This is a genomic window from Streptomyces sp. NBC_00057 (assembly GCF_045041165.1).
GTDB lineage: Bacteria > Actinomycetota > Actinomycetes > Streptomycetales > Streptomycetaceae > Streptomyces.
In genome coordinates this window covers 5924873-5982543 of sequence record NZ_CP108256.1, presented here as the reverse complement: position 1 = coordinate 5982543, position 57671 = coordinate 5924873, and the positions used below count along the sequence as shown (strand labels likewise).

The window sequence follows — 57671 nt, the reverse complement described above, 5'->3', positions numbered from 1 at the left end:
GCGCACCGGCGGGCGTGCCCCAGCGCTGGGAGGAGACGACCTTGCGCATCAGGCCCAGTTCGTACGCCCGCGAGTTGTCGCTCAGCACGGAGTTCTTGGCGGTCAGCAGGGTCAGCAGCCGCTGCTCGTCCTGGGCTGTGATCTGGGTCAGCCCCCAGTAGCCACCGGAGCCGGGCACGGTGTGCGTCATCCCGGCGGCCTTCAGGAACGCCTTGACCTTGGTCACCCCGAGCTGCTTCCACAGGCTGGTGGTCGCGTTGTTGTCGGACTTGGTGATCATGGCGGTGGTGAGGTTGATCTCGCGCTGGGTGAGATAGCGGTTGTGCTTCTTGTTGTCCCAGAGCAGCGTCGCCAGCACGGTCGCCTTCACGACGCTGGCGGAGTCGTACTTCGTCGTCGCCCGCAAGGAGCAGTTCGTCCTGGTGGTCCGGTCGTAGAGCGCCACGGCCGTCGTCGACCTCCGCCCCTTGAGTGCGGCGGTGATGTCCTTCGACAGCTTGGCGGCCAGCCCCGCCTTGCCGGACGTGCAGCTCACCGCCGGCGTCGCGGCGGCGGCGGGCGAGGCGCCGAGCGCCACGGGTGCGAGCACGCCCGCGGCAAGCGCGACGGACAACGCGCCGCGCGTACGGCGGGTTGTGTGGGATCCAGTCATGAGGCTTTCCCGTCCCCTGAGTCATCTGTACGGGCGCGCCCCCGGCACACCCGACACGAATGACTCCCGGCCGACCGGAAAGTTGTACGGGACACGGGTCAATTGGCCAGGTCTTGACGCTCGGAGGCGGTGCCGACGATCCGTTCGGTGCCGTGGCGGATCGCGCCCCGGTCCGCCTCTCTTCACGCAGAACGTGCTGTGTGTGCGTGGTTCAGTCGGTCGGGAGCGTTCGGGGGGACGGGCAGCCATGGCGTTTCGCCGAGTTCTCGGCGAACGTCTTCAGTGCCGCCCGCTGGAGCTTCGGGTCCGCCGGGCGGAAGTCCTTCTTCTCCTCGTCGAACAGGGTCTCGACGCTGAACAGGGCAGCGCCGTCCTTGCAGGCCGAGGTCGTCCAGTACACCCCGTCCGTGCCGCCCGCCTCGGTGAGGAACCGCTTGCCGCGGACGGTCTCCAGGCGGGCTGCCTTCACGTAGGGCCCGTAGTAGGCGGACAGTTGGAAGAGCCGGGTGCCGGACGCGTCGGCGAGTACGCAGTCCTCGACCGGAGCAGGGCCGTCCGCGGCCGCCTCGTACGCGGACGACGCGATGCCCTTGCAGGTGCCGGTGGTCCGGCCGGCGGTCTTCAGGGTCCGGGTGGTGTCGTCGGGGACGGTGGTGATCCGGCCGCTTCCGGCCGGTCCGCTGGCGCAGTGCCACTGCTCGGCGGTCCGGTCGAGGGTGCCGGCCAGCGCGCGGGCCAGCCGGGCGCGCTGGTCCGGCTGGTCGAGCGCCGTGCCCGAGCCGTCGCGGACCGCGGTCATGACCACGGTGAGGCTGTCGCTCTCGCCCGGCCCGCAGGCCAGGGCCCCACTGGCCGCCGCCATCTGCGCCGACGTCTTCAGGATCGCCGGACGGCCGTTGCCGACCGGGGACATCAGCGTTCCGCCGATGTGCGGGCTGTCGCGCCGAAGAGTGCCGAGCAGCCTGGCGGGGGCCGCACCCCGGGTGATCTCCACCCGGAGCGACGCGTGGCCGTCGCCCGGGTCGGACACGGAACAGTGCGCCGGGTCCGCGCCCTTGCTGTGCAACCGGTCCGCGCCGAGCAGCGCCTTCAGCTCCGAGGTGTCCAGCAGACCGTCACAGGCCCGGTCCAGGGAACGGTCCGCCTGCCAGTCGTCGTAGCCACCGGTCGCGTAGAACACCCCTGCGCCGATGAGGGCGAGAGCCACCACGGCCGACGCACCGGTCATCAGCTTGCGGCGCATGCCGTGCGCGCCGCGCGCGCCGTCGTCCTGCGTACTCATGTGCTCAGTCCCTGCCCAGTACCGACAGCGCCGTCGTCCGTGCGGTGATGTACGTCTGAGACGCCTCGTCCCGCATGTTCTGCACTGCCTTGTCGTGCACGTAGTCCTTGCCGCGGCCGTCCGCCCACTGGTTGATCAGGTCGTGCGAGGCCATGTTCTTCGCCATCAGATCCTTGGTCGTCTCCGCCTTGGCGATCTGGTCGGCCTCGGCCTTGATGTCCTTCGACCATTCGTAGGTGGCGGCGTCGAGCACACGCTGAGCGGTGTCGCCGACCCCCGGGATCATGGTCAGCGGGGCGCCGCCGAGGTGGTACGTGTAGCGGGCCACGTCATCGGCCCACCCCTTCCGGTTGTCCCGGTCGTCGAGGATGATGTCGGCGCCGATGGCGTTGAGCGCGCCGAGGCCGGTCGCCGTCCGGCGCGCGGGCACGTCCCAGTTCTCGGTGCCGTGGCCGGGGCTGTCCGGCGCGTTGCCCAGCCCCTCCGCTGCCTGGAACCGCTCCGCCTCGTACAGCATGGCGAAGTCCTTGGGGTCCTCCGCCACCCCGCGGAGCATCCGGGTCAGCGCGGCCTGGCCGACGTTGAGATGGGCCCCGTCCTTGTCGGAGCGGATGTCCCCGCCCGACTCCCAGTCGTAGTCCGCCTCCTGGGCGAAGATGTTGTGCGTGTCCGGGGCGTAGTCGGCCAGGGCCCGGGCCAGCGGCGACTGCATGTTGCCGGGCACGCTCTCGGCGTTGTCGTGCCGGTCGAGAAGCGCGATGGTGTCCTGCATGACCCGGGTCTGTTCGAGGGTGTGATGGCCGTCGCGTCCGGTGTCCGAACCGGCCGGCGAGCCTGTCGATGCCGCCTCGATGACCGCGCCGAGACCGGACTTGGCGTCGGCGTCCTCGGTGTCGGCCGCGACGTAGTCGATGTTGCCGCGCCAGCCGGTGTTGTTCACCAGGTCCGTGTCGCGGTCCATCAGGTACTTCAGCCGGTCGTTGGTCCGGTGTTCGGCGTCGTCGCCGCCCGCGCCCGGGTCCAGGTAGCCGGTGGACGCCACGGGGTCCTTGCTCATGATCTGGAGGGAGCCGTCGACCGGGTCGTTGGCGAACCAGCCGTCGTCCTTGCCCTCGAACTCCCCGTACAGGTCCCAGATGTTCTTGTCCTTCTTCTCGGCCGCGATCATGTCGTCCGTGACGTCGGCCAGGAATTGCGGCGAGTAGTGGTCCCCCTGCTGCATCAGCGTGACCAGGCCCTGGTAGCCGCGGATCTGCTGGTCGTGGCCCCGGCCGATGGCGATCTTCTCGCCTGCGGCTTCGAGGTCGTACTGCTCGACGCCCGCCTTCTGCAGTCCCTTGCGCCAGTCGTTGTAGAACGAGGCGTCGTCCGACTTCGTCCAGGCGTCGAACTTCTCCCGGTACGCCTTGGACCCGTACGCGATCGGCTTGCCGTGCTCGTCCTTGAACTCCGGTACCCGGGTGGCCCCCGCGATCGTGTTCGCGAGCCCCTTCTCCAGGCCCAGGTAGTCCTTCTTGTTGCCGGTGTCGTCGAAGTACGCGAGATCGTTGAGCTTGTTCCCGAGCTGGATGGTCTTCTCGGGGCCGAGCGAGTCCAGCAGGGTCCGGCTGAACTCCTTGGTGTCGGCGTTGTCCCGGTACAGCCGATCCCATTCCGCGCGTTCGGCCGCCGAGAGCTTGTCGCCGTCCAGGAGCCGGTCCGCGTATTCCTTGGCCTCACGTGCCTCGTACAGCTCGATGTCGCCGAGGGCCTGCGTGTTGAACCCGTGCTGCGCCATGCCCGGCATGAGCTTCTCCAGGCCCGTCTTCACCCCGGCCGCCTTCCGGAACGCGAGCTGCGCCCCCTGGTCGGCGTCGTCGACCGCCTGCACGGCGTCCTTGATCCGCTTGGTCCAGGTCTGCTCCGCGGCCTTGCGCTTGCGTACGAAGTCCGAGTAGTCGGGGTCGTTGTGGTACTTCGCGGTCTTACTGAAGTCGTACGAGGCCTCGCCCTTGTCGTTGACCGACATGTCGTCCTCGACCGCTTTGGCGACCATGTCGGTGACCACCTTGCACAACGTCACGAACTGCCCGTGCGCGTCCCGCAGCAGCGAGGCCATGGCCTTCGCCTCGGTCTGCGCACCCTGCAACTGCGCCCGCGTCGCCTTGAACTGGGCGGAGGCCGAGCCGACCGCGAACCCTTGCCAACTGCCGTCCTCGGCCACCGGCTGGACCTGACCCTTGTACAGGTCCTCGACAGCCTTGAACGCCTTCGCCATCTCGTCCCACTTGCCTGCCGCCGTGGTCAGCGGATCCAGCTTGATCGTGACGACATCCTGGTACGTGAGCATCGTTGCCCCCCTTGCGATGTGCGGTGCGAGTGTCAGTCGGCGTTCGGTACGTACGGCCCGTAGACGGGCGGCGACTGCTGCCCGCCCGTCGGGTAGGAGCCTTGCGCGCCCGGCACGTACGGACCCTGGAGCAGCGGCCCCGTACCACCGATCTTCGACAACTCGCTGCCGACCTCGTGGTCGTTGAGGAGGTAGCTCCGCTTCGTCTGCTGGAGGGAGGCCTTGTCGTTGGCCAGTCGCGCCTGGAGGCTCTTCACCTGCAGGCCCCACTCCTCCAGCGCCTCCTTGAGCCCGGTCGCCGTGGCCCAGCCCTTGAACCCTGTCACCGCGCTGCCGGTGGACTCGTCGGCAACGATCCCTGCATTCCCCGTCTTGGGCTCTATTTCGGTCGACAGGGCCTTGATGGCTGCGGCCTTGCCCGCGTGGTTCGTCTTCAGATCGGCGTCCCCATTGTTGCCGCTCTCGCCGGTCCCGTTGAGCCGCATCGCCGCCTGGCTCTTGTGCCCGGCCCACTCCTCGTCGAACGACATTGCTTCCCCCGTGTCGGCCGGTTGATCGATACCCCCACCACACTACGCAAACGATCTGCTGAGCGGGGGCACGGGTTCCGCCTGTCCGTGGAGCCGGCCTCAGGTCCGGTTCGGCCCGGCCGGAACTCCCTGCCTCTTCCCGCGACGGGGAGAGGCAGGGAGTTCACCAAGCGCTTCCACCGGCCAATGATCACGTACGCATCGGAGCACGGCCCGTCGGTGGCACGAGCGGGCGGGCCCGCGGCCCGGGCTGCCGGGGTCACGGGCAGGCAGGCCTCCTACAGATGCGTCGGCTCGAACATCCTCAGCAGGGCCGGGAGCACGACCACCGAAGGGCCCGGCTCCGCGAAGGACTTCGCCAGGTCGTCGGCGAGCGACTCGGGGGTCGTGAGGACCGCCGGGACGCCGAAGGACCCGGCGAGGGCGACGAAGTCGGGGCGGGAGAGTTCCGTCGCCGTGGCCTCGCCGAAGGCGCCCGTCATGTATTCGCGCAGGATGCCGTAGCCGCCGTCGTCGACGATCAGCCAGGTGACCGGGAGGTCGTACTGGCGTGCCGTGGCCAGTTCCGCGATCGAGTACATCGCGCCGCCGTCGCCGGAGACCGCCAGGACCGGCTTCGTGCGGTCGGCGGCCGCCGCGCCGAGCGCGGCCGGGAAGCCGTAGCCGAGACCGCCCGCGCCCTGGGCCGAGTGCATGGTGTTCGGGTGGCGGGCGTCGAAGGCGGACCACGCCCAGTAGGCGAGGATCGTCATGTCCCAGAAGCTCGGGGACGTGTCGGGCAGCGCCTGGCGGACCGAGGCGATGAGCCGCTGTTCCAGGGTGAGTTCCTGGCCGGCGATCCTGTCCCGTACCGCTTCGATCACCCTGCGGACCCGGTCCGGCGCCGACGGATCCTCGCGGCGGTCGACCGCGTCGAGGAGGTCGGCCAGGGCTTCACGGGCGTCGGCGTGGATGCCGAGTGCGGGGTGGTTGGACTCCAGCTTGCCGGCGTCGGCCTCGATCTGGATGACACGACCGCGCGGGGCGAACGTGTGGTAGTTCGAGGAGAGTTCACCGAGCCCGGAGCCGATGACCAGCAGCACGTCGGCGGACTCCAGGAAGTCCGTCGTGTGGCGGTCCTCCAGCCAGGACTGGAGCGAGAGCGGGTGCTCCCACGGGAAGGCGCCCTTGCCGCCGAAGGTGGTGACGACCGGGGCGTCGAGCTTCTCCGCGAGCGCGAGCAGCTTGCCGGACGCGTCGGACCGTACGACTCCGCCGCCCGCGATGATCGCCGGACGCTCGGCCTTCGACAGCAGGTGCGCAGCCACGGCGGTCAGTTCGGGGCGGGGGTGCAGGACGGGCGGGGTGGCGTCCATCGCCGTGACGACGGGCAGGGTGGTCTCGGCGAGGAGTACGTCCTGCGGGATCTCGATCCAGACCGGGCCGTGCGGGGCGCTCAGCGCGGACTCCCAGGCGGCGGCGATCGCCGACGGGATCTGGGAGGCCGTACGGATGGTGTGGACCGACTTCACGATGTCGCGGAACGACGCCTTCTGGTCCCTCAGTTCGTGCAGGTAGCCATGGCGTCCGCCGCCCAGACCCGCGGTCGGGATCTGGCTGGAGATGGCCAGCACGGGAGCGGAGGCCGCCGCCGCCTCCTGGAGCGCGGCGAGGGAGGTGAGGGCACCCGGCCCGGTGGAGAGCAGCAGAGGCGCCACTTCCCCGGTGATGCGGCCGTACGCGTCGGCGGCGAAGCCCGCGTTGTTCTCGACGCGCAGCCCGACGTACGAGAGGGAGGAGCGGCGCAGCGCGTCGAACATGCCCAGCGCGTGCTGGCCGGGCAGGCCGAAGACGGTGGTCGCGCCGAGGCCCTGGAGGGTCTCGACGACGAGGTCGCCGCCGTTGCGTCCGCCAGGGGGGTTCAGGGCGGCCGCGATCTGCTCGGGGGTGAGCTGCGGCCGCTCGTCGTGGTGGTCGTGACTCACTTCGTGCGGGCCTCTGCGATCTGGCGGGACATGATCGTCGTCAGTTCGTACGCCGTGTGGGAGGCGGCGACGGAGGTGATCTCGGCGTGGTCGTACGCGGGGGCGACCTCGACCAGGTCGGCGGAGACCAGGTTGCAGGAGGACAGCCCGCGGACGATCTCCAGGAGTTCGCGGGAGGTCAGACCGCCGGCCTCGGGGGTGCCGGTGCCGGGGGCGTGCGCCGGGTCCAGGACGTCGATGTCGATGGAGATGTAGAGCGGCCGGTCGCCGATGCGCTGGCGCAGCTGGTCGGCGACCTCGTCGACACCGCGGCGCATGACGTCGGCGGAGGTGACGATGCCGAAGCCCATCTTCGCGTCGTCGTCCAGGTCCTGCTTGCCGTAGAGCGGGCCGCGGGTGCCGACGTGGGAGAGGGCGGAGGTGTCGAGGATGCCCTCCTCGACGGCCCGGCGGAACGGGGTTCCGTGGGTGTACTCGGCGCCGAAGTAGGTGTCCCAGGTGTCGAGGTGTGCGTCGAAGTGGAGCAGGGCGACCGGACCGTGCTTCTTCGCGACGGAACGCAGCAGCGGCAGCGCGATGGTGTGGTCGCCGCCGAGCGTCATCAGGCGGGCGCCGGTGGAGAGGAGGTCGTCGGCGGCGGCCTCGATCGTCTCGACGGCCTCGTTGATGTTGAACGGGTTCGCGGCGATGTCACCGGCGTCGGCGACCTGTGCGAGGGCGAACGGCGAGGCGTCCTGCGCCGGGTTGTACGGGCGCAGCAGGCGCGACGCCTCACGGATCGCGTTGCCGCCGAAGCGGGCACCGGGACGGTAGGAGACCCCCGTGTCGAAGGGCACGCCGACGACGGCGACATCCGCGGCGGGGACCTCGTCGAGGCGGGGCAGCCGGGCGAACGTCGCGGGTCCGGCATACCGCGGGACGCGGGAGGAGTCGATCGGACCGCGCGGCGTTTCGTTGCTGCTCATGGGGGTGCCTTTCTTGTTGCGATGCGTGGTGACGCGTGGTGACGCGGGATGCTGCGTGCTTTGTGGGCGTTCGTACGATATTCGAAATCAAGCCCGTCCGGCGCGTGCGGACAATGCCGGTCTTACGCAGTGACCGGCTCCGGGGCAGTCTCCGTGTTCTCGGCGCCCCGCCCCGCCAGCCGCTCGCGCCAGGCGGCCAGCACAGCCGCGTCGGTCGGCTTCGTGGCCAGCGAGACGATCACGTACACCACGAGCGAGGACAGCAGGCCGTAGTAGACCGGTTCGTTGGCGAGGATTCCGTACGACGCCATCAGGCCGATCACCGCGAGGCCACCGACGGCCACCGAGGCCAGCGCACCGGCCGCCGTGCCCCGGCGCCACAGCAGACCGCCCAGGATCGGCACCAGCAGCCCGCCGACGAGCAGGTTGTACGCGACGGTCAGAGCCTCGACCACGTCGTTGAGCGCGATGGCGATGGCGATGACGGCGACACCCATGATGAGGATGAAGGCCCGGTTGCCCCTCACCTCGTCGTGTTCCTCGCCGCCGCCCCGCGACACCACGCCCCGCAGCCGGGACCAGATGTCGTTGTTGGCGACGGTGGCGCAGGCGATCAGCGCACCGGAGGACGTGGACATCACCGCGGCCAGTGCGGCGGCCAGGACCAGCCCTCGTACACCCACCGGCAGTTCGTCCTTGACGATGGTGGCGAACGCGGCGTCCGCGCTGGGCAGCTTCGGGTACAGGACCTTGGCGGCGGTGCCGATGACGGCGCCGGCGATCGCGTACACGAGACAGTACGTACCGGCGACCGTGCCGCCCCAGCGCGCCGTCCGGTCGCTCTTCGCGGTGAACACCCGCTGCCAGATGTCCTGGCCGATCAGCATGCCGAAGGTGTAGATCAGCACATACGTGAAGATCGTCTCGCCGCCGATGCCCAGCGGGTCGAAGTACTCGGTGGGCAGCTTGGCCTTCATCTCGCTGAAGCCACCCGCCTTGATCACCGCGATGGGGAGCAGGAGCAGCAGCACACCGATGGTCTTGACGACGAACTGCACCATGTCGGTGAGCGTGATCGACCACATGCCGCCGAGCGTCGAGTACGCGACGACGATGGCGCCGCCGAGGATGATCGCGACGGTCCGGTTCATGTCGAACAGGACGTCGAAGATGGTGGCGTACGCGATGGTCGAGGTGACCGCGAGCATCAGTGTGTACGCCCACATGACGAGACCGGAGATGAGCCCGGCCCGGCCGCCGTAGCGCAGGTCGAGCATCTCGGAGACGGTGTAGACCTTCAGCCGGGCGATGCGCGCCGAGAAGAAGACGGACAGGGCGAGCAGTCCGAGGCCGATGGCGAAGACCATCCAGGCGCCGGAGAGTCCGTACTGGTAGCCGAGGCCGACGCCGCCGATGGTGGAAGCGCCGCCGAGGACGATGGCAGCCATCGTGCCGGAGTACATCCAGGGGCCGAGGCGGCGACCCGCCACCAGGAATTCGCTCTTGGACTTGGCGCGGCGCATGCCCCACCAGCCCATGGCGAGCATGCCGGCCAGATAGACGATGATCACCGCGTAGTCGACAGCCATGGGCTTCCTCCGTTTCAGTCATCTGCGCACGTCGTATGTGGTGAAGACGGTAGGTGGCCCACAAGCAACGCTGAAGTGTACGTTTCATCCATAATTGAAGTCACTGATGGATGGACTATCCATGCCTGAAGCCTTGGCCGGGCTCACCCCGCCCGCTCCCCCCTCTCCTTCCGCTCCTCCCACTCCCCCGATCCCGCTCACCGAGCTGCTCGCCCGCGAGGAACTCGGGCTGCACCGGATCGCGGGGCCGGCCGAGGCGGATCTGCTGTGGGTGCACACCTCGGAGATGGCCGACCCGTACCCGTATCTGCTCGGCGGTGAGCTGCTGCTGAGCGCCGGGGTGCTGCTCAAGGACCCGGACGCCTATGTGGCCCGGCTGGTGGAGGCGGGGGCGGCGGCGCTCGGTTTCGGGGTGGCGCCGGTGTTCGACACGGTGCCGCAGGCACTGATCGAGGCGTGCGACCGGCATGGTCTGCCGCTGGTGGAGGTGCCACCCGAGACCCCGTTCACGGCGATCGCCCGGGCGGTGTGGCGGCTGATGGCCGAGGCCCGGCATCGCGAGCTGCGCCGGGTGACCCGCGCCCAGCAGGCCCTGGCCACGGCGGCGGCCCGGCCCGACCCGATCCCCGCGGTGCTGCACCAGCTGGCGGCCCAGCTGGAGGGCCGGGCGGTGCTGCTCTCCGCGGACGGCGAGGAGCTGCACGCGGCGGGCCGCCGCCCGGCCCCCGACATCGGGGCGGCGCTGGCCCGGCTCACCCGGGTGGTCTCCGCCGTGACGCGTCACGCCCCGTCGTCCGCCACCGACACGTTGCGGGACGCGCACCTGTCCGCGTACGCACTGGGTGGCGGCCAGGGCCTCGTCCTGGCGCTGGCGACGGACCGGCGCGAGGCGGGCAACCACACGATCGCCGGGGTCGCGGTCGTCCTGCTCTCCCTGCTGGCCGCCCCGCATCAGGGGGCCGACGCGGCGGGCCGGTCGGCCGCGCTCGTACGGATGCTGCTGGGCGCGGACCCGCAGGATGTCGCCCCGCTGCTCGGTGGCGCCGAGCAGTGGACGGTGGTGCACGCGCGCCGCAGCGGCGACGGCCCGGTCGACCCGCTGACCGCCGGCGCACTGGGCGCCGCTCTGGGCTCGGCCCTGGTCGACGCGGGCCGGGGCGGCGACGCCGTCAGGGTGCTGATCCCCGGCGGCGACCGGATCACCCCGCAGCCCGGTTGGACGCTCGGCGCCTCCGCCCCCGCACCCATCACGGCCCTCGACCTCGCCGACGGCCAGGCATCCCGCGCCCTGGGCCGAGCCGTGGCCACCCGCACCCCACTGGCCCACCACCACACCGACACCGGAACAGGCCTGGCCGCCCTGATCCCCCCGGCCCAGGCCGAGGCCCACGCCCGCGCCCTCCTCGCCCCGCTCACCGAACCCCTGACCGAGACCCTGCGCTGCTGGCTGAGCCTCCACGGCAGCTGGGACCGCACGGCAACGGCCCTCCAGGTCCACCGCAACACGGTCCGCCAACGCATCACCCGCTGCACGACGCTGCTGGACGCGGACCTGGACGACATGGACGTACGGACGGAACTGTGGTTCGCGCTGCGGGTGCGGTGAGCCGTCGGCACTCCTGACGTACCGACACCACGACGCCGGCCGCCGCTTCGGAGGCCGACCCTGCCACTGCCGCACCTGAGCCATACGGGAGCACAACATGCACAACAACGCCATGAACATCGAACTGCTGGTCGTGCCCGACTGCCCGAACACCCGGACCGCCGCCGACCGTCTCCATCAGGAGCTCGACAGGCTGGGCCTGCACGATGTGACGTGCCGGACCCGCACCATCACCAGCCAGGCCGAGGCGGAGGCCGCGCACTTCACCGGCTCGCCCACGATCCTGATCGACGGACGCGACCCCTTCGCCGAGCCCGGCCGGGCCCCGGGACTGACCTGCCGCATGTACCGGACCCCGGAGGGCCTGGCCGGCATGCCGACGGCCGACCAGCTGCGCCAAGCCCTGGCCGACGCCCTCCGGGACGAGCCCGTGGCGCGTCACCCGGACCGGTGAGCTCCGACCTGACGCCCCGCCGGACATCACCGTTGATGGCACCGGACTGCTGTGCGTCACGCTCCTGCTGCGTCTCCGCAAGCGGATCGAGGGGACGCCGCCGGGCACCGTGGTGCACGTGATCGCGACGGATCCGGCCGCACCCCTCGACCTGCCGGCCTGGTGCCACATGGTCGGCCACGACTACCTGGGCCCGGTACCCGGCGAACGCCCGGTGTACGCGCTCCGGCTGGCCGCAGACGCCCGTCCCACCCTTCCTGACGCACCCTGGCACCCTGCCCCGACTCCGTGACCTCAGGTCTGCTCGATGGCGAAACCGGAGGGATCCTCCAGGACGGCCCGGACCGGTCAGGCGACGGAATGGGTGATCGTGCCGGTGTACTGGCCGACGGCTGCGGTGGTGGGCACGGTGACGACCAGAGTGGGATTCCAGCTACAGCTCTCGGTCGCGGTCGCTCCCGAGTGGGAGAAGGCCTTGCGAGCCGCGTCGAGAGTGACTTGTTCGGCAGCAGTCGTCCGTCTGGGGGTGGCATGCGTCGTTGCCCGAGTCGGCGGTGACGGGTCCGGACCAGTAGGCGATGTTGCCGGTGGCAATGCTGCCGCCTGCGGTGGTCAGGGCGGTCGCGGTCACCGTGACGTCCCACTGTGATACATCGCTTCCTGTGACCGCGATGGTCCCCAGTTGCGCACTGTGGGTACTGCCGACCGAGGCACCGCCCAGGTTGGCGGTCGTCGGCACGGTGATGGTCAGACTTGGCTGTGCCAGGGCCCGCGTGGGGGGCGGCTTCGCCCGGCGGGAGGACGGGCCGCTGCCCTGCGGTGTATTCGCAGTGGTGGGAGCGGCTCCCGGCCCGGCTGCCTCCGCGCTCGGTGTGCCCGTGGCCGGCGCGGAGGCGGATGGTGTCGGTGAGGGCTGGATGACCGCCGTGAACAGGACGGCGGTGTGCAGGATACGGGTGTGCACGAATGTCCGTCGGCGCCTTGGTGTGTGAGGTCAGGAGGCGGGTGTTCCGGCCGCGTTTGCGTACGGCGAGTGCGAGCAGACCGAGGGCGACAAGGGTTGCGGCGCCTGCTGCCCAGAGCGCGCGGCCGGAACCGGCGGTGATCACGGCGCGCACGGGTCTGCCGTCCCCGGTATCGGGGAAGGAGAGGTGCCCGGCGGCGGTGTGTTCCAGGAGACCGCTGCGCAGGGTGACTTCCGACGTCCGCGGCCCCTTGGGGACGCTGGTGCCGAGGGTGAAGGTGATTTCTCCGGTTTCGCCGGTGGCGAGTGTGGGGCCTTGGTTGCTGGTGAAGGGGCCTGCGGCCAGGCCGCCCGGGCCGTTCTTCAGCATCAGCTTGCCGGTGATGTCCACAGCCCGCGCCCCGGTGTTGCGTACCTGGGCGCACAGTTGGGGCAGGCCACCGCGATTGCGTGCGGGAATGAGGTTGGTGATGCGGAAGTCGGAGGGCTGTTCGCCACCAGGGCCGATGTCCAGGTAGACGCGGGTGCCGACGCGCAGGACCATGCACGCAGACACACGGATGGTCCATTCGGTGGGGCCTTCCCTGTGATGATGGAAAGCATTCATGTTTTATTACTGACCCGTTGACACTCTTCGACGTCCTGGATCAGTCATTGGAGCGAGGCGTTGTTTGTCGAGTTGCCCACGGCGCTCACGCTCCGGAATCACGCCGAGGTCGACTCGCAGGACGTGCCCGTAGCAATCCAGGAGCGTTCCAGGACAGGTGAGTTCGCCACTGCACCTCACACACGGGCGAGCGGAGAGAGCGCTTCACGCAGGCCGTGCCGGGCCGAGACAAAGAGTCCTTGCCGTGCCGGGCCGAGTGCCTTCACCCGCGCGGACGGCGGCTGTGGCACGGTCGGACGCTGGCGTCATTACCGCAGCCCGAGGCAGGGCAGCCAGTCGCGTGAGGCGTTGTGGTCGGCGGTGAGGAGGACGGGGCGATGTCACCGGCTTCGGAGGCATCGACAGACCGCTGATTAGCTGCATGACCACGAACTTCTTCGCAGGTCGGGAGGCTCTTCGTAATGTGGATGTCGCGATCGGTGCCGTGAGACAGCCGAGTGGGAACGACCAGAGGACGAATGTGGTCGACGTCCTCACACGCCCCAGGTCGCCAACGCCACGCTATCGATGCACCGGTCCGACCTCCAGATGGCGACGCATCCCCTCCTCACCCAGGACGTGACGCCCACCCGCCCAACTGCGGCAGCGCGCCCTGAGCGGCACAGCCCGATCCGAGCAACAGTTCGGAAATCTCCGACCTGATGAGCCGAACCGGTACGCCTAGCTAGTTCGCCCAGGATGAGCCCTGACATAATGCCAGCATGATCAATCCAGCATCTATCAATTTGGCCGACTTTCTTGCGAATTGGTACGGCTCACCAGATTTGCCACCAGATCCGCTTCCTGCCGAATATGACTGGCTACCCACACCTCTCAAAGAGTGGCACAGACTCTCCTCGCAATGGGATAGACCTCTCGCGCGCCACAACAGGATGATCCCACTCGAGCGAATCAAACTAGTGAACCGTAAAGCCATTTTCCTGGAAGAGGAATCCCAAGAATGGAGATCAGCATTCGATTCCGAGAATCCAGACATCGTCTACGAAGGCGAAATCGGCGAGGAGTGGAAACGGAGCGCAGAGACACTTTCAGAAACCATCAAACACCACGCCGTGCAGGAGATCACCACAACTGCGCGATTCCAGCAATATTGCAGCGAGTTGAGGATTGATCGACTCACGCACGTCCTCGCACCCTTGGAACAGGTTGGATTCGGCGGATGGCGCTGGCACGATAATCCAAATTGTCGAATTTTCATGAATGAAACCATCGTTGCAACGATCGATCCCTTCGAGAATATTCGATACCCCCAATTCAATAAACCCGGGTACGCAACCGCGCGGGTAGCAAGCAACGACCTCCGAGATTTGTCCTATCTGGACGAGATCCAAGAAATAGAATGGCGGAAGATTCAACTTTAAGCACCGTCACCAAAATGAAATGCCCCGGAGATTCACTCACCGAGGCATTTCATTTTACTAATTACCAATAAATGGCGGCGGGGTTACAAACTCAACGCCGTCAAAATAGGTAATTGTCAGTCTTGAATTTGTGGGAAGCATGTCTGGCAAGGTCACCTTGCACGTGGAGCAGATGAAGTGCCCGTCAAGGTAGAGATGGGCCTCCGTAGCGCTATCTTTAATCATTCTTGCTACCGCCTGGGGCTCCACATGGGAACGATAATTCGATTGCGCTCCAGATGGAGGAACGTAGTCAGGTGCAGCATTTTTGAACCCGGATGCCAATGGGATCGAATCTCTACTGCTTCCAAGAAATAGCGCACCTGCCATCCTGCCCTCTTCGATGCCCTGAAAGCTCACCCTTCCATCAATGGCTGCGCTAACTCCCAGAGCTGGATCTCCAGTGCCACAGTTATGCGCCAGCACTGACACGACACCAGCAAGCACATAATAGGCGTGGATGTCCTGGATGGTGAGGTCGTGGGTGCGTTGGCGCTTGGTGTAGTGGCTGAGCGCGGTGATCTGGACGTGCGTTCCTGCGCTTGTCCTGAGCCACTGTCCGACTTGGAGGTCGCCGGCGCGGATCCATTGTTTGAGTTCGGGTACCCAGAAGGGGTGGGTGTCGGTGGCTACGATGCTGGAGAGCGTGTCGCCTGTGGTGATGGTGATTTCAGTGAACTCTTTGTCATCTTCCGTCGTAATAGTGGAGATGACTTTCTTTTTGACGCTCTTGCCCGTCGCAACGTCGGTTGTTGTTACGGTGTCGCCGACTTCCACGTCCTCGATTGCTTTGTGGCTGCCGTCAGCGAGCAGAACTCCAGTTCCGGGAAGAAAGCTGTGGCATCCCCCCATCACCTTCTCGAGGATCTTCCCGGCGATGGCAGTGGTCACCACAGCGCTGGCGGCTCCCCACAGGGCACCGTCGATCATGTCTGAGACTTCGCCGGCGGTGCTGTGGTCTGCGTCCTCGGACAGGGCGTTGTTTACCGCAGCGCCTGCGGCACCTGCGATCGCACCGCATCCTGCGGTCACGGCGAGGCTGGCGCCACCGGTTGCCGGTGCGCTGCCTATGGACGAGAGATAGCAGGCGCCCCCAGTGACGATTTCAGTGGCCGCCACAACGATCTCTTTGTGGTCCTGCGCCCAGTCTTTGGTGTCTTCCCAGGCGTTCGACCATCCGCATTTGGACCAGAAGCCGCAATGCTTCCCGCTGCCACCGGAACCGCCTCCGCCGGCCGTACCGCTGCTGGCGGTTCCGGAGGTGTCGTCAATGCCGTCGTACTTTTCTGGATTCCTCTTCTTGTCCTTCTTGACGGAATCCTGAACGGAATCGACACCACCACAGCCGATTTCAGGCATGCACACCCCGAGCCCGGAGGGATCACTGACCGTGACCGGAGTGTTGTTGGCGTAGGCGTACCCATTGAGCGACTGGTGCTGGTCAACCGAAAGGAGTGGGTCGACGCTGATGAATTGGCCGATTCCGGGGTCGTATTCGCGGGCGCCGATGTGGGTGAGGCCTGTGGTGTTGTCGGCGGGCTTGCCGAGGAAGGCCTTGTCGTCGGGCCAGGTGGTGGGTTTCGTTCCGCGGGTGGAGCCGAAGGGGGTGGTGTAGCGCTTGGTGACGGCCCAGGTGGTGGGTTCGAGGACCAGGGCGGCGGTGCCGTGGGGGTCTGAGCAGAGGAAGTTGAGCTTGGTGCCGCTGATACCGCTGGTGGCGGTGCGTACGGCGATGGTCTGGCCGGCGGCGGTGTAGTAGCGGGTACCGGACAGGGCCTTCGTCGTGCCCTTGGTGGTGAGGCGGACTTCCGTGCCACCGAGGTAGAGCACGGTGTCGCCGTCTCCGACCGCGCGCCGGATCAGAAGTTCGCCGGAGGCGTCGTACAGGTAGTTGGTTTCCAGCTTCGGCTTGCTGTCGGCTGCGGGTTCGCTGGTGGAGACGAGTTTGCCCTCGGAGTTCCAGACCAGGGTCTGCTGGGCCTGGGTGCCTGGCCGGCTCGTGGTGTTGCCGGTTGCGTCGTAGTCGTAGGTGCTGGTCTTGGGGCCGGTGGTTGTGGTCAGCGGGTGGGGCTGGCCTCTGGTGGTGCCGTACGCGTAGTTGGTTGTGGTGTCTCCCGAGGCGGCGTGCTGCTTCTCGGTCTTGCGCTGGCCCGGCGTGTTGTACGCGTAGCTGGTCCAGTAGGGGGCTGCGCCGTCGATGTTGGCGGTGGTGCGTCCGCTGGTGGCGCAGTCTTCGGTCTTGGGGGTCCAGGCTTCGGTCAGGCGGCGGTTGCCGTCGTAGGTGAAGCACTGGTAGTCCGCCTTCGTGGTGCCGCCCTGGGTGCTGGCGTCGAAGATGGAGGTGACGTTGCCTGCGTCGTCCTGGGTGAATTTCAGTTCTTGCGGCATGTAGCCGTGGACGTCGTCGGTGACGTAGGAGCGGGTCAGACGGCGGGTGCCGTCCTCGTAGTCGTAGTTGAGGTAGGCCTTCTTCGCCGAGGAGGTGGAGTCGGTGCCGAGGGTGAGCTGGCGCAGGTCTCCTTGCGGGGAATAGGCGGCTGTTTGGAGGTAGGCGGTGGTGCCCTGAGCGGCGGTCTGCTGGCCGAGGGCGTTGTACTTGTTGGAGACGGTCTCGGCCGCAAGGCCCGCGACGGCGGGCTGGGATGCCTGCTTGATGGTGCCGTCGATGTTGTAGCCGGTGGTGAAGGACAGTGTCTTGGGGACGCCGGCGTCGACCAGTGGCTCCTTGTCCTTGTCGGGCAGGATGAGCTGGCTGCCGGTGACCTGGTAGAGGTTGTCGTAGGCGGTGACCTTGGTGGTGTACGCCTTGCCGGTCAGGCCGCCGTCATAGCGGGTGGCCGTGTCCTGCTGGCCCTTGGCCAGGTCGTCGAAGGCCCAGGAGGCGAGCTGGGTGGCGTCGGACTTGGTCCCGTCCCACAGACCGGTCTGGCGGCCGAGGTTGTCGTACTCGGAGATGAGGGTCTTGCCGCGGGAGTCGCTGGTGCTGGTCACCTGGTCGAGCGCGTTGTAGTGGGTGTGTGAGGTGCCCTTGTCCGGGTCGGTGGCGCTGTCCTGGCGTCCGAAGAGGTCGTACGTGTATGACCACTTGGTCTGGTCGGGCCCGGTGACGATCTTCTGCTGGCCGGCCGGGGTGTATTCGTAGCCCGTGGTGGTGTAGTCGCTGCCGGTCGCCTGTGGTCCTGCGTACTCGCGGCGCTCTGTCGTCTGTCCCAGTGTGTTGGTGGTGACCATCGTGGCCTGTCCGCCTGCTGGGGCGCTGTTGGACACGGTGTCACCGGTGTAGTCGGTCTTGGTCTTGAAGCGTTCGACACCCCGGACCTTGGTCACCGACAAGGTGGCACGCCCGGCACCGTCGTAGGTGGTGTCGCTTTCCATGGGTGCCTGGCTGCCCTCGGTTCCCACCAGTTTCCCGGACGGGACTGTCTTGTCCGCCCAGATATCCGCCAGGCTGGTGACGGAGAGTCCTCGCTCGTCGTACAGGGTCTCGGCGACGATGGTCCCGCCGTTGGGCGAGGGGGTCTGCGTCTGCCGGGGCCGCAGCAGGGAGTCGTAGATCTCGTAGGCGGTGTTGTAGCCGGAACCGTCGCCTTTGAGTGAGCCGGTCGACACCCACGGTGTGTCCGTGGCCGTGATGCTGTAGTTGTAGACGTAGTTCGGGGTGGCGTTCAGGATCTTGAGTCGGTTGGGCAGCCACACTTTGGTGACCCGGCCCAGCGAGTCGTACTCGGACTCGGTGATCTTGTCGTTGGGGTCGGTGACCTTGGTGGCGGCGCCGGTCGCGAAGTCCACCGTTGTGGTTGTGGTGTAGCCCTTGATGTTGGTGCTCGTGCTGGAAGTCAGAGGGCCGATCTTGCCGGACGGAATGTATGCCGCGGTTGTGACGAGTGCGTCGTTGGTGTCCTTGACGGTGAGTGGCCGGCCGAGGATGTCGTACGTCGTGGTAACGAGCTTCTGGAAGACCGGCGCGTCATCGGGACCGTAGGACTTGGCCCGGCCCGTCCACTGGACTTCACCCTTGGTGGGCTTCTGTGTCGCACTCCAGGTAGTGGTGTCGTACGCGGTGGCGATGTCGGAGATGACGTCGCCGGGACTGGTGGAGTCTGCGGGCAGGTCCAGCGCGGAGTCCGCGGTGGAGCAGGGCTTGGTGACCGTGCGGGTGCGGGCTGCCAGGGAGTTGATGGCCAGGGTGTCGTTGCGGGCGTACCAGGTGCGGGTGCACTTCTCGTCACCCGTGATGGCGTCGTCGCCCTTGTCCTCGACGGTTTCGGGCATGCCGTAGTCGTCGAAGGTGGTGACGGTGGAACGGACCCGGTCCTTGGGCGTGCCGCTGCTGGTGATATTGGTGCGGGTGTGGGTGGCGGCGGTGCGCACGTAGTACGCCTCGGTGTCCGCGTACGACTTGTGCTGTGTGGCCGTTCTCTTCGACCACGGGTCGCTGATGGTGCCGCCGACCTCGTTGGCACCGTTGTAGGTAACTGTTTCGCGGGTGAATCCCGCGTACGGTTCGGAGTCAGTGATCTCCGCGGCCTTGATGCCGGTGACCTTGACGGTCTTCCGTTTGTCCGGGTCGAGGGTTTTCCCGTCGTCCTTGAGGACGCGGTCGCCGTTCATACCGCGCATGTAGATGGTGACTGTCTTCGACTGGGGCTTGCCGGGAACGCCGGTGAGGTGGGTGACCTGACCAAAGCCGCGCCAGATGGACCAGGTGCGTTCCTTCTCCTTGGTCATCGGGTCGTCGTTGTAGTGCCAGGCACCGCCACCGTCGTAGCTGTAGGTGTTCTCTACGGCTTCGGAGCCGCCGTGGGGGTCTGTGGTGGAAACTGAGGAGACCGGGTATTTCTGGAACCAGTCCAGGATCGGTGTCTTCTCCCCGTTCGGGGACCAGAACACCGGGTAGCAGCGTCCGGTGTTCTGGTCCGGGCGAGGCAGCGTGTCCCTGGACGTGCAGCCGGCGTCCATGTAGGTGACGATGGTCTGTGCTCCGGCCTCGGACGTGACCGTCTTCAGGCGCGGCTTTTCCAGGGACAGGATGTCGTCGGTGGGTGAGTCGACACGGTTGGGGTGGGACTCAGGGGTGAAGACGACCGGGTCCAGGGCCAGGTCGGTGCCGCGCTTGCCGGTGTGCTTGATCTCGTCCAGCCATAGGGACTGGTCCGTCGAGTCACCCGTGTCACCGGGGTCGACGTAGTGCTGCTTCAGTGTCCAGTTGTCCACGGCGGAGAAGCCGGGGGTGGCCGCTGCGGCGTCCCAGGCGTAGGTGGTGATACCGGTCATCCGCTTGCGGGAGAAGAAGGTCGGACTGACGTTGCCGGTGCACTTGCCGCCGTCCTTGCAGACGGCGTCGAACGGAACGTCCGGCCAGTTGTCCCGGGTGTCCTCGGTCAGGGAGTCGCAGCCGGTGCCGGATGCGTCGCAGCGTTCGTCGTAGGTGAAAGTCACCTTGTTCGAGGCGGGCTGGGTGGCGAAGAGGCCGTCGGCTCGCTGTCCGTAGCGGATTTCGTTCAGGTATCCGCCGCGGGTGTAGGAGGTGCCGGTGTTGTCGTCGCCGAGCTGGTCGTAGTTGTTGGTCTCAGCCGTGTACCAGTAGGACATGGCGTTCTTGTGGGTGTCCTCGACATAGTCGAGGTTCCACCGCCATGCCTGCTTCTTGGCCCGGCCGGAGAAGCTGGTGCCGTCCGCATAGCCGGGCTCGCCGGAGTCGTCGCCGAAGACCGGCACTGTCCATACCGAGTCGGTGCGGTCAGCAGTGCCTGCACCATCCAGCTTGTTGAGACCGAAGACGTACTTCGTACCGTCCCCCGTGGTGACCGTCCAGTACTCGCCCTTGCCGTCGACGCCCGCGTCGCCGTCGTCGCCGTTCTCGGCACCGGTGGAATGCGTGACAGTGGAGGCGTCGTCGTTCTTCAGCCGCCACTTTCCTGACGTGTCGTCCTTGACCAGCTCACTGGACTTGCCGTTGAGGACGAGCGACGCGTTGTCGTACTTCCAGCACAGATCAAACTTGTCCGGCTGACCGTCGTCGTCACAGACGCCGTATTTGCGCTCGACATACGACGAGGTGATATCGAAACCGGTACCGATCGTGGTGCCCTGGTTATTGGAGTTCGCGGTCTGACCGTCCACCGCACCGGAGTCGTAGGAGATCGACAGATCAGGCGCCGGCCCCGCCGCCGCGGGCGGCGTGCGCAAGGGATACGACCAGGTGAACGTACCGGAAGAGCCTCCTGCCTCCCAGGTCGAGGAAGCATCCAGCGGGGTCGCCTTGTAGTCGCCGCCGCCTGACTTGGTGCCCGCAGCCAGCGCCACGACCATCGTGCGTCCTTGGGCCTTGGCCGCAGGCCCGGCAGTAGGTTCCGTACCGAAGGTCAGCTGTGTATCGATGCGGTTGTGCTTACGGTGGTTGGTGAACTCAAGGGGTGCACGGGTACGGCAGGCGGACTTTGTCGGACTGCTCAGTGCGCAGGCCGGGAGGCGCAAGGCCTGTAGTCGACCGGCCCAGTCTCCTCCGTAGGCGGAGGCGAACTTGTCGTAATCGATACCGAGTCGGACGCTGCCACCGGTGGCAGGACCGGTTACGGACAGGACAATGCCCTTGACGCCCAGTTTCGCTGCCTGTTTCTGGTCAAGGACCTTGACCTCGACCGAGTCGGCCGACTTGGGTTGCTTCTTCCCCTTGGCCTGGTGGGGACGGTTCAGAGTGAGCGGGAGCGCACCGGGCGACGCCTTCGCCGGCCCCGACGCCGGCAGGGTCATTGCGGCTCGCCCGGATGTCGGCCAGGTGACGACCTTCTCGCGGTCCTTCTTGGCCCGTGCGACGGCAACTCGGCCTTCGGCAGCCGACTTCTTCACCGCCGCCGCGGCCTTGTTGTTCACTTTCGCGGTGAACGGCGACACCTTGTCGGGGTGCAGCTCCACTTGCGGTTTACCCAGCGGATCAGCATGCGCTGCGAACGCGACCGGCGACAGCAGTCCCGGTATGAGAGTGAAGCCGGCAAGCGCCGCGATCCGCCGTGTCCAGGCTGCGCCGCCTGGTCCGCTTCTGCGCGCACGCATAGCTGATCCGAACCCGTTCATCTGGTTTCCGCTCCCCGCATGGGCCACCTCGGGCGGCCGGCGTTCTTGCCCCGCGGCCAGTGCCGAGGGGGACGTTTGGTGGGCAACGCAATGAATCTGAAAGCCTGCGCAACAGGGCGGCCAGGTGGCGGCTCGACCGGTGCCGCCACCTGACTCGCCAGTCAGCCTGCGCCCGATCCGGGCTGTACTTGGGAGCTGACCTGATCCGCCGTCATAGCGCCTGTCCAGACCCGCAGGCCCTCAAGGCTGCCGGCCAGGTAGTTGCCAGTGGTTCCGCCCTTGGCACCACGGCCCATGGCCAGTTCGCCACTACCGGGCTGGGCCGCTGTAAAGCCTGAACTCGCATCGGACGGTTGATCAAAGCCACCGACGTACAGGTGCAGCTTTCCGTAGCGGGACACTGTCTTGGACGGATCGGAGGTGTCGTCCCAGACTTCCTGGGCGTCGAAAACTCCGGTCACCTGGACCCACGTGTCGGTCTCTGCGAGATCCCCGCCCGGAACCTCTGCACTCTGGATGACTTTGCCGTCCGAGCCGAGGGCGGTCCGGGTGAACTTCCACTGATACGTACCGGCTGCGGGCTTGGTGATCCACAGCGCCCAGGCTGATTCATTGCCCGTGCGCTGGCCGGCCACCTGTCCGGTGTAGCCCACCGGCTTCGCCGCCAGTGCCTCGGAATCCACCTCCACCGATGCCGAGACCGTGAAGGACCCGCTCTCGTCGACCACCGGGCCGGTCATGGAGGCGTAGCCGGTGGTTCCGTTGAGTACCACCGCACTCTGGTCTGCGTTCGGAGCGGCACCTCCCGCCAGCTTCATCGATGCCACGGGGTAGGCCGTGGTCTCGGGTATCACCGTGGCCGTGGCACCAGCGGCATCCCACTGGGCCACGAGCTCGTTGGTCGGCATGTCGTCCACAGCGGCCTGCGCCTCCTTGGCGATCTCGTCGCCGGTGAGGGGGCGCTGCCACACGGCTACCTCGTCCAGGAGACCGAAGAAGTTCTCGCCGTACTTGCCGCTGACCTTTGAACGTCCCATCTGCAGGCCTTCGTTGGCGGTCCAGGGCTCGTAGTTCGGTGCACTCTTGATCAGCACGACGGGTTGTCCCTGCGGGCGTCCGTTCACGAACAGCTGGATGGTGTCGTTGCTCTTGTCTGCGTCGCCCTTGGTGTCGAAGACGCCAGTCAGGTGTGTCCATACGTTCAGCGGTGGGTTCACCTGGTCGGCAACGGAGCGGACGAACGTGTGAACCGCCTGATCCCTGTCCGTACGATTGAAGATCCACTGCTTGCCGCTGGAGGAGTAGTACAGAGCGAACGCACTGCCGTTCGTGCCGGGCTCGGTCAGCACCACCCGGGTCGCCGACGGGTTCGACAACTGCACCCATGCAGAGACCGTGAACGAGTCCTTCGTGTTCACCGCGGCGGTGGCGGTGGCCGCGTAGCCAACCTGCTTTGCCGGATCCGTGGTGTCGTCATTGAGACGCAGCGAATAGTCCAGATCACCGCGGCGTGCACGCGTCGACCAACCCGTACCATCTGCACCGAAAAACGTCGCATCGTGACGGGCACCGGCCTCAGTGGCCGTGTCCTTGGCGGTCATAATGCCTGAACCGGGAGCCCCGTCATCCAGGTGCCATCGGCCGACCGGGCCGCTTGCCGGTGAGACCTTGAACGTGAATTCCGCCGGTGTTCCCCACCTCGTCCGGCCGGAGGAGTCGAGCTTGAGGTCGCTGGCCTCGACCGACAGCACCTGGGTACCAGTCAGTGACGGAGTGACGTCATTGACGGTCACGGTGGATCCACTGACCTGTTTGGTGTCCTGGGCCGAGGTCGTCAACAGACGCCACCGGTAGGCCTTGACATCGGTGTCCGCGGCGTTGGGTGCGAAGGTGAAACTGCCCGGTACTCCGGGGCCGCCCTTGCCCTCACACAACGTCACCGTGCATGCAGTGTATGGGGCGCCCGCCGTAATGGTCGGGGTCTTCGGCGCAGTCGAGTCAATTTTGAAGTAGCACCACGACGAGTACGGGGAGAACAGATCACCCGAAGCACCGTCATATGACCAGTGGGACTGAGTGCGCGCCTTGAGGCGATACAGGCCACCATCCGCACGATTGGACGTGCGCAGGCTCTGCAGTGTCTCATCCGGTACCCAGCCACTGGCCGGGCGATAGTCGGACCAGACCTGATGCCATGCGGCGTCGTCACCCCGCTCGACAATGTACTCAGCCTGCAGCGATCCCTCCTCATCCCCCAGGTGAGCTTCGACCTTCGTCTGAACGCGTGCCTGGACCATCGGGTCAACACGGGTCACCATCAACGGGTCCGTCGACGACGTCCTGCAGTACGAAGTGCTGCCGTTACCCGGAACGACTCCCACATTGGTCGGGACGCCCGGCTGATGGGCGTAGTTGACCTTGAGCTCGGCATTGTCGTCGAACCGCTTCCAAGACCGCGCGTCATTCTCGTCCTTGGCCTTCAGCATGAAGGTCAGGCGTTTGATCTTCCCATCGGCGAACGAGCGCACCGTGGACTTGAGGTTCTCATCCGGCTCAGTGGGATTGTCGTTGAACTCGACCCAGTGGTCGGGCTGCGACGGGTCGCAGTTGTCACCGCGGCCGTAGGACACGTTCCGGTCGCCCATCAGATCCAGAATCTTCGGTCCTGGCCAGCGGGTACCTTCGGACATATTGTCGGTCCGCACCAGATCCACCCAGTGCGCGTCGCAGTTGAACGACCACGTTTCAAATGCTCGGAAGGTTGCATCCAGAATGTACTTGCCCGCGAGCTGGCTCGGCGAGAGTTCGTACAGCATCCGGTTCTTGTATCCGTTGCCGCAGTAGTAGCCGTCCGCGTTCCCGCACAGCCCGACCCCGTACTCCCCCTTGAACTGCCACCATCGGTCGCCGTCCGACGAGATCACCGACCGCTCGGACACCCCGAGCCCGACCGACGGGTCGATGCGCACGGGATACACCGTCCCCGCACCCCGCAGCAGGTCCAGATCCGGCGTCACCGAGACAGCCTCACCCTCGACCCTCACCGGAAGCACCGCTGTGGCATCGCCTGTCCCCGGCTGCGTGGAATCGCCCTCACCGGCTGGATCCTGCGGATCATCCGCCGCCACTGCGCGGGTCTGCTGGGCCGCAGGCGCCTGGTCACCAGCAGAATCCCACATCTGACCAGCCGGACCCTTGAAGACCGTGTTGCCGTTCTCGTCGACCGCGCGCAGGCCTCCGCCGGCTCCCGGCACAACCTGCAAGCCATCACCGGAAACCGACAGCGTCACCTGCTCCAGCTCTGAACTAGCAGCAGCCTCAGCCGACTTGACGACCAAAACCTCGTGATAGCCCTCGGCCGTCGCCGTCAACTCCAGGTCGACACCCGCCATGACATTCGCATACGTGGCAGTCGCACCGTTAATGGTCGGCTCCGGCAGCACACCGGGCCAGCCCAAAGACACCGAGCCCTGCTTACCGCCCAGACGAATCATGTCCTTCCCGCCGCCGCCGGCGAACGCCAGATCCACCACAGCGGCCTTCGGTCCCACAGAACCGTCGGAACGGTGCACCAACGTCGTGTCCACGCCCTGCCACGAACCGTCACTTGCCCGCACACGCCGCGGTGCCGTCGACTGGGTCAGCGTGAACGAGCCGTCGGGATTCGCCTCGGTCGTCGCATACTCGGTACGCGCCGCGGTGATCTCGACCGGCTCCCCGGTCTCTGCGGCCTGCGCCAGCGCAGTCTGCTCCGTAACCAAGTCACCGGCGTTGGCAGTCGCCTTGGCCACAGCACCGGCACCGGCTGCATAGGCAGGAGCCGCCCCGGCCATGAGCGCAAGGCCAAGCAGTGGGCCCAACACCCGCCCAGCCCTCCGTCTGCTGACAGACAAAACTCTCCCCCACCCCGGCACAGGGCCTCCCCAGACCCGTCACGTTCATGACCTTCTAGTGAAGGCCGCTCACGGACGGTAGGCGCAGGCAGATTTGATCGTCAAGGAATTACATGGCACATGAATGAACATGTAAAAACCTGGCCCCGTGACAACTGGGGCATACAAGCGCAGGACGCGCCAATCATTCGAGATACCGAGGAGCCGACCCTCGGTCGCGGCGTGACGGGGGTGGTTTCGGGCTTCGGTCATGTCAGTCCACCGCCCCATCGTCGGCCAGGGCCTCGGCGGGCAGGCTTGCCGGGCGTACGACAGCCGTCCCCGGTTCCAGTGGAGGATCACGGCGTGGGCGGCGGCGCGGCGCGGTCCACGCACCGCGTCACCGGCGCGGATCGGTGCTCACGGTCGACTCCCCCGGTGACACCGTCATGTGCGGCCGGGCCCGCTCGCCGATTTCGTCACCGCGGATCTTCCATGGGCTTCGCAGCCGCCTCCGGCCCAGGACGCGAGGGGCATCACCGGGCCGGACATGGTGGATTCAGGGTGGTTCAGGACTCCGAAGGGTACGGGCCGACGTCCGGGGCGCCGGGACCCTGGCCTGAGGTCCGGAGACGAAGGCCCCGGCTCTCGGCGACGCGGCACACATCGCGCAGCGCCTCGCTCATGCGGGCCACAACATAGCGGAGCTGCACCGACGTGACCTCGGAATCGCCGAGCATGTCGTCGACATGGTCGAGGAGTTCGGCGGCCATGCCGAGCTGCACGCTCTCGACGTTGTCGGCGACGCGGGAGACGTATCCGGTCCCGTCACCGATGACGTAACACGGGTTGCCGTGCACGCCGGACCACGGAAGCAGACGTACCGAATCGGAGCCCGGGGTGTTCGGGGCGATCACGCGGTCACCTCGGCACCATGAATCGGGCGAGGCGTGATGCCGATGCCCGGCGTGGGGTGTACGCCTGCGGGAGGCGCGGCGCGATACGAGTCCATGGGCCGGTGGCACCCCTGGGCGGGCCACAGAAACCGCAGCAGCGACTCAAAAGCATCGGCGATACAGTGCAGCACGTCGTCAACTCCATTGAGCTAGATGGCCGTTCTCCGGACCGTGTGACGGCGGCGGCCGACGTCCGGGCGAGCCACCGCTGTGTAGCGATCCACTCACAGAGTGAGACGGTGCGGACTAGGCTCGCCAGGGGGTTCTAGGTGACAGGCCCTTTGGCGCACGGGAGTTGACCATGAGTAATACCTATGGCGATTGGTTGAAGGCGCAGCGGGAAGCGGCCGGACTGACGCAGCAGGAGCTGGCCGACGCGGCGATCATGACGCGGTCGCACATCTCACACATCGAGGCGGGGCGCCGCATCCCGTCGGAGGAGGACGCCCGGCGCCTGGACAAAGCCCTCAGCACGGGGAACGTACTGAGCAGTTTCCTGCCGGGCAAGAATGACGGCACGATCGCCGACTTCTTCGAGCCCGCGCGCCAGCTCGAACAGCAGGCCACGATGATCAGGGAGTTCGCTCTGAACTTCGTGCCCGGCATCCTTCAGACGGAGAGGTACGCTCGCGCGGTGCTCGGCCCGGCGTTCCCGCCCAAGAGCGACGAAGAGCGTGACAAGCACGTCGTCACACGCCTGGAACGAGCCAAGATCCTGAATGATCCGGTGACGCCCGTAGTTTGGGCGTTGCTTGATGAGGCGGTGCTGCATCGCCCCGTAGGCGGGCCGGACGTCATGGCAGAGCAGCTCATGCACATCGTCCGGCTGTCCGAGACCGAGCGGATCCGTGTGCACGTGCTGCCCTTCGCGCTGGGCTTTCACCCGCTCATGGAGAGCATGCTCACCCTGATGTGGTTCGAGGACCAACCGCCCGTGGCGTACAGCGAGGCCCTACGCATGGGGAAGGTGCATGACTCTCCGTCCGTGGTGAGGCAGTTGCAGAGCCGCTACGATCTCGCTTTGAGCGACGCCCTGCCGCTGAAGGAGTCACAAGCCCTGCTAAGGGCGACAGTGAAGGAATACGCACACCATGACTGACCGCACCGTCCTGGACGCATCGACGCTCAGCGGCTGGCGCAAGTCGTCGCACAGCGGAAGCGAATCCGGCAGCTGCGTCGAGGTGTTGGACGGCCACCCCTCCGGCGTCCCCGTCCGCGACTCCAAGGCCCCGCACGGCCCCGCCCTCGTCTTCCCGGCAGCCGGCTGGTCAGCCTTCGTCGCCGCGGTCAAGGACGACAACTTCCCCGCCTGAACGTCCCGTCCCCGGCCCACAGCAAAGGCGTACCGGGGACGGGGCTGTTCGGGCCGCGCGAGTGTGCGGGGCTGCCGTGTTACGCCGTCGTCGGAGCGGGAGTCTCACCGGGACGGTCGACCGCGGCTCTGGTGAGGACCGCGGAGGTGCCGACAACGGTTCCGGCCGGGCCGGCGTCGCCGGATTCGGTGAGGACCGTGCGCTCGCCGAGGAACGCGTACGTGGCCCGGTCGAAGACCCACTGCGTCTGCTGCCCGTGTGCCATACGGGCGACGGCGACGCCCTCGCGTCCCGCCGCGTCGGTGGCCGCATCGATCACCGTGACTCCGGGGATCTTCGCGGCGGCCTGGTAGAGCGCGGCGCCAACCTGCGGGGGTGCCCAGGTCTCGGCCAGCAGGTCGCCGATCGCGGTGAATGCCCGCTGGTCCGGGTCCTGGCCCTGCCCGTGGGTCTCGTCCCGGATCAGCTTCAGCAGGGCGTCCGGGTCGGTGGGCAGCGACGCGACGTACTCGTGCGTCGGGTCGCTGATCGACGCGGCCTTCTTGTGTGCGGTGCGGGGCCGGGGTGTCGCCCCTCGGCCGTCGAGGCCGTAGACCGGTGCGTCGCCGCCGAGCGAGGAGTCGGGCTCGCCCTCCTCGCGCAGCAGGCCGGGGCGGCTGCCGTCGGCGGACAGCCACACCTGCCGCGTGTGCGCGGGAGGCATGGTCACCTCGCCGCCCCCGGCGCTCTGCCCGGCGAAGGCGACCTTGCTCTCGATGTACACGAACTGGTCGGCGCGGACCGTCGGTTGCTTCTGCCCGGCGGCGGCGAGTGCGATGCGGTCGAGGAGCTGTGCCGCTTCGGACGTGCCGGGGGTGCGGCCGCCCGGGGCCGCGGTGGTGCCGTGCCCCGGCGCGTCCGCGAGGTTCACCACCACGACGCCGCCGACCGCCAGGGCGCAGGCGGCAGCGGGCACCATGACCCGGACCAGACGTCGGCGCGGGCGCGAGGCCCGAGGGGTGAGGCCGCCACACGGTTCGGCGACGACGGCCTCGCGCAGCAGCGCTTCCTTCAGCAGCAGTTCACGGTCGGGATCCAGGCCGGGGACCGACGGCGGGGGCAGCAGTGCGGTGAGGCCGGGACCTTCGGTCTCCTCGGACCGGTGGTACGTACGGCGCCGCGAGGTGAAGTTCATCCGTGGTTCTCCTGGGTCAGCAACGGGGCCACGGGGGTGCGGCCCGGCAGTGGCTTGTCGGGGTGGTGGTGGCGGTGGTCGCGGCGGGGGCTCTGTTTCCCGCCGCGGGTGGCCGTTCGGTTCCGGCCCGCGTGTCCCGCGTGCGTGTGGCGCGGGTTTCGGCCTCGGTGAGCTCGCGCAGTCGGGTACGGGCGCGGGACAGGCGCGACCGGACGGTGCCGACCGCCACGCCGAGCGCCTCGGCCGCTGCCGCGTAGTCCAGGCCGGCCCACACCACGAGGGTGAAGACCTCCCAGTCCCGGCGCGCGCAGTGCAAGTCATGAACAGTTCTTCCGTATCCCGCCGGAGCGCGCTCCGGACACTCGCTCTCGCCGTCGCCCTGGTCGGCAGCACGACGCCCGCGTGGAACACCGCCGCCTTTGCCGCGGAGCCGGCGACGTACACCCTCACGATCAATCACCTCGACCGCACCGGCCACAAGACGGCGGACTACACCACCCACGTCACCGGAGTCTCCGGGCCGGGTGCCGACGAGGCCGTCCAGCCGTACGACGCCTCCGGTACGACCACCGTGCGTCTGCCCAAGGGCCGGTACCTCCTGGACAGCGCCCTGACCACCGGCACGGCGGCAAACGGCACGGACTGGGTCGTCCAGCCGCGCCTCGACCACGACACCACCATCACCGTCGACGCGCGGACCACCGCCCCTGTCGACGTGACTCCGCCCGACCGCTCCGCAGGTTTCCGGCACAGCGTGATGTTCGTCCAGGTCAAGCACGACGGCGCGGTCCGGACCGCCAACCTCGTCAACGGCACACCGAACCTGCGCGTCGACAACGCCGTCTTCGGCCCCGCCCTCACCGACCGCCCCGGCGTCGTGCGCGACGGCGACCGGCTCGCCGTCGATGTCCCGCTGCTCGCCGACGGCGACGGCCACGTGCCGTCGTCACTGTCGTACGACACGGCGTCGACCACCCTGCACCGCAACGGCGTGCGCGTCGGGACGAAGACCGGCACCCCGGAAAGGCCGGGTTCACCGTGGAGCCGGGGCGCGCGGCGTACCGGCTCACCAGCACGGTGAAGCGCGGCGGCGCGCCCAGCGTCGCCACGCGGGTGACCACGTCGTGGACCTTCGCCTCGGACACGACGAGGGGTCCGGTCCCGATGCCGGTGAGCGCCGTGCGTTTCTCGCCCGAACTCAGCCCGACCGGCACCGCGCCGGCGAACGAGACGCTCCGTGTCCCGGTCACCGTGCTGGGCGCCGCCGCGAACGGACGCGCACGTTCGGTGGCGGTCTCGGTATCCGTGGACGGTGGCACTTCGTGGACCCGGGTCCCGGTCGAGCGGGGCGCCGTCGAGATCCACAACCCGCGCGCGGGCACCGGCGTCTCTTTGCGCGCCGCGCTGACCGACACTGATGGGAACACCCTCACCCAGACCGTCATCGACGCCTACCGCACTCGGTGATCCCGTAAAGCCTGCCCCCATGACCCCGTGGTCCGGGCAGGGCGAACGGCGAACGTGCGCGCCGGTGTACACAGGGGCGCCCGAACCGTGACGCACGCTTCGGGCGCCCCTCCCTCCGCCCTGGCTTCTGCGGCAACAGCCGTGACACGATGGTGATCACCGAGAGTACCCACTTCATCACACATGGGAATGAAGGGACTTCGCCATGAACCGCATCGCCGCGCTCACCGCCACCTCGGTCGCCTTGACCCTGGGGCTCGGCGCCGGACCCGCCGCAGCCACAGCAGCCGAGAACGCCGCCGTCGAGAGCGCCAGGGCTTCCTACAGCTGCAGCCCCGGGTACTTCTGTATCTACAGCGACTGGAACGGGGGCGGCACCCGCTGCCAGTGGTCGGACAAGAAGCGGGCGAATACCGCCGACGACTGCTCCTTCATCCAGCGGGGCCAGAACGTCCGCTCCGTGTGGAACGCGACCGGGCACCGCGTTCAGTACTACACCCAGACCAATTACAACGCCCGGGTCGGATCCACCCCTGCCGGAAGCGGCGGCAATCTCCAGGGGAGCTACCAGATCCGCTCCTTCAAGCCCCAGTAGGCCAGTAGGGAAGACAGCGCGATGCGCCCTTCACGGCCGGTGGCCGCGAAGGGCGCATCGGCGTCCGCGGCCGGACGCTCCGCGCGGGCGTGCTGAGCATCACCCTGGACAGCCTCGGTGACCGCCGGGTAACTTTTGACCAGGACTGAGCAAGCGCTTAGCCAGTCCGGCCGAATCCCGCCCGAAGCTGACCAAGGAGGCACCCCGTGCGCCGTACGGTATTCAACGAGGACCACGAGGCGTTCCGGGAGACCATCCGCGCCTTCATCGAGGCCGAGGTCGCCCCCGTCTACGACGAGTGGTTCGCTGCCGGCCAGGTGCCCCGCGACTTCTACTACAAGCTCGCCGAGCTGGGCATATTCGGCATCGAGGTGCCGGAGGAGTTCGGCGGCGCCGGGGTCGAGTCCTTCAAGTTCGAGGCGATCATCTCCGAGGAGTGCGCCCGCGCGGCCGTCAACTTCGGTGGCTCCGGTGTGCACGTCCTGCTCTGCCTGCCGTACATCAAGGCGTACGCCACCGAGGAGCAGAAGAAGCGCTGGCTGCCGGACTTCGTCACCGGCAAGACGATGTACGCCATCGCCATGACCGAGCCGGGCACCGGTTCCGACCTGGCCGGTATGAAGACCACGGCCAAGCTCTCCGAGGACGGCACGCACTACATCCTCAACGGCGCCAAGACGTTCATCACCGGTGGCGTCCACGCCGACCGGGTCATCGTCTGTGCCCGCACCGCCGCCCCGAAGGAGGACGACCGCCGCTTCGGTATCTCCCTCCTCGTCGTCGACACCAAGGCCGAGGGCTACTCGGTCGGCCGCAAGCTCGACAAGCTGGGCCTGCGCACCTCCGACACCGCCGAGCTGGCGTTCGTCGACGTCAAGGTGCCGGTCGAGGACCTCCTCGGCGAGGAGAACAAGGGCTTCTCCTACCTCGGTCAGAACCTGCCGCAGGAGCGCCTCGGCATCGCCGTCGGCGCGTACGCGCAGGCCAAGGCCGCAGTCCGGTTCGCCCAGCAGTACGTCGCCGAGCGCACTGTCTTCGGCAAGACCGTCGCGTCCTTCCAGAACACCAAGTTCGAGCTGGCCGCCTGCCAGGCCGAGGTGGACGCCGCCGAAGCCGTCTGCGACCGCGCCATCGAGGCCCACGACGCCGGTGAGCTGACCGCCGCCGAGGCCGCCTCCGCGAAGCTGTTCTGCACCGAGGTCGCGCACCGCGTCATCGACCGCTGCCTCCAGCTGCACGGTGGCTACGGCTACATGAACGAGTACCCGATCGCCCGCCTGTACGCGGACAACCGGGTCAACCGCATCTACGGCGGCACCAGCGAGGTCATGAAGTCGATCATCGCCAAGTCGATGGGCCTGTAAGAGCGGTTACGTTCCCTCCATGAGCTCAGCACTTGGCTCCCTGCTCGATCTGCTCGACCTGGAGCAGATCGAGCGGGACATCTTCCGGGGTACGAGCCGTTCGGCGGTCGTGCCCCGCGTCTTCGGCGGCCAGGTCGCGGCCCAGGCCCTGGTCGCCGCAGGCCGTACAGTCCCCACTGAGCGCACCGCCCACTCCCTGCACTCGTACTTCCTGCGGATGGGCGACCCGGGCGCGCCGATCGTCTACAGCGTCGACCGCATCCGTGACGGCCGTTCCTTCACCACCCGCCGGGTCGTCGCCGTCCAGCACGGCCAGCCGATCTTCCATCTCTCGGCGTCCTTCCAGACGTACGAGGAGGGCCTGGAGCACCAGGCGGACATGCCGCCCGCCCCGGACCCGGAGACGCTGCCCACGGCCGCACAGATGCTGCCCCGGTACGCGGACCGCTTCAGCGATCCGGGTGTCGTGGACCGGCTGATCGAGGCGCGGGCCGCCGTCGACCTGCGGTACGTGGACGCGCCGCCCTTCGGCACGGTCGGCGAACCGCGCGAGCCCCGCTCCCAGGTGTGGTTCCGCACCAACGGCAAGCTCGCGGACGACCCGCTGCTGCATGTCTGCATGGCGACGTACGTCTCCGACATGACGTTGCTCGACTCGGTGCTCCTCGCCCATGGGCGCGGTGGCTGGGCGGTCGGCGATGTGGTCGGGGCGAGCCTGGACCACGCGATGTGGTTCCACCGTCCCTTCCGGGCCGACGAATGGCTGCTGTACGACCAGGAGTCGCCGTCCGCGTCCGGCGGGCGCGGGCTCGGTCAGGCCCGTATCTACACGCAGGACGGCCGGCTGGCGATCACCGTCATCCAGGAGGGCGTGGTCCGCGTCCCGAAGGGCTGAACAGGCCACGGTCCGTCAATTCGGACATACTCCCCACCATGAGGGCCGAGAACAGCGCAACTGGTGGGGAGCAGATCGAGTGGGCCTGCGAGGAGGCCGAGGAGCAGTTGCGGGAGCGGTATCCGTCGATCCGCCGGGTCTATCTGGATCCGACGCCGGGGCTGGGCCGGCAGCGCCGGGCAGCCGGTTCGCGCCCGCCCGGCGGATGAGCATCGGGCGCCGGATCAATCGGCGCCGGACGAGTCGGCCTCAGATCAGCCCCGCCGCGTCCAGCAGATAGTCCGTCAGCGGGTCGTAGAAACGCGGGTCCAGCACATGGTCGTCCAGCGGTACGGCCACCTGGAGCGTCCCCTCCGCCTCGCCGAGGAACAGCGCCGGGTCGTTGCAGTCCGCGTACCCCATCGCGTCCAGCCCGCGCTGCGCCGCGCACCCCGCCCACCCGTGGTCGGCGACCACCAGGTCCGGCAGTGGCCGGCCCTCCCGCTCCAGACCGTCCAGGATCGCGGCCATCGGGGCGGGCGAGTGCGTGTGCCAGAGCGTCGCGCCGCGCTCCTGCACCGCGACGTCCGCGAACTGGAACACCATGCCCTCGTCGGCCACCAGCCCCGAGGGAATCCGGACGATCTCGCATCCGGCCTCCCGCAGCGCCTGAGCGGTCTGCCGGTGCACATCGAGGAGCCCGCCCGGATGCCCGGTGGCGAACAGCACCCGCTCCGCCCCCGCCGCCGCCTTCCGCAGCCGTGCCGCCATCCGCTCCAGGGCGTCGACCGTCAGCTCCGGGTCGATGGTGTCCTGCCCGAACCGGTGCTCCGGGTCGTCGCTGACCCCGCAGCGCTCGGCCATTACGGCCAGCACGTCCTGCTCGTCGCGCCACCGGTCCCCGAGCTCCAGGCCCAGCCAGTAGTGGCGGTCGCCGTTGGCGAGCTTGCGGTAGTGGGAGAGGTTGTTGTCGCGGGGTGTGGCGACGTCTCCGGCGATACGCGTACGGACGAGGTGTTCGACGAGGGCGGCACGGCTGGGTATCGGCATGAACCCATTGTGCCGTCAGGTGTGCGCAGTGTGCCGGGTGTCTTGCACGACGGACGGGCCGGCTGCCCGGCGAAACGCACGGACCGGCCCGTCGGCCGCTCAAGGAAGCCGGGTCGAGTACGTGACCTTCTTGAGGTGGTAGTACTTGGCGACGCACTGCCCCGGCCACACCTTCCGGCCCTGATTGCCGAACGGCTCCACCATCCCGCTGACCGACACCGGTGTGTACGGAAGCACCTGGGTGCCGCGCGCCGCCTGGGCCCTCAGCAACCGGTCCTGCCGGTCCCAGCGCTGTGCGCGCACCTCCATCTTCTGTTCCAACTGGAGCAGCGGAACGGCAAGACCGGCACAGGCCACAGCGCACACGGCACCTGCGGCCACCGCCGTCACCGCGCGGATCCCCCACCGGCAGGCACGCAACCCCCGTCCCAGCAGGGCGCCGACGGCGACCAGGAGCATCACGTACAGCAGGAGGAAGTCGCCCCAGAGGCGCGACGCGGTAGCCACGCTCTTCCCGAAGGCCGGGTAGGCGATGACGGTGCAGAGGTACCCGGAGACCAGAAAGGCGAGGAATCCGACGAGGACCGCGAGGACCGCGAGGAGGGGCCTGCGCCGCAGGGGCCCGCCCGGTCCCTGCTCACCACCGCGCACCATCAGTCCCAGCAGTACGCCGACGGCGACCGCTCCCAGGTACTGCCAGGTCGTGAAGATCGTCCCCAGGATCTCCCCGAACGCCCGCAGCGCCGCCGTCAGCACCTCCGGGCCGAACACGGAGGCGGTGTCGGCGCCGAACCGCTCACGCCGGGCGCGTGCGCCGGGCGACACGTACAGGATGACCGCCCCGACCACGACCCCGGCGAAGGCGACCACGCACCAGATACGCGCATGGGTCCGGCCGGAACCGGGAAGGGCCCAGCAGCTGATCAGCAGGAGAGCGGCGAGCACGACGAGCACGACGACCGACGTCTCCTCCGACAGTGTGCCGATGAAGACCCCGCCCACATATGCGATGCCCAGCGCGAAGGCTCGTCCCCACCCGGTCCGTGCGCGCAGCAGGGGGATCACGGCGGCGCAGGCCAGTACCGGTGCGACGGTGTGCGACACGGAGGAGGCGGGCCAGTAGAACGCCTTGTAGGTGTTGGCTGTCGCGAGAAAGAAGACCGCCGCCGTCATCGCCGCCACGAGCAGTGCGAGCCCGCGCGGCCCGCTCAGTCCGGCTCTCTTGAGCACCGAGGCGGTCAGCAACCAGAGGATGCCCAGCATGAGCACCCCGCTGACCAGGGCGAACCATCGTTGCCCCGCGACGCCGTACGCCCCGTACGCGACGACCAGCAGTGCGTTGGCAATACGTCCGTTGTCGTGGAGGAAGAATTTCGCGATCATCCCGGAGACGCCCTCGTCCCGTACGACCGGAAGGAAGCACCAGTCGTCCCCTCCCGGGCGGACGAGGCGGCCGATCCAGAAGGCCGCGCCGAGCAGGGCGAGCGGCAGCAGGGCGAGGGCCGCCGTCCAGATCGTCGCCCATCGCCGTGAGAGGCCGGGGTGCTTCTCCGGTTGGTGGGATTTCTCGTTCTCCTGCTGTGTGCCAGTGGTTTTCGCGGTGTCAGCGGTCATGTGCGCTGCTGCCCTTCGTACGTTGCTCGCGTCTTGCGCGCCGAGAGGTTCAGGCGGTGTGGGATCGAGGTGTGGTGTGTCCGGCACGGCTCCCGGTCAGACGGCACGTTGCCGGGCCAGGGCAGCACCGGAGTCGATGGCCCAGCGGGCGAGCAGGAACGAGAAGGGAGTGGCGAGGATTCCCGCGGCCACGGCAGCGATGTTCTTGTCCATGCCCAGCCTGCTGACGCCGAGGTAGAGCAGGGCGCCGGTGAGAACGAGATTGACGATGCTCGACAGGGGGTACCGGGCGAAGGCGTGCCAGGTCGGCTTCGTACGGCAGGTGATGTACGAGTTGAGAAGGAACGATCCCACGATGCTGGCCGCATATCCGACGACATGCGCGGCCAGATAGGGAATCCAGGTGTTCAGCGAGGCGTACACCGCCAGATACACCGCCGTATTGATGGTCCCGAGCATCGCGAAAATGACGAACTGGCGTACGGTGCGGGACCTGGCGGCCCCGAGCGCGGTCGCCCCGGCGTGCCCCGCCATCGGTCTCTCGACCACGGGTGCGGGCGAAGCGGCATGGACCTCGTCCGGCGTATCGGGTGGAATATCGACCGGGAGAACGTTCGGGAATTCGTTCGTTTCGCGCACCACGTAGTGCGGACGGCGTTTCGACTCGCTGTAGATGCGTCCCACATATTCGCCGATGACGCCGAGCGTGGCGAGCTGGATGCCGCCGAGCGCCACGACGGCGGTCAGCAGGGTGGTGTAGCCGGGTACGGCGACACCGTGCAGAACAACGTCGGCGATGATCCACAGGGCGTATCCCAGTGCCGCCAGCGCGAGGGCGAGGCCGGCGTGGATCGCCAGGCGCAGTGGACGGCTGTTGAAGGAGATCAGTCCGTCGATCCCGTAGTTGAGCAGGCGCCTGCTTCCCCACTTCGAACTCCCGGCCGCACGCTGGATGTTCCGGTAGGTGAAGCTGACGGTGTCGAAGCCGACCCAGGAGAAGATCCCCTTGGAGAACCGGTTGGTCTCGGGCAGCGCGAGTACGGCGTCCACGGCGGTGCGCGACAGCAGCCTGAAGTCGCCCTCGCCGTCGACGACCTCGACGTCCATGCACCGGCCCATGGCCCGGTAGTAGGCGGCGCTGAGAAAGGTACGCAGGGCACCTTCACCCGTCCGGTCCCGCCTCGCGACGACCTGGTCGTACCCGTGCTGCCGCAACTCCAGCATGCGGGGGAGGAGTTCGGGCGGATGCTGGAGGTCGGCGTCCATGAGCACGACGGCTTCGCCGCGGGACATGCGCAGCCCCGCGAGCATGGCGGCCTCCTTGCCGAAATTGCGGCTGAAGGAGGTGTATCGGACCCGTCGGTCCGCGGTGGCGAGCGAGCCGATCCGGGCCCTGGTCCGGTCGCTGCTGCCGTCGTCGACATAACAGATCTCGAAGGTCCGCCGGGTCGGTTCGAGGGCGGAGACCAACGCACGGTGAAATGCCTCGATCACCTCGTCCTCATTGAAACAGGGGACGACGATCGAGACCTGACATGTTTTCATTTAATTTCCCCATCAGGCGTGGGCGAGACAGCTCAAACCATATGCCTGTGGGCCACCGCGACACTCCGACCGATGGAGCTCGCCGAGGAAAAGGAAGGGAAATTGAGGGAACACCTCTTCCCTCTCGTAATAATTCATATATTCAAAGGCCGGGCAGAAATTACGAAACCCGGGCAGAAATCACGCCGATCCCGCCGACGGGCCCATGGCCAGGCCCTACGCGCGGGCCGCCGCCTCGAACGCCCCGCGCGCCAGCCGGTGCAGCAGCGCCGCCGTGTCCGCGCGGTCCGGCTGCGCGTCGGGGCGACCCAGGTGCGGGGTCGAGTTCAGGAGGCCGAAGACGGCATGAACGGCGGCGCGGGCCTCGTGCTCGGGCAGGTCCGGATACAGCTCACGGACCACCTCCACCCACACCTCGACGTACTGCCGCTGAAGCTGTCGGACCCGCTTGCGGTCGGTGTCCCGAAGGCGGTCCAGCTCGCGGTCATGGAGGGTGATCAGGGGGCGGTCGTCGAGGGCGAAGTCGATATGGCCCTCGATGAGCGCGTCGAGCAGGGCCTGCGGGGATCCGTCCTGGCAGGCCGCGTCCTCCGACACGCGCAGCTGCCCGCCCGCCAGCAGTCGCTCACTGATGCCGACCAGCAGCTCGGCGAGCATCGCGTCCTTGCCGGGGAAGTGCCGGTAGAGGCCGGGGCCGCTGATCCCGACGGCGGCACCTATCTCGTCGACGCCGACACCGTGGAAGCCGCGCTCGGCAAAGAGGCGGGCAGCCTCCTTGAGGATCTGCTCGCGGCGAGTGGGGGCGTCCGTCCTGGTGGTCATGGATTCGATTCTAGACAGTCGGGTTAGCGAACGTTAACCGGATTGCAACGTGTCAACGCGCTTTGACCGAGTCGAGGGGTGCCCGACCATCTCGCCGCACGGATGACGCACACGCACAGCGGACCGTACGGAACACCGTGTGCATCTTGCTGCGACCATCCGGTCGGCATCGTCGCCACCATCGGCATCCTCCACGACGGACGGGCAGCCGCAGGGGGACGCGGAGTGCTCAGCCGCAGCCGGCGTCCATCCACACTCCTCGCTCACGGGGCGTCCCGGCGCCCGTACACGTACGCCCCGGCGCACGCCAGAACTGCAGCGAACACGCAGAACACCAGCAGCCCGGTCCCCGGCGTCAGGTCCGTGCCGACCAGCGACCGTACGAACCCGGCGTCCTGACCCGTGGGTTCCGCAACGAGCATGGCCGCGCGGGCGGCGCCGAACGGCAGCCAGTCCGCGATCCCGCCGAGGCCCGGCACCATGCCGAGGGTGATGCCTGCCAGCCGCTCGCCCACCTCCAGCGACTGCGCCTGCTCGTCGAGCCAGTGCAGCGCGATGCCGTGTGCTGCGGCGAGGTCACCCACTGCGAAGCGGTCAAGCCCGGTGATGCTGACATGGCCCGGGCTTGCGGACTCCACCGCCGCACCCTTTGCCCGCGCCAGCGACATCAGTTCCTCGGTGCGCGGGGTCTGCCCGTTCACCCGCGAGCCGATGCGCTCCCGGACGTTCGCGATCGAGGCCGCGGTCAGTACTCTGCCGCGCGCCATCACGACGATGTGATCGGCCATGTGCTCCATCTCGGTGAGCAGATGGCTCGAGACCAGCACCGCGCGCCCCTCCGCCGCGAGCTCGCGCAGCAGATCGCGCAGCCATCGGATGGAGTGCGGATCGAGACCATTGGCCGGTTCGTCGAGGATCAGCACCGGTGGATTTCCGAGCAGCGCCTGCGCGATACCCAGCCGCTGCGCCATCCCGAGCGACAGCCCGCCGAGCCGTACCCTGGCCGTGGCTGCCAGTCCTACCTTGACCAGCAACTCGTCCACCCGGCTGTCCGGCACACCCACACCCGCCGCGACCATCCGCAAATGGGCTCCGACCCGGCGTCCGGGATGCCCGGCGACACCCCCCAGCACGGCCCCCACCACGGTTGCGGGCGAACGCCACTCGGCGAGCGGCCGACCCGAGGTAGGCGGTTCGGCCTTCTCCCCGGACAAGGCCCAGCATGACTCGGATGGCCGTCGTCTTGCCGGCCCCGTTGGTGCCGAGGAATCCGGTCACCGTACCGGCGGACAGTGACAGCGACACACCGTCCACAACCGCTTTGCCGGCGTAGCTGCGCCGCAGGTCCGTCGCCTGCATCAGCGGTTCGGTGTTCGCCCTCGTCGCGTGAATCCGTGCCGGGGCGGGGAATCAGCCATGGTTCGCCCAGAATACGGCACCCATGATCAAGAGGATTCCGACCCCGAAGACGGCACCGATTCCAGGGTTTCTGCGTTGCACGGCGGTTCGACCCAGCATTCCGACAACCGGGATCCAGCCCGCTGCATAGACGATCCAGGCGGTTCTCCCCATCGACGGGCTGTCATCCATCTTGAACAGCACCCATGCCACGAAAACAAAAAGTGCCGGAGCGGCCCACAAATTACGCTCGACCACTTCCTGACGTTCCGACAACGAAACCCTCCTGGATCAATGCGGACGCGACCCCCTCCCTCGTTGGAGGGGGTCGCGATCTTCCTACGGATGTTCTAGAAATGGCTGATCAGATACGAGATGACCTCGTCGATCACATAGGCGGGCGCCGCCTTGATGACCCACTTCAGCGGGTTGAAGTTGGACAGGCTGTCGACCCACTTCTTGAAGGCCTTGCGACCCTTCTTCGCCGCCTTGATCGCGGACTTCCCGTATTTGCTCTTGACTATCTTGTCGACCAGCTTCTTGGCCGCGCCGCTGATGCCCTTCGTGCCGACATCGGTCTGCGTACCGAGAGGTGCCGCTCCACTGTTCGCGTCGGCCGCCGCGCCGGCGTTCGACACACCGGCGGTCAGCGCGACACCGGTCGGAGCCGTCTGCACGGCCGAAGCGGTAGACGCAACCCGGGAGCGGCTGGTGTCCGTCGCCGACGCCGCCGGGGCCGCGACACCGAGCGCGAGTACCGCCGTGAGCGCGGCAGCGGTCATACGCATCTTGTTGTGCATCAATACTCCTCCTGCTCACCAGGAGGCACGACGATTCAAGGAGCGGTTCCTGAAACACCATGCCCTGGCCGGAATTTCCGGCCGGCGAGAAGGGGTCTTCAATGCTCCCGACGTTTCCCACTATTGGACCTTGGGGAGGTGACCCAAAGGGCATTGCCCCACAGGGCAGATCAGCTCGTGATGGGCGTATGCGAACAACGCGGCTTCCAGCCGGGAGGGCACGCCAACTTTTCCCATGATGCTGGTCAAATGAGCTTTTACGGTACGTTCCGCAATGCCGAGCCGTCGGGCGATCACTCGATTTCCAGCGGCTCCCCCGATCAGTACGAGAACCTGACGCTCACGACCGGTCAAAAGCGGAGCCCCTGCCGGATCTCCAGGCACGGAACCGGCCCCCGTTCCAACGACAGCCATGCGCGACTCCGCACCCGTTTCCGAGGCATCCTGCGTGGTCAAATCAGATACACCTCCCCCATGGAGCACCACGAGCGGCGCTCCCCGCACACCCTAAGACATCTATTCGCACTAGGAAAGGGGAAAGCAAAATAATTGAGCAGGCACCCGGCATGACCAGGCCGACCAGCCAGCCACCAAAGGGTGATGACTAAAAGCTTTGGCCAAAAATCACCCAACCCCGCATGTGCCTTCAATGCTTTGCAAACAAATGGATGAGCAAACTCCACTTGTCGCGCCGAAGGCGCCCCGCGCCGGCGGATGCAGCCGCGCAGCGTCCGGTCACAGCGCCCCATGCGATGCCCCTCCCGTTCAGCGGCCTCCCGCCGCCTTCGTGGGCCGCGCCCACAGCGTCACCGCGCGCAGCAGCCATTCCACGGGCCCGAGCCGGTGGCGCCGCATCAGCCACCCGCTGAGCACGAGCTGACAGGCGTAGAGCACGAGCGCCCCGCCGACCGCCGCCGCCGCGCCCGTGCGGCCGTACAACCCCAGGCCGTACCCGGAGAAGACGAGAGCCATGACGAGGGACTGGGTCAGGTAGTTGGTCAGCGCCATCCGCCCGGCGGGCGCGAAGAGCCGGGCCGTCGCGGCGCCGCTCGGAGTGGTGAACCACAGCAGCAGCCCCGTGGCGTACGCGGCCGAGAGCGCCGGGGCCGCGGCCAGACCGACTGCCAGGCCGAACAGTTCCCAGCGCTCCGGCAGCGGCCCCGCCGTCCCGGCCGCGGACAAGACCGCCCCGGGGACTCCGATGGCGAGACCTGTCAGAAAGATGCGGCGCAGCCGCGCCCGGTCGGCGAGCGCGGCTGCGCCGAGCCACTGCCGCCGGCCGGCCACGAACCCCACGAGGAAGGCGGCGACGACATATCCGCCCATCAGCGGAAGGGCTGCCACTGTGTCGGGCAGTGCCCTGATGTTGGCGCCGACGACCTCGGTGAAGCCACCCCTGTAGGCGGCGGTCAGATCGGCCTTCACTGCGGCGGATTCGCTCAGGTCACCGGGATCGAACAGTGCGGCGCCCAGACCGACGAGCAGCAGGAACCCTCCGGCGACGCCGTACACCCAGAGCGCCGCCCGCCAGGCCTTCGCGGGCCCGGCGTTCCGGGCGGCCAGCAGGACCAGTCCGCACAGGGCGTACATCATGAGGATGTCGCCGGTGTAGAGCAGCACCGCGTGCGCGAGCCCGAGCACGAACAGTCCGGCCAGCCGCCGTGACATCCGCGGTACGAAGCGCGCCCCGGCGCGGGCGGCCGAGTCCACCTGAAGAGTGAAGCTGTAGCCGAAGAGGAAGGAGAAGAGCAGGTAGAACTTCGACTGCGCGAGGAGAACGACCAGCCATTCCACGGCCCCGTCCGCCGCGTGCACATGCGCGAGCCCGCCCCTGACACCCGGAGGCCCGGCCGTCGTCAGGACGTTCACGACCAGGATCCCGGCAAGCGCGAACCCGCGCAGGGCGTCCACTTCGAGGATGCGCGGCCGCTCGGTCACCCCCCTGGCCGTTCCCCTGCCCACCCCTCGCACCGACCGCGACTGCGACTGCTGCGTCATCTGCTGGTTCCCCCCACCCGATCGGCCGTCGGCCGTCACATGTCCCCGGCCATGACGACCGGAGCCCCCACACACGCCAGGCAACTCGCTCGGTCACGGCCCCCGTCGAACCGCGACCGGTGCCGCTCCGGGTCGGGGAGCGGCGCGGGTCATTATTCCGGGTCCACCGCGCGCCCTGCCCTCTGCGGGACGTACGTGACCGATACCTGCCGGAACCACTGCGAGCACCGGCAGAGCGGCCTGGACAAGGCTGTTAGCGGTCGTTAACCTGAAGTCGGGCGTTAACGCTCATTAACCACTGCGGTACGGGCAAGGGGGCTCGACACGATGCAGCAGGCACCGGTGCTGGCGAGCGCGGCCGATCCCGCCTCCGAGGCCTGGCAGGCCAACGAGGCGGCGCATCACGCGCTCGCCGACGAGCTGCGCAAGCGGCTCGCCACGGCCAGGCTCGGCGGGGGTGAGAAGGCCCGCGCCCGGCATGTGGCGCGCGGCAAGCTGCTGCCCCGGGACCGGGTGGACACATTGCTGGACCCCGGGTCGCCCTTCCTGGAGCTGGCGCCGCTGGCGGCCGAGGGGCTGTACGGGGGCGCCGCCCCGGCGGCCGGGGTGATCGCCGGGATCGGCCGGGTCAGTGGCCGGGAGTGCGTGATCGTCGCCAATGACGCGACCGTCAAGGGCGGCACGTACTACCCGATGACCGTGAAGAAGCACCTCCGCGCCCAGGAAGTGGCGCTGGAGAACCGGCTCCCTTGCCTGTATCTCGTCGACTCGGGCGGGGCGTTCCTGCCGATGCAGGACGAGGTCTTCCCGGACCGGGAGCACTTCGGGCGGATCTTCTTCAACCAGGCCCGGATGTCGGGGGCCGGGATTCCGCAGATCGCGGCGGTGCTGGGCTCGTGCACGGCGGGCGGGGCATACGTCCCCGCGATGAGCGACGAGGCCGTGATCGTCCGCAATCAGGGCACGATCTTCCTGGGCGGTCCGCCGCTGGTGAAGGCCGCCACCGGCGAGGTCGTCACGGCCGAGGAGCTGGGCGGCGGCGAGGTGCACTCCCGCACATCGGGGGTGACCGACCATCTCGCCGAGGACGACGCACACGCGCTGCGGATCGTGCGGAACATCGTCGCCACGCTGCCGGAGCGCGGCGCGCTTCCGTGGTCGGTGCAGCCGGTCGAGGAGCCGAAGGTCGATCCCGCCGGGCTGTACGGGGCCGTCCCGGTCGATTCCCGGACGCCGTACGACGTACGGGAGGTGATCGCCCGGGTGGTGGACGCCTCCCGGTTCGCCGAGTTCAAGGCGGAGTACGGGACGACGTTGATCACCGGCTTCGCCCGTATCCACGGCCACCCGGTCGGGATCGTCGCCAACAACGGCATCCTGTTCTCCGAGTCCGCCCAGAAGGGCGCCCACTTCATCGAGCTGTGCGACCAGCGCGGTATCCCGCTGGTCTTCCTGCAGAACATCTCGGGCTTCATGGTGGGGCGGGACTACGAGGCCGGCGGCATCGCCAAGCACGGCGCGAAGATGGTCACGGCCGTCGCCTGCACCCGTGTGCCGAAGCTGACCGTCGTGGTCGGCGGGTCGTACGGGGCGGGCAACTACTCGATGTGCGGGCGGGCCTACTCACCGCGCTTCCTGTGGATGTGGCCCAACGCGAAGATCTCCGTCATGGGCGGCGAGCAGGCCGCCTCCGTCCTCGCGACGGTCAAGCGCGACCAGCTGGGCGACGACTGGAGCGCGGCGGACGAGGAGGCCTTCAAGGCCCCGATCCGCGAGCAGTACGAGACCCAGGGCAATGCGTACTACGCCACGGCCCGGCTGTGGGACGACGGTGTGATCGACCCGGTGGAGACCCGGCAGGTGCTGGGGCTCGCTCTGACCGCTTGCGCCAACGCTCCACTTCCCCAAAGGGACCCCGCAGCACCCGGCTTCGGCGTCTTCCGGATGTGAGGAACAGATGACGATGTTCGACACCGTTCTTGTCGCCAACCGCGGCGAGATCGCGGTACGTGTCATCCGTACGCTGCGCGAGCTCGGCGTCCGCTCGGTCGCCGTCTTCAGCGACGCGGACGCGGAGGCCCGGCATGTACGGGAGGCCGACACGGCGGTACGGATCGGGCCCGCGCCCGCCTCGATGAGCTATCTGAGCGTGCCCGCGCTGCTGGACGCGGCCCGCCGCACCGGCGCGCAGGCCGTCCACCCCGGGTACGGATTCCTCGCCGAGAACGCGGGCTTCGCGCGGGCGTGCGCGGAGGCGGGGCTGGCCTTCATCGGTCCGCCCGCCCAGGCCATCTCGCTGATGGGCGACAAGATCCGGGCCAAGGAGACGGTCGCGGCGGCCGGGGTCCCGGTGGTGCCGGGCTCGTCCGGGAGCGGGCTCACCGATGCCCAGCTGGACACCGCAGCCCGCGAGATCGGTACGCCCGTACTGCTGAAGCCCTCGGCGGGCGGCGGCGGCAAGGGCATGCGGCTGGTACGGGACGAGGCGCTGCTCGCGGACGAGATCGCGGCCGCCCGGCGCGAGGCACGGGCCTCGTTCGGCGACGACACGCTGCTCGTGGAGCGGTGGATCGACCGGCCCCGGCACATCGAGATCCAGGTGCTGGCGGACGCCCACGGCAACGTGGTCCACCTCGGCGAGCGCGAGTGCTCGCTCCAGCGCCGCCACCAGAAGATCATCGAGGAGGCGCCGTCCGTCCTGCTCGACGAGGAGACCCGGGCGGCGATGGGCGAGGCGGCCGTCCAGGCGGCCCGCAGTTGCGGATATGTGGGCGCGGGCACGGTGGAGTTCATCGTCCCGGGCAACGACCCCGCCTCGTACTACTTCATGGAGATGAACACCCGCCTCCAGGTCGAACACCCGGTCACCGAGCTGATCACCGGCCTGGACCTGGTGGAGTGGCAGCTGAGGGTCGCGGCGGGCGAACAACTTCCTTACGAGCAGCAGGACATCAAGCTCACCGGCCATGCGATCGAGGCCCGGATCTGTGCGGAGGACCCGTTCCGCGGCTTCCTGCCGTCCGGTGGCACGGTGCTCGCGCTGCACGAGCCGCAGGGCAACGGCGTACGGACGGACTCCGGGCTCGGCACGGGCGGCGAGGTCGGCAGCCTGTACGACCCGATGCTGTCGAAGGTCATCGCGTACGGCCCCGACCGCGCCGCAGCCCTGCGCCGACTGCGTGCGGCGCTCGCGGACACGGTGATCCTCGGCGTCCCGACGAACGCCGGCTTCCTGCGCCGGCTGCTCGCCCACCCGGCGGTGGTGGCGGGCGATCTGGACACCGGTCTGGTGGAGCGCGAGGTGGCCGGGCTGGTGCTGGAGGGGGTGCCGGAGGAGGTGTACGCGGCGGCGGCGCTGCTGCGGCAGCCCTCCCCGGTGAGCGCCTCCCCCGTGGACGGCTCCGGCTGGGTGGACCCGTTCTCCGTGACGAGCGGCTGGCGGCTGGGCGGCACCCCGGCCCGGACGGTGCGCCACTTCCGGCTGCCGGGCCACGACCCGGTACAGGTGTCACTGCGCTCCTGCCCGGCGGGCACCGAGCTGACGTTCGGCCATGTCGGGGAGGGCGCACAGCCGCCGGAGCCCGCGACGGGCGCCTGCGGCCCACTGGCCCCGATGCCCGGCGGCAAGGAGACGGCCAGGCTGATCGAGCTGTCCCCGCACCACCTCACGCTCGAACTCGCCGGTGTCACCCACACGTTCACCCATGCCGCGTCCCCGGAGGGGACCTGGCTGGGCCGCGACGGCGACACCTGGCACGTACAGGCTCACGATCCCGTGGAGGCGTCGTTGGCCGGCGCCGCCCGTTCCGGGGCGGACACGCTCGCCGCGCCCATGCCCGGGACCGTCACCGTCCTGAAGGTGTCGGTCGGGGACGAGGTCGTGGCCGGTCAGAGCCTGCTCGTCGTCGAGGCGATGAAGATGGAACACGTCATCTCCGCCCCGCACGCCGGGACCGTGACCGAACTGGATGTCACCGCCGGCGCCACGGTCGCCATGGACCAGATCCTGGCCGTGGTGACGCCCGCCGAAGCTCCCGGGGAGGACGCATGACACCCCGCACCCTGCCCATGACCGTGCCCGCCCAGGATCTGCCCCCACGGGTACGCATCCACGAGGTCGGCGCCCGCGACGGGCTGCAGAACGAGAAGGCCGTCGTACCGACCGAGGTGAAGGCGGAGTTCATCCACCGTCTGGCCGCGTCGGGCCTGACCAGCATCGAGGCGACCAGCTTCGTGCACCCGAAGTGGGTGCCCCAACTGGCCGACGCGGAGGATCTGTTCCCCCGCCTCGACGACATCGAGGGCGTCGCCCTGCCCGTACTCGTACCGAACGAACGTGGCCTGGACCGGGCCCTGGCGCTCGGCGCCGGCCGCATCGCCGTGTTCGGCTCGGCGACCGAGACGTTCGCCGCCCGCAATCTCAACCGCACCGTCGACGAGTCGCTCGCCATGTTCGAGCCGGTCGTCGCCCGGGCCAAGGCCGACAAGGTGCATGTCCGCGGCTATCTGTCGATGTGCTTCGGCGACCCGTGGGAGGGGCCCGTCCCCGTCCACCAGGTCGTCCGCGTGGCCAAGGCACTGATGGACCTCGGCTGCGACGAACTCTCCCTCGGCGACACCATCGGCGTCGCCACGCCCGGCCATGTGCAGGACCTGCTCTCCGAGCTGAACGAGGAGGGCGTGCGCACCGACACCATCGGCGTGCACTTCCACGACACGTACGGCCAGGCCCTCTCCAACACCCTCGCCGCGCTCCAGCACGGTGTGACCACCGTGGACGCCTCCGCGGGCGGCCTCGGCGGCTGCCCGTACGCGAAGAGCGCGACCGGCAATCTCGCCACCGAAGACCTCGTGTGGATGCTCGACGGCCTCGGCATCGAAACCGGGGTCGACCTCGACGCGCTCACCGCCACCAGCGTGTGGCTCGCCGAACAACTGGGCCGACCCAGCCCGTCCCGTACCGTCCGCGCGCTCTCGGTGCGATAGACCCAGTCCCACAAGGAGTGACACCCACCATGTCCCTGGACCACCGGCTGACCGCCGAGCACGAGGAACTGCGTCGCACCGTCGAGGAGTTCGCGCACGATGTGGTCGCCCCGAAGATCGGCGACTTCTACGAGCGCCACGAGTTCCCGTACGAGATCGTGCGCGAGATGGGACGGATGGGCCTGTTCGGGCTGCCGTTCCCGGAGGAGTACGGCGGGATGGGCGGCGACTATCTCGCGCTCGGGATCGCCCTGGAGGAGCTGGCCCGGGTCGACTCGTCCGTGGCGATCACGCTGGAGGCCGGGGTCTCGCTCGGCGCGATGCCGGTCTACCACTTCGGTACGCAGGAGCAGAAGCAGCAGTGGCTGCCGAAGCTCTGCTCGGGCGAGGCGCTCGGCGCGTTCGGCCTGACCGAGCCGGACGCCGGCTCGGACGCGGGCGGCACCCGCACGACGGCGGTGCGCGACGAGGCCACGGGCGAGTGGGTGATCAACGGCTCCAAGTGCTTCATCACCAACTCCGGTACGGACATCACGGAACTGGTCACGGTCACGGCGGTGACCGGCCACAAGGAGAACGGCGCCCCGCTCATCTCCTCGATCATCGTGCCGTCCGGCACCCCCGGCTTCACGGTCGCCGCCCCGTACTCCAAGGTCGGCTGGAACGCCTCGGACACCCGCGAACTGTCCTTCGCCGACGTCCGCGTGCCCCTGGAGAACCTGCTGGGCGAGGAGGGCCGCGGCTACGCCCAGTTCCTGCGCATCCTGGACGAGGGCCGGATCGCCATCGCCGCCCTGTCCACGGGCCTGGCGCAGGGCTGTGTGGACGAGTCGGTGAAGTACGCCAAGGAGCGCCAGGCCTTCGGCAGGCCTATCGGCGCCAACCAGGCCATCCAGTTCAAGATCGCGGACATGGAGATGCGGGCCCATATGGCCCGCATCGGCTGGCGCGACGCGGCGTCGCGCCTGGTGGCGGGCGAACCCTTCAAGAAGGAGGCTGCGATCGCGAAGCTGTACTCGTCGACGGTCGCGGTGGACAACGCCCGCGAGGCGACCCAGATCCACGGCGGCTACGGCTTCATGAACGAGTACCCGGTGGCCAGGATGTGGCGCGACTCCAAGATCCTGGAGATCGGCGAGGGCACGAGCGAGGTGCAGCGGATGCTGATCGCGAGGGAGCTGGGGCTGCCGGCCTGACGGTCACCGGCCATGGGCCGGGTGGGCGATCAGCTCGTCGCGCCCGGCCACTCCTCGCGGAGCATTCCGAACAGCACGGTGTCGTACCGCTTGCCCGCCACCAGCACGGTGGCCCGGCGTCGGCCCTCCTCACGGAAGCCCGCCTTGGTGAAGGCGCGGACGGCCCGCTCGTTGCCGCTCCAGGTGTCCAGCTCGATCCGGTGCAGCCCGAAGACCCCGAACAGGTGCCCCACCAGCAGCCGCAGTGCGTCGGAACCGTGGCCGCGGCCCCAGCGGTCCCTGGCGCCGATGGTGACGCCCACGGTGGCCAGCCCGGCGAACGGGTCCAGGTCCCGGTAGTCCACCATGCCGATCACGGCGCCGTCGGCGAGGTCCTCGACCGTGAAGACGGCGGACTCCCTCGGGTTCAGCCGCAGCATCGTCTCGAAGCCGAGCTCGACGGCCTCCGCCGTGACCGGGCCGAAGCACGGGTTGCCGCCGGTGGCCCAGTGCACCACCTCCGGATCGTTGCGCCACCGGAGGTGATGCTCCGCATCCTCCGCGCGCAGTGCGCGAAGCCTTACCAACTCGCCTTCGATCATGCACAGATCATAGATCCGGGGTGGTCGGCGGTGATCTCGGAGCCGGTCGCGCAATTCGTTCGACAGCGCGCGGGCCCGAGCGGCAGATTCCGTACATGAAACCGCAGCACTGGCCCCTGTACGGGCTCCGCCTCCGCACGCCGCGCCTGGAACTCCGTCTTCCCGACCTGGAGTTGCTGGACGATCTCGCGTCGGTCGCCGCCGACGGGGTGCACCCGCCGGCCGACATGCCGTTCACGGTCCCCTGGACCGACGCGTCGCCCGCCGAGCGCGGCAAGGCCGTGTTCCAGCATGTGCTGGCCACCATCGCCAACTGGTCCGTACGGGACTGGGCACTGAGCCTCGCCGTGCTGCACGAGGGCAAGGTGGTCGGGCGACAGGACGTGATGGCGAAGGACTTCGCCCTGACCGGTGAAGTCAGCACCGGCTCGTGGCTGGGTCTGGCCCATCAGAGCCAGGGCATCGGCACCGAGATGCGGGCCGCCGCCCTGCACCTCGCCTTCGCCGGTCTCGGGGCCCGGACCGCGGTCTCGGCCGCCATGACCGACAACCCGCGCTCGCTGGGCGTTTCACGCCGGCTCGGATATCTGCCGGACGGACTGGAGGTCGCCGCGGTACGGGGTGCGCCCGTCACTCTGCAGCGGCTGCGGCTGGACCGTGCCCGCTGGGATGAGAACCGGGCCGTCGAAGTGACGGTCGAGGGGCTCGACGGCTGCCGGGAGGAATTCGGGGCATGACGCTGACGGTGCATACGTTCATCTACGACGAGGACTGTCGGTCGCATCTCCTCGACGACCCCGAGGACGGCAGCAACACGGCCGGGACCGAGGTCTGCCGGACCACGCTGTGGGGGTCGAAGGCCGCACGGGCGCTCGGCGCCCGGTTCTTCCCCGAGCCGGCCACCGGCAACCTGCACGTGGAGCCGGAGGACATCGACGGCTTCCTCGAAGAGTGCGAGCTGCTGCACCGGAACGCCGCGACGCCGGCCGGAGGCGGCGGCGACCGGCGGGACTACGTGACGGCCCGGCCGGCCAACATCACCGCCGCGGCCCTGCGCGCCCGGGCCGTGGGCGGCGGGGTGCTCGTCTGGTGAGCGGCCCGGGGGCACCGTCGAATATTCAATGAGGTTAGGCTGACCTTCCTTCAAACATACCGGCGGCCGATTCCGGCTTCACGTCGCGGGATGAGCGAGGAGCAACTGCGCGAGGCGGCGGCCACCGCGGACGCGCAGCCGGAACGCGACGGGGGTGCGGGCCGCGCGCCGCACACCCGGAACTCCCCAACCACAGGCCGGAAGCGGCCACCCCGTACGCGTAAATCGGACAACCTCTGCGCCCCTCGGGGGCGAGGAATAACTCGATGCAGAAGTTAGGTTAGGCTAACCTAACTTCTGCATCGGGCCCTCGCCCCCTCCTTCTGCTCTGAGGGCCGATGAAGTTTCCCCGCATCCGGGAGGACCCCTTCATGCGTTCGCACCTGCTCAACGACACGACCGCGGAGCATTACCGGCGCTCCGTGACCGCAGGAGTCGAACGGGTCGCAGCCAAACTCGCCGCCACAGACCGGCCGTTCACCGGAATCTCCGTCGACGAGCTCACTCCCGTCGTTGACGCGATCGATCTGGACCGGCCGCTGTGCGATGCGTCCGCCGCCCTCGACGAGCTCGACAGCGTCTATCTCCGTGATGCCGTCTACTTCCATCACCCCCGCTACCTGGGCCACCTCAACTGCCCAGTCGTCATCCCCGCCGTCCTCGGCGAAGCCGTGCTCTCGGCCGTCAACTCCTCCCTGGACACCTGGGACCAGAGCGCCGGCGGCACCCTGATCGAGCGCCGCCTGATCGGCTGGACCGCGGCCCGGATCGGCCTCGGACCGGCCGCGGACGGCATCTTCACCAGCGGCGGTACGCAGTCCAATCTGCAGGCCCTGCTGCTCGCCCGGGAAGAGGCCAAGACGTCGCCGCAGCACTTCACCCGGCTGCGCATCTTCACCTCCGCATGCAGCCACTTCAGTGTCCAGAAGTCGGCGAAACTCCTCGGTCTGGGACCGGACTCGGTCATCGCCGTCCCCGTCGACCACAACAAGCGCATGCAGACCGTGGCGCTGGCCCGCGCCCTGGAGCAGTGCGTCGCCGAAGGCGACGTACCGATGGCCGTCGTCGCCACCGCGGGCACCACCGACTTCGGTTCCATCGACCCGCTGCCCGAAATCGCCGCGCTCTGCCGGCAGTTCTCCGCCTGGCTGCATGTCGACGCCGCGTACGGCTGCGGGCTGCTGGCCTCCCGTGAGCGCCGCCACCTCCTCGACGGCATCGAGCACGCCGACTCGGTCACCGTGGACTACCACAAGTCCTTCTTCCAGCCGGTGAGTTCCTCGGCCGTGCTGGTCCGGGACCGGGCGACGCTGCGCCACGCCACGTACCACGCCGAGTACCTCAACCCGCAGCGAATGGCCGCCGAACGCATCCCCAACCAGGTGGACAAGTCGCTGCAGACCACCCGCAGATTCGACGCCCTGAAACTGTGGATGACGCTGCGTGTCATGGGCGCCGACGGCATCGGCGAGCTCTTCGACGAGGTCTGCGACCTGGCCGCCGAGGGCTGGCGCCTGCTCGCCGCCGACCCGCGGTTCGACGTCGTCGTCGAGCCCCAGCTGTCCACGCTGGTGTTCCGCTACATCCCGTCCGGCGTCACCGCGCCCACCGAGATCGACCGGGCCAATCTCCATGCCCGCAAGGCGCTCTTCGCCTCCGGCGAGGCCGTAGTCGCCGGTACGAAGGCCGGCGGCCGCCAGTACCTGAAGTTCACCCTGCTCAACCCCGAAACGACCGCGCAGGACATCGCCGCGGTACTCGACCTGATCTCCGGCCACGCCGAGCAGTACCTGGGAGACTCCCTTGACCGCGCTTCCTGAACCCCATGACTTCATCGGTATCGGGCTCGGCCCGTTCAATCTCGGGCTCGCCTGTCTGACCGAGCCGATCGACGAGCTGAACGGGGTGTTCCTGGAGTCCAAGCCGGACTTCGAATGGCACTCCGGGATGTTCCTCCAAGGCGCCCATCTCCAGACGCCGTTCATGTCGGACCTGGTCACGATGGCCGACCCGACCTCTCCGTACTCCTTCCTGAACTATCTGAAGGAACGCGGGCGGCTGTACTCCTTCTACATCCGGGAGAACTTCTACCCGCTGCGGACCGAGTACAACGACTACTGCCGCTGGGCCGCCGCCGAACTGACCAGCATCCGCTTCGACGCCACCGTCGAGTCGGTCACGTACGACGAAGGAACCGCGCTCTACACCGTCCGCACCGCCACCGGCAGCGCCTTCCGGGCCCCGCGGCTCGTGCTCGGCACCGGCACTCCCCCGTACGTCCCGGATGCCTGCCAGGGTCTGGGCGGCGATTATCTGCACAACTCCCTTTACATGGAAGGGAAAATGGCTCTCCAGACGAAGGAGTCCATCACCCTTGTCGGCAGTGGGCAGAGCGCGGCCGAGATCTATTACGACCTGCTCTCCGAGATCGATGTGCACGGCTACCGGCTGAACTGGGTGACGCGCTCGCCGCGCTTCTTCCCACTGGAGTACACCAAGCTGACGCTGGAGATGACCTCCCCGGAGTACATCGACTACTTCCACGCGCTGCCCGAGGAGACCCGCTACCGGCTGGAGTCCGGTCAGAAGGGCCTCTTCAAGGGCATCGACGGAGAGCTGATCGACGCGATCTTCGATCTGCTCTACCAGAAGAACCTGCCCGGTCCCGTCCCGACCCGTCTCCTCACCAACTGCTCGCTGAACAGCGCGAGCTACGAGGAGAGCAGTGGTACGTACACGCTTGCCCTGCACCAGGAGGAGCAGGGCAAGGACTACACCCTCACCACCGAGGGTCTGATCCTCGCCACCGGCTACCGCTACCGCCCACCCGCGTTCCTCGAGGACATCCACGACCGGCTGCGCCGGGACGGCCGCGGCCGCTTCGACGTGGCCCGCAACTACTCCATCGACACCACCGGACACGGCGTCTTCCTGCAGAACGCGGGCACGCACACCCACTCGATCACCTCACCCGACCTGGGCATGGGCGCCTACCGCAACGCGTACATCATCGGCGAACTGCTCGGCCGTGAGTACTACCCGGTCGAGAAGTCCATAGCCTTCCAGGAGTTCGCCGTATGACCACCGACCTCGGCACCTTCACCACCCGCCCGCTGGACCCCCTCGCCGACGCCGAACTGGTGCACGGCTGGGCCACCCACCCCAAGGCCTCCTTCTGGCTGATGGGCGACGCGAAACTCCAGGACGTCGAGCGGGAATACATGGCGATCGCCGCCCACCCGCACCACGACGCCTTCATCGGGCTGCACGACGGGGAGCCCGCCTTCCTGATGGAGCGGTACGACCCCACCGAGGTCGAGCTCAAGGGGCTGTACGACGCCGAGCCCGGCGACACCGGGATGCACTTCCTGGTCGCCCCGACCGACACCCCGCTGCACGGCTTCACGCTCGGTGTGATCACCGCCGTGATGGAGGCGATGTTCGCCGACCCGTCCGTACGCCGGGTCGTCGTCGAACCCGACGTACGCAACAGCGCGGTGCACGCCCTCAACAAGGCGGTCGGCTTCGAAGTGCTGGGCGAGATAGCCAAGCCGGAGAAGAACGCCCTGCTCAGCGCCTGCACACGGGAACAGTTCGCCGCAGCGACCGGGGGTGGCGTCTGATGTCCCCCGTCATCGACAGCGTCGCCCATCTCGCCCCTGAACGCTGGGCCACCGCCAACCGACTGCTGCTCCGCAAGGCGCTCGCCGAGTTCAGCCACGAACGGCTGCTGACCCCCGCACCGCTCGGCGACGACCGCTACTCGGTGCGCAGCGACGACGCGGCGACCGAGTACCGCTTCACCGCACGGATCTACGCACTCGACCACTGGCAGGTCGAGGCCGACTCGATCACCCGCCACCGAAACGGCTCCGAACTGCCGCTGGACGCAGGCGAGTTCTTCGTCGAGCTGAGCTCCACGCTCGGCCTCTCGGCGGAGATCCTCCCGGTCTACCTGGAGGAGATCTCCTCCACTCTGGCCGGCACCGCGTACAAGCTGACCAAGCCGCCCGTCACCTCCGCCGAGCTGGTCCGTGCCGGGTTCCAGGCGATCGAGACCGGCATGACCGAGGGCCACCCCTGCTTCGTCGCCAACAACGGGCGGCTCGGCTTCGGTGTGGACGAGTACCGGGCGTTCGCCCCCGAGGCGGCAGCCGGGATCCGTCTGGTCTGGCTCGCCGCCCGCCGCGACCGCGCCACCTTCACCGCGGGCACCGGCCTCGACTACGGGACGCTGATCGCGGGCGAGCTGGGCGAGGAGACCCTCACCCGGTTCGCGGCCACGATGACCGGCCTCGGGCTCGACCTGGACGACTACCTGCTGATCCCCGTCCACCCCTGGCAGTGGTGGAACAAGCTGGCCGTCACCTTCGCCGGGGAGCTCGCACAGCACCATCTGGTCTGCCTGGGCGAAGGCGACGACGCGTACCTGGCACAGCAGTCCATCCGTACCTTCTTCAACACCGGCAATCCGGACCGCCATTACGTCAAAACGGCGCTGTCCGTCCTCAACATGGGCTTCATGCGCGGGCTCTCCGCCGCGTACATGGAGGCCACCCCCGCGATCAACGACTGGCTCGCCGAGCTGATCGAGCGCGACGAGCTGCTGCGCGAGGCCCGCTTCTCGATCATCCGGGAGCGGGCGGCCATCGGCTACCACCACCGGACGTACGAGGCGGCCACCGCCAAGGGCTCCCCGTACCTGAAAATGCTCGCCGCGCTGTGGCGGGAGAGCCCGGTCCCCGGCCTGGCCCCCGGCGAACGGGTCGCGACCATGGCCTCGCTGCTCCACACCGACCACGAGGGCAACTCCGTCGCCGGTGCGCTGATCGCCGAGTCGGGGCTGGACCCCGCAGTGTGGCTGCGCCACTACCTGGACGCGTACCTGGTGCCGGTGCTGCACAGCTTCTACGCGTACGACCTGGTGTTCATGCCGCACGGCGAGAACGTCATCCTGGTCGTCGAGGACGGGGTCGTACGGCGCACGGTCTTCAAGGACATCGCCGAGGAGATCGCGGTCATGAACCCGGACGCGGTGCTGCCGCCGAAGGTCGAGCGGATCCGCGCCGAGGTTCCCGAGGACATGAAACTGCTCTCGGTCCTCACCGATGTCTTCGACTGCTTCCTGCGCTTCCTGGGCGGGGGGCTGGCGAGCGAGGGCCTAATCGACGAGGAGGCGTTCTGGCGGACGGTCGCCCAATGCGTCAGCGGATATCAGGCGTCAGTGCCGTATCTCGCCGAGAAGTTCAAGCAGTACGACATGTTCGCGCAGGAGTTCGCACTGTCCTGCCTGAACCGGCTGCAGCTGCGGAACAACAAGCAGATGGTCGATCTGACCGATCCGTCGGGGGCACTGCAGCTGATCGGCACGCTGAAGAACCCGATCGCCGGACAGGCATGAAACCGGGCCCGTCCGGCGACTGAGGACATCTGCCGAGCCCGTCCGGCGATCGAGAACACAACGGTCGCCGGACGGCCCCGGTCACCTCACCGGTCGGCCCAGGGAACCTGCGGCGCCCGGTAGTAGTTGACGCCGAGCGCCGAGAGCCTCGGCCCCTGGGCACCCAGCCGCACCTTGTACGTGTCCCAGTCGTGCGTGGACGCGGGTGACCATCCCAGCTCCGCCACCCCGGGCAGCCTGGGGAACGCCATCTGTTCGATCTCGTCGCTGTTGGTCAGGGTCTCCGACCAGAGCGGCGCCTCGACACCGAGGATCGAACCCTCCGGGGCACCGTCCAGGTACATCGCCGGGTTCCAGTCGTACGAGCGCTGGACGGAGACGTAACCGGCCCAGGCCAGGCCCAGCTTGGTGTCCTTGTCGTACTTCATGTCGAGGTAGCTCCGGTCGGCCGGGGACAGCACCAGCTTCGTGCCGTTCACGGCGGCGTCCGCCACCTGCTTGCGCTCGGCCGCGCCCGTCCGGTCGTAACCCCAGTACTGGGCGACCGCGCCCTTCACCGGCGTGCCCCCGGTCAGCTGGTGCCAGCCGATCACGGTCTTGCCGTACTTGCCGACGATGGCCTGTGCCTTGTCCATGAAGGCCACATAGTCCTCGTGGCTGGTGGAGTGCGCCTCGTCGCCGCCGATGTGGAGGTACTTGCCGGGGGTGAGCGCGGCCAGCTCACGGACCACGTCGTCCACGAAGTCGTACGTGACGGCCTTCGGAACGCAGAGCGAGCTGAAGCCGACATTGGTGCCGGTGTAGAGCGGCGGCGCGACGCCGTTGCAGTTCAGCTCCGCGTACGAGGCGAGGGCCGCGTTGGTGTGGCCGGGCAGGTCGATCTCCGGCACGACCTCCAGATAGCGGGAGGAGGCGTACCGCACGATCTCCTTGTAGTCGCTCTTCGTGTAGTAGCCGCCGACTCCCCCGCCCACCTCCGTCTGCCCGCCGTACGTGGCGAGCCGCGGCCAGGAGTCGATGGCGATCCGCCAGCCCTGGTCGTCGGAGAGATGCAGATGGAGCTTGTTCATCTTGTAGAGGGCGAGCTGGTCGATGTAGCGCTTGACCTCGCCGACGGAGAAGAAGTGCCGGGAGACGTCCAGCATCGCGCTCCGGTACGCATAGCGCGGCGCGTCCTTGACCGTGCCTCCCGCGACCTTCCACGGGCCCTTCTGGCGGCTGTTCTTCTCCACGTCGGCCGGGAGCAGCTGACGCAGCGTCTGGACCCCGTGGAAGAGCCCTGCCGGGCCACGCGCCGTGATCGTGACGGAGCCGCGGCTCGACTTCAGGGTGTAGCCCTCGGCACCCGACGCGCTGTCGTGGGAGTCGAGCCGGAGCCGGATACCGTCGCCGCCGCGACCGGTGACCGGCAGGGCGTAACCGGTGGACGGGCGCAGCACGCCCGCCAGATAGTCGCCGATCTTCCGGGCCTCGCGGGAGCCGTCCTCGACGCGGATCCTGGTGTCCGCGGTGATGGTGTACGGAGAGCCGCCGGGCTTCGCCTCGGCGGGGGCAGGCACTATCTGCCCGAGCGGACGGGGCGAGGCGGCAGTGGCCGGGCCGCTGCCGGCCGCCTGTCCTCCCGGCGCAGCGCCGACACTGGAGATGCCGGCCGCTGTGACGAGCAGCAGCGAGCCGAGAAGACGGGGAAGGGCGGTGCGCTGTGTCCTGTGCAGTCTCACAAGCCGGGTCCCTTTCGACGGGTTCACACCTGGGGATCTCCTGAGCAACCAACCATCACCATGCGTATCGCCTGTCCCACGCACGGTCAAGGTGTAGACCACTTCCCCGTTATGGGGCTGAGAGAATCTGCCCCATGGCGGAAATAGTCCAGCGCGACGGAACGTGGACCTTCGACGGCGAGACAGTGCGGATCGTGCCCGGCCGGCTGAGCGCGTCCCCATCCCCTCCCTGACCGCCTCCAGGTCCGCACGAGAGCGCAATCACACCCACTCCTGCCCGATATCGGGCAGAATTGTTGCGTAAGCGCCCCGTCCACCGCAATATCGACGAGTGCTCGAACGCCGCTCGTCGCATGACGACCTCATTGATCACCT

47 protein-coding genes and 2 pseudogenes (2 of these 49 running past the window's edge) are annotated in these 57671 nt (G+C 68.2%); 24 read left to right on the top strand and 25 right to left on the bottom strand.

The features are described 5' to 3' along the window. From OG953_RS28170 to OG953_RS28140, 7 genes are all read right to left on the bottom strand, one after another. On the bottom strand, nt 1-652 hold the 5' portion of the coding sequence (locus OG953_RS28170) for a serine hydrolase (RefSeq protein ID WP_405687753.1). 311 nt of this gene lie to the left of the window's left edge; only the first 652 of its 963 coding nucleotides appear in the window; its start codon is at nt 650-652; the stop codon falls past the left edge of the window. 211 nt (nt 653-863) lie between these two features. Next, complete coding sequence (locus OG953_RS28165) at nt 864-1934, bottom strand: hypothetical protein (protein ID WP_405687752.1); 1071 nt, start codon at nt 1932-1934, stop codon at nt 864-866. 4 nt (nt 1935-1938) lie between these two features. Continuing rightward, nucleotides 1939-4263, bottom strand: a complete 2325-nt coding sequence (locus tag OG953_RS28160; protein ID WP_405687751.1) for a hypothetical protein — start codon at nt 4261-4263, stop codon at nt 1939-1941. Nucleotides 4264-4295: 32 nt separating this feature from the next. Continuing rightward, on the bottom strand, nt 4296-4793 hold the full coding sequence (locus OG953_RS28155) for a hypothetical protein (RefSeq protein ID WP_405687749.1): 498 nt from the start codon (nt 4791-4793) through the stop codon (nt 4296-4298). A gap of 278 nt (nt 4794-5071) precedes the next feature. Then, nucleotides 5072-6757, bottom strand: a complete 1686-nt coding sequence (locus OG953_RS28150) for a thiamine pyrophosphate-binding protein (protein ID WP_405687747.1) — start codon at nt 6755-6757, stop codon at nt 5072-5074. Continuing rightward, complete coding sequence (speB, locus tag OG953_RS28145; protein WP_266361380.1) at nt 6754-7722, bottom strand: agmatinase; 969 nt, start codon at nt 7720-7722, stop codon at nt 6754-6756. Before speB ends, OG953_RS28150 begins: the two co-directional genes overlap by 4 nt. 122 nt (nt 7723-7844) lie before the next feature. Continuing rightward, on the bottom strand, nt 7845-9311 hold the full coding sequence (locus tag OG953_RS28140; RefSeq protein ID WP_405687745.1) for a sodium:solute symporter: 1467 nt from the start codon (nt 9309-9311) through the stop codon (nt 7845-7847). Between the two features lie 121 nt (nt 9312-9432). Here OG953_RS28140 and OG953_RS28135 point away from each other — a divergent pair, with 121 nt between their 5' ends. The 3 genes from OG953_RS28135 to OG953_RS28125 all read left to right on the top strand — a co-directional run bounded on the left by OG953_RS28135 (nt 9433) and on the right by OG953_RS28125 (nt 11663). Next, complete coding sequence (locus tag OG953_RS28135) at nt 9433-10917, top strand: PucR family transcriptional regulator (RefSeq protein ID WP_405687743.1); 1485 nt, start codon at nt 9433-9435, stop codon at nt 10915-10917. 97 nt (nt 10918-11014) lie between these two features. Further along, nucleotides 11015-11371 (top strand): hypothetical protein, encoded by a 357-nt coding sequence (locus OG953_RS28130; protein ID WP_405687741.1) that lies wholly within the window; start codon nt 11015-11017, stop codon nt 11369-11371. A 25-nt stretch (nt 11372-11396) separates the two neighbouring features. Continuing rightward, on the top strand, nt 11397-11663 hold the full coding sequence (locus tag OG953_RS28125) for a sulfurtransferase TusA family protein (RefSeq protein ID WP_405692110.1): 267 nt from the start codon (nt 11397-11399) through the stop codon (nt 11661-11663). A 141-nt stretch (nt 11664-11804) separates the two neighbouring features. On the opposite strand, the gene OG953_RS28120 is transcribed toward OG953_RS28125, so the two are convergent. Then, entirely contained in the window at nt 11805-12335 is a 531-nt protein-coding gene (locus OG953_RS28120) for a hypothetical protein (RefSeq protein ID WP_405687740.1), read from the bottom strand. Between the two features lie 202 nt (nt 12336-12537). On the opposite strand from OG953_RS28120, the gene OG953_RS28115 reads away from it, so the two are divergent. After that, entirely contained in the window at nt 12538-12963 is a 426-nt protein-coding gene (locus tag OG953_RS28115; RefSeq protein ID WP_405687738.1) for a hypothetical protein, read from the top strand. A 740-nt stretch (nt 12964-13703) separates the two neighbouring features. Further along, a complete protein-coding gene (locus OG953_RS28110; protein WP_405687736.1) occupies nt 13704-14363 on the top strand; it encodes a hypothetical protein in 660 nt (219 codons plus the stop codon). A 57-nt stretch (nt 14364-14420) separates the two neighbouring features. Here OG953_RS28110 and OG953_RS28105 read toward each other — a convergent pair whose 3' ends face one another. The 3 genes from OG953_RS28105 to OG953_RS28095 all read right to left on the bottom strand — a co-directional run bounded on the left by OG953_RS28105 (nt 14421) and on the right by OG953_RS28095 (nt 26265). Next, nucleotides 14421-21455: an RHS repeat-associated core domain-containing protein gene (locus OG953_RS28105; protein WP_405687734.1), complete on the bottom strand. Its 7035-nt coding sequence runs from the start codon at nt 21453-21455 to the stop codon at nt 14421-14423. 182 nt (nt 21456-21637) lie between these two features. Beyond that, entirely contained in the window at nt 21638-25309 is a 3672-nt protein-coding gene (locus OG953_RS28100; RefSeq protein WP_405687732.1) for a LamG domain-containing protein, read from the bottom strand. Between the two features lie 608 nt (nt 25310-25917). Continuing rightward, complete coding sequence (locus tag OG953_RS28095) at nt 25918-26265, bottom strand: hypothetical protein (protein ID WP_405687731.1); 348 nt, start codon at nt 26263-26265, stop codon at nt 25918-25920. Between the two features lie 340 nt (nt 26266-26605). Between OG953_RS28095 and OG953_RS28090 the strand changes: the two genes are divergently transcribed. Next, nucleotides 26606-27403 (top strand): helix-turn-helix domain-containing protein, encoded by a 798-nt coding sequence (locus OG953_RS28090; RefSeq protein WP_405692109.1) that lies wholly within the window; start codon nt 26606-26608, stop codon nt 27401-27403. Beyond that, nucleotides 27396-27617, top strand: a complete 222-nt coding sequence (locus OG953_RS28085; RefSeq protein ID WP_405687730.1) for a DUF397 domain-containing protein — start codon at nt 27396-27398, stop codon at nt 27615-27617. The genes OG953_RS28090 and OG953_RS28085 overlap by 8 nt, the downstream gene beginning before the upstream one ends. A gap of 79 nt (nt 27618-27696) precedes the next feature. Here the strand turns inward: OG953_RS28085 and OG953_RS28080 are convergent, their stop codons facing one another. Both OG953_RS28080 and OG953_RS28075 read right to left on the bottom strand, forming a co-directional pair. Continuing rightward, on the bottom strand, nt 27697-28791 hold the full coding sequence (locus tag OG953_RS28080; protein WP_405687728.1) for a CU044_5270 family protein: 1095 nt from the start codon (nt 28789-28791) through the stop codon (nt 27697-27699). A 16-nt stretch (nt 28792-28807) separates the two neighbouring features. Next, on the bottom strand, nt 28808-29107 hold the full coding sequence (locus OG953_RS28075) for an RNA polymerase sigma factor (protein ID WP_405687726.1): 300 nt from the start codon (nt 29105-29107) through the stop codon (nt 28808-28810). A gap of 3 nt (nt 29108-29110) precedes the next feature. Here OG953_RS28075 and OG953_RS28070 point away from each other — a divergent pair, with 3 nt between their 5' ends. The 6 genes and pseudogenes from OG953_RS28070 to OG953_RS28045 all read left to right on the top strand — a co-directional run. Next, nucleotides 29111-29872 (top strand): hypothetical protein, encoded by a 762-nt coding sequence (locus tag OG953_RS28070; protein ID WP_405687725.1) that lies wholly within the window; start codon nt 29111-29113, stop codon nt 29870-29872. Then, nucleotides 29830-30258, top strand: coding sequence for a hypothetical protein (locus tag OG953_RS28065; RefSeq protein ID WP_405687724.1), 429 nt, complete (start codon nt 29830-29832; stop codon nt 30256-30258). Before OG953_RS28070 ends, OG953_RS28065 begins: the two co-directional genes overlap by 43 nt. A gap of 205 nt (nt 30259-30463) precedes the next feature. After that, a complete protein-coding gene (locus OG953_RS28060) occupies nt 30464-30853 on the top strand; it encodes a peptidase inhibitor family I36 protein (RefSeq protein WP_405687723.1) in 390 nt (129 codons plus the stop codon). A 206-nt stretch (nt 30854-31059) separates the two neighbouring features. Next, the gene (locus OG953_RS28055; RefSeq protein WP_405687722.1) at nt 31060-32217 is read left to right on the top strand and encodes an acyl-CoA dehydrogenase family protein; all 1158 of its coding nucleotides are present in this window, start codon (nt 31060-31062) and stop codon (nt 32215-32217) included. A gap of 19 nt (nt 32218-32236) precedes the next feature. After that, a complete protein-coding gene (gene tesB, locus OG953_RS28050) occupies nt 32237-33112 on the top strand; it encodes an acyl-CoA thioesterase II (protein ID WP_405687720.1) in 876 nt (291 codons plus the stop codon). 71 nt (nt 33113-33183) lie between these two features. Next, nucleotides 33184-33321 (top strand): annotated as a pseudogene (locus tag OG953_RS28045) (cation transporter); the annotation flags it as partial. A 40-nt stretch (nt 33322-33361) separates the two neighbouring features. Here the strand turns inward: OG953_RS28045 and OG953_RS28040 are convergent. From OG953_RS28040 to OG953_RS27995, 10 genes and pseudogenes are all read right to left on the bottom strand, one after another. Next, nucleotides 33362-34141, bottom strand: coding sequence for a phosphatase (locus OG953_RS28040; protein WP_405687719.1), 780 nt, complete (start codon nt 34139-34141; stop codon nt 33362-33364). A gap of 99 nt (nt 34142-34240) precedes the next feature. Continuing rightward, entirely contained in the window at nt 34241-35755 is a 1515-nt protein-coding gene (locus OG953_RS28035) for a DUF6056 family protein (protein WP_405687717.1), read from the bottom strand. Between the two features lie 96 nt (nt 35756-35851). Continuing rightward, nucleotides 35852-37300, bottom strand: coding sequence for a glycosyltransferase (locus OG953_RS28030; RefSeq protein WP_405687716.1), 1449 nt, complete (start codon nt 37298-37300; stop codon nt 35852-35854). Between the two features lie 216 nt (nt 37301-37516). Further along, on the bottom strand, nt 37517-38122 hold the full coding sequence (locus tag OG953_RS28025; RefSeq protein WP_405687714.1) for a TetR/AcrR family transcriptional regulator: 606 nt from the start codon (nt 38120-38122) through the stop codon (nt 37517-37519). Nucleotides 38123-38385: 263 nt separating this feature from the next. Then, a complete protein-coding gene (locus tag OG953_RS28020; RefSeq protein ID WP_405687712.1) occupies nt 38386-39336 on the bottom strand; it encodes an ATP-binding cassette domain-containing protein in 951 nt (316 codons plus the stop codon). 25 nt (nt 39337-39361) lie between these two features. Continuing rightward, a pseudogene (locus OG953_RS28015) lies at nt 39362-39481 on the bottom strand (ABC transporter ATP-binding protein); the annotation flags it as partial. A gap of 51 nt (nt 39482-39532) precedes the next feature. Then, entirely contained in the window at nt 39533-39796 is a 264-nt protein-coding gene (locus OG953_RS28010) for a hypothetical protein (RefSeq protein ID WP_189274189.1), read from the bottom strand. 74 nt (nt 39797-39870) lie between these two features. Next, on the bottom strand, nt 39871-40320 hold the full coding sequence (locus OG953_RS28005) for a hypothetical protein (RefSeq protein WP_405687710.1): 450 nt from the start codon (nt 40318-40320) through the stop codon (nt 39871-39873). Nucleotides 40321-40440: 120 nt separating this feature from the next. Further along, nucleotides 40441-40734, bottom strand: a complete 294-nt coding sequence (locus OG953_RS28000; protein WP_405692107.1) for a helix-turn-helix transcriptional regulator — start codon at nt 40732-40734, stop codon at nt 40441-40443. A 351-nt stretch (nt 40735-41085) separates the two neighbouring features. Further along, a complete protein-coding gene (locus OG953_RS27995; protein WP_405687709.1) occupies nt 41086-42318 on the bottom strand; it encodes a DUF418 domain-containing protein in 1233 nt (410 codons plus the stop codon). A 327-nt stretch (nt 42319-42645) separates the two neighbouring features. Between OG953_RS27995 and OG953_RS27990 the strand changes: the two genes are divergently transcribed. Genes OG953_RS27990 through OG953_RS27975 form a run of 4 tightly spaced genes read left to right on the top strand, consistent with a single transcriptional unit; the run spans nt 42646 to nt 48500 of the window. Continuing rightward, complete coding sequence (locus tag OG953_RS27990) at nt 42646-44268, top strand: carboxyl transferase domain-containing protein (RefSeq protein WP_405687708.1); 1623 nt, start codon at nt 42646-42648, stop codon at nt 44266-44268. 13 nt (nt 44269-44281) lie between these two features. Further along, complete coding sequence (locus OG953_RS27985; RefSeq protein WP_405692105.1) at nt 44282-46369, top strand: acetyl-CoA carboxylase biotin carboxylase subunit; 2088 nt, start codon at nt 44282-44284, stop codon at nt 46367-46369. After that, nucleotides 46366-47304: a hydroxymethylglutaryl-CoA lyase gene (locus OG953_RS27980; protein ID WP_405687706.1), complete on the top strand. Its 939-nt coding sequence runs from the start codon at nt 46366-46368 to the stop codon at nt 47302-47304. Before OG953_RS27985 ends, OG953_RS27980 begins: the two co-directional genes overlap by 4 nt. A gap of 29 nt (nt 47305-47333) precedes the next feature. Beyond that, complete coding sequence (locus OG953_RS27975) at nt 47334-48500, top strand: acyl-CoA dehydrogenase family protein (RefSeq protein WP_405687705.1); 1167 nt, start codon at nt 47334-47336, stop codon at nt 48498-48500. 29 nt (nt 48501-48529) lie between these two features. On the opposite strand, the gene OG953_RS27970 is transcribed toward OG953_RS27975, so the two are convergent. Further along, nucleotides 48530-49081, bottom strand: coding sequence for a GNAT family N-acetyltransferase (locus OG953_RS27970; RefSeq protein ID WP_405687703.1), 552 nt, complete (start codon nt 49079-49081; stop codon nt 48530-48532). Nucleotides 49082-49176: 95 nt separating this feature from the next. Here OG953_RS27970 and OG953_RS27965 point away from each other — a divergent pair, with 95 nt between their 5' ends. The 6 genes from OG953_RS27965 (at nt 49177) to OG953_RS27940 (ending at nt 55575) form a co-directional block, all read left to right on the top strand. Next, on the top strand, nt 49177-49818 hold the full coding sequence (locus OG953_RS27965; protein WP_405687701.1) for a GNAT family N-acetyltransferase: 642 nt from the start codon (nt 49177-49179) through the stop codon (nt 49816-49818). Continuing rightward, nucleotides 49815-50174: a hypothetical protein gene (locus tag OG953_RS27960; RefSeq protein ID WP_405687699.1), complete on the top strand. Its 360-nt coding sequence runs from the start codon at nt 49815-49817 to the stop codon at nt 50172-50174. Before OG953_RS27965 ends, OG953_RS27960 begins: the two co-directional genes overlap by 4 nt. 371 nt (nt 50175-50545) lie before the next feature. Then, the gene (locus tag OG953_RS27955) at nt 50546-51994 is read left to right on the top strand and encodes a pyridoxal phosphate-dependent decarboxylase family protein (protein WP_405687698.1); all 1449 of its coding nucleotides are present in this window, start codon (nt 50546-50548) and stop codon (nt 51992-51994) included. Continuing rightward, nucleotides 51978-53255 (top strand): lysine N(6)-hydroxylase/L-ornithine N(5)-oxygenase family protein, encoded by a 1278-nt coding sequence (locus OG953_RS27950; RefSeq protein ID WP_405687697.1) that lies wholly within the window; start codon nt 51978-51980, stop codon nt 53253-53255. The genes OG953_RS27955 and OG953_RS27950 overlap by 17 nt, the downstream gene beginning before the upstream one ends. Beyond that, entirely contained in the window at nt 53252-53797 is a 546-nt protein-coding gene (locus tag OG953_RS27945) for a GNAT family N-acetyltransferase (protein ID WP_405687695.1), read from the top strand. The genes OG953_RS27950 and OG953_RS27945 overlap by 4 nt, the downstream gene beginning before the upstream one ends. Beyond that, complete coding sequence (locus tag OG953_RS27940; RefSeq protein WP_405687694.1) at nt 53797-55575, top strand: IucA/IucC family protein; 1779 nt, start codon at nt 53797-53799, stop codon at nt 55573-55575. Before OG953_RS27945 ends, OG953_RS27940 begins: the two co-directional genes overlap by 1 nt. An 86-nt stretch (nt 55576-55661) precedes the next feature. Here the strand turns inward: OG953_RS27940 and OG953_RS27935 are convergent, their stop codons facing one another. Continuing rightward, nucleotides 55662-57296, bottom strand: coding sequence for a beta-N-acetylhexosaminidase (locus tag OG953_RS27935; RefSeq protein ID WP_405687693.1), 1635 nt, complete (start codon nt 57294-57296; stop codon nt 55662-55664). Between the two features lie 331 nt (nt 57297-57627). Here OG953_RS27935 and OG953_RS27930 point away from each other — a divergent pair, with 331 nt between their 5' ends. After that, nucleotides 57628-57671: the start of a hypothetical protein gene (locus OG953_RS27930; protein WP_114244647.1), read on the top strand. Its footprint extends 232 nt past the window's final position; the window shows 44 of its 276 coding nt (coding positions 1-44); its start codon is at nt 57628-57630; its stop codon lies off the right edge, out of view.

Coding starts and splice junctions, on each gene's coding strand:
- OG953_RS28165 (WP_405687752.1), bottom strand. CDS start 1,934: ATGAGTACGCAGGACGACGGCGCGCGCGGCGCGCACGGCATGCGCCGC.
- OG953_RS28160 (WP_405687751.1), bottom strand. CDS start 4,263: ATGCTCACGTACCAGGATGTCGTCACGATCAAGCTGGATCCGCTGACC.
- OG953_RS28155 (WP_405687749.1), bottom strand. CDS start 4,793: ATGTCGTTCGACGAGGAGTGGGCCGGGCACAAGAGCCAGGCGGCGATG.
- speB (WP_266361380.1), bottom strand. CDS start 7,722: ATGAGCAGCAACGAAACGCCGCGCGGTCCGATCGACTCCTCCCGCGTC.
- OG953_RS28140 (WP_405687745.1), bottom strand. CDS start 9,311: ATGGCTGTCGACTACGCGGTGATCATCGTCTATCTGGCCGGCATGCTC.
- OG953_RS28135 (WP_405687743.1), top strand. CDS start 9,433: ATGCCTGAAGCCTTGGCCGGGCTCACCCCGCCCGCTCCCCCCTCTCCT.
- OG953_RS28130 (WP_405687741.1), top strand. CDS start 11,015: ATGCACAACAACGCCATGAACATCGAACTGCTGGTCGTGCCCGACTGC.
- OG953_RS28110 (WP_405687736.1), top strand. CDS start 13,704: ATGATCAATCCAGCATCTATCAATTTGGCCGACTTTCTTGCGAATTGG.
- OG953_RS28105 (WP_405687734.1), bottom strand. CDS start 21,455: ATGCGTGCGCGCAGAAGCGGACCAGGCGGCGCAGCCTGGACACGGCGG.
- OG953_RS28100 (WP_405687732.1), bottom strand. CDS start 25,309: ATGGCCGGGGCGGCTCCTGCCTATGCAGCCGGTGCCGGTGCTGTGGCC.
- OG953_RS28090 (WP_405692109.1), top strand. CDS start 26,606: ATGAGTAATACCTATGGCGATTGGTTGAAGGCGCAGCGGGAAGCGGCC.
- OG953_RS28085 (WP_405687730.1), top strand. CDS start 27,396: ATGACTGACCGCACCGTCCTGGACGCATCGACGCTCAGCGGCTGGCGC.
- OG953_RS28080 (WP_405687728.1), bottom strand. CDS start 28,791: ATGAACTTCACCTCGCGGCGCCGTACGTACCACCGGTCCGAGGAGACC.
- OG953_RS28070 (WP_405687725.1), top strand. CDS start 29,111: ATGAACAGTTCTTCCGTATCCCGCCGGAGCGCGCTCCGGACACTCGCT.
- OG953_RS28060 (WP_405687723.1), top strand. CDS start 30,464: ATGAACCGCATCGCCGCGCTCACCGCCACCTCGGTCGCCTTGACCCTG.
- tesB (WP_405687720.1), top strand. CDS start 32,237: ATGAGCTCAGCACTTGGCTCCCTGCTCGATCTGCTCGACCTGGAGCAG.
- OG953_RS28040 (WP_405687719.1), bottom strand. CDS start 34,141: ATGCCGATACCCAGCCGTGCCGCCCTCGTCGAACACCTCGTCCGTACG.
- OG953_RS28035 (WP_405687717.1), bottom strand. CDS start 35,755: ATGACCGCTGACACCGCGAAAACCACTGGCACACAGCAGGAGAACGAG.
- OG953_RS28030 (WP_405687716.1), bottom strand. CDS start 37,300: ATGAAAACATGTCAGGTCTCGATCGTCGTCCCCTGTTTCAATGAGGAC.
- OG953_RS28025 (WP_405687714.1), bottom strand. CDS start 38,122: ATGACCACCAGGACGGACGCCCCCACTCGCCGCGAGCAGATCCTCAAG.
- OG953_RS28005 (WP_405687710.1), bottom strand. CDS start 40,320: ATGCACAACAAGATGCGTATGACCGCTGCCGCGCTCACGGCGGTACTC.
- OG953_RS28000 (WP_405692107.1), bottom strand. CDS start 40,734: ATGGCTGTCGTTGGAACGGGGGCCGGTTCCGTGCCTGGAGATCCGGCA.
- OG953_RS27995 (WP_405687709.1), bottom strand. CDS start 42,318: ATGACGCAGCAGTCGCAGTCGCGGTCGGTGCGAGGGGTGGGCAGGGGA.
- OG953_RS27990 (WP_405687708.1), top strand. CDS start 42,646: ATGCAGCAGGCACCGGTGCTGGCGAGCGCGGCCGATCCCGCCTCCGAG.
- OG953_RS27985 (WP_405692105.1), top strand. CDS start 44,282: ATGTTCGACACCGTTCTTGTCGCCAACCGCGGCGAGATCGCGGTACGT.
- OG953_RS27980 (WP_405687706.1), top strand. CDS start 46,366: ATGACACCCCGCACCCTGCCCATGACCGTGCCCGCCCAGGATCTGCCC.
- OG953_RS27975 (WP_405687705.1), top strand. CDS start 47,334: ATGTCCCTGGACCACCGGCTGACCGCCGAGCACGAGGAACTGCGTCGC.
- OG953_RS27970 (WP_405687703.1), bottom strand. CDS start 49,081: ATGATCGAAGGCGAGTTGGTAAGGCTTCGCGCACTGCGCGCGGAGGAT.
- OG953_RS27965 (WP_405687701.1), top strand. CDS start 49,177: ATGAAACCGCAGCACTGGCCCCTGTACGGGCTCCGCCTCCGCACGCCG.
- OG953_RS27960 (WP_405687699.1), top strand. CDS start 49,815: ATGACGCTGACGGTGCATACGTTCATCTACGACGAGGACTGTCGGTCG.
- OG953_RS27955 (WP_405687698.1), top strand. CDS start 50,546: ATGCGTTCGCACCTGCTCAACGACACGACCGCGGAGCATTACCGGCGC.
- OG953_RS27945 (WP_405687695.1), top strand. CDS start 53,252: ATGACCACCGACCTCGGCACCTTCACCACCCGCCCGCTGGACCCCCTC.
- OG953_RS27940 (WP_405687694.1), top strand. CDS start 53,797: ATGTCCCCCGTCATCGACAGCGTCGCCCATCTCGCCCCTGAACGCTGG.